Annotated in this window: 56 protein-coding genes (1 of these 56 only partly in view); 27 read left to right on the forward strand and 29 right to left on the reverse strand. The window is 70.9% G+C overall.

What is annotated here, in order from left to right:
* On the forward strand, positions 1-453 hold the 3' portion of the coding sequence (locus AQJ46_RS15425; RefSeq protein WP_059206119.1) for a DoxX family protein. The gene continues 15 nt to the left of window position 1, outside the view; 453 of the gene's 468 nt are visible here — the last part of the coding sequence; the start codon falls outside the window, past its left edge; its stop codon occupies positions 451-453.
* A 108-nt stretch (positions 454-561) separates the two neighbouring features.
* On the opposite strand, the gene AQJ46_RS15430 is transcribed toward AQJ46_RS15425, so the two are convergent.
* Positions 562-1,134 (reverse strand): RNA-binding S4 domain-containing protein, encoded by a 573-nt coding sequence (locus tag AQJ46_RS15430; RefSeq protein ID WP_059206120.1) that lies wholly within the window; start codon positions 1,132-1,134, stop codon positions 562-564.
* A 114-nt stretch (positions 1,135-1,248) separates the two neighbouring features.
* On the opposite strand from AQJ46_RS15430, the gene AQJ46_RS15435 reads away from it, so the two are divergent.
* The gene (locus AQJ46_RS15435) at positions 1,249-1,980 is read left to right on the forward strand and encodes a uracil-DNA glycosylase (protein WP_059206121.1); all 732 of its coding nucleotides are present in this window, start codon (positions 1,249-1,251) and stop codon (positions 1,978-1,980) included.
* A gap of 9 nt (positions 1,981-1,989) precedes the next feature.
* Complete coding sequence (gene pip / locus AQJ46_RS15440; protein WP_059206122.1) at positions 1,990-2,958, forward strand: prolyl aminopeptidase; 969 nt, start codon at positions 1,990-1,992, stop codon at positions 2,956-2,958.
* On the opposite strand, the gene AQJ46_RS15445 is transcribed toward pip, so the two are convergent.
* Positions 2,955-3,623: a GntR family transcriptional regulator gene (locus AQJ46_RS15445; RefSeq protein ID WP_057618411.1), complete on the reverse strand. Its 669-nt coding sequence runs from the start codon at positions 3,621-3,623 to the stop codon at positions 2,955-2,957. The genes pip and AQJ46_RS15445 overlap by 4 nt on opposite strands.
* Positions 3,624-3,779: 156 nt before the next feature.
* Here AQJ46_RS15445 and AQJ46_RS15450 point away from each other — a divergent pair, with 156 nt between their 5' ends.
* The gene (locus tag AQJ46_RS15450) at positions 3,780-5,249 is read left to right on the forward strand and encodes an NCS1 family nucleobase:cation symporter-1 (protein WP_057618410.1); all 1,470 of its coding nucleotides are present in this window, start codon (positions 3,780-3,782) and stop codon (positions 5,247-5,249) included.
* A 5-nt stretch (positions 5,250-5,254) separates the two neighbouring features.
* Positions 5,255-5,974 (forward strand): aspartate/glutamate racemase family protein, encoded by a 720-nt coding sequence (locus AQJ46_RS15455; RefSeq protein ID WP_059206123.1) that lies wholly within the window; start codon positions 5,255-5,257, stop codon positions 5,972-5,974.
* A 6-nt stretch (positions 5,975-5,980) separates the two neighbouring features.
* Here the strand turns inward: AQJ46_RS15455 and AQJ46_RS15460 are convergent, their stop codons facing one another.
* Positions 5,981-6,430: a GNAT family N-acetyltransferase gene (locus tag AQJ46_RS15460; protein WP_059206124.1), complete on the reverse strand. Its 450-nt coding sequence runs from the start codon at positions 6,428-6,430 to the stop codon at positions 5,981-5,983.
* A complete protein-coding gene (locus AQJ46_RS15465; RefSeq protein WP_059206125.1) occupies positions 6,427-6,840 on the reverse strand; it encodes a RidA family protein in 414 nt (137 codons plus the stop codon). The genes AQJ46_RS15460 and AQJ46_RS15465 overlap by 4 nt, the downstream gene beginning before the upstream one ends.
* 155 nt (positions 6,841-6,995) lie before the next feature.
* Between AQJ46_RS15465 and AQJ46_RS15470 the strand changes: the two genes are divergently transcribed.
* Positions 6,996-7,760 carry a nucleotidyltransferase domain-containing protein gene (locus AQJ46_RS15470; protein WP_059206126.1) on the forward strand — a complete coding sequence of 255 codons (765 nt, stop codon included), beginning with the start codon at positions 6,996-6,998 and terminating at the stop codon, positions 7,758-7,760.
* A 202-nt stretch (positions 7,761-7,962) separates the two neighbouring features.
* On the forward strand, positions 7,963-9,918 hold the full coding sequence (locus tag AQJ46_RS15475; protein ID WP_059206127.1) for an FUSC family protein: 1,956 nt from the start codon (positions 7,963-7,965) through the stop codon (positions 9,916-9,918).
* Positions 9,919-9,931: 13 nt separating this feature from the next.
* Here the strand turns inward: AQJ46_RS15475 and AQJ46_RS15480 are convergent, their stop codons facing one another.
* The gene (locus AQJ46_RS15480; protein WP_059206128.1) at positions 9,932-10,912 is read right to left on the reverse strand and encodes an endonuclease/exonuclease/phosphatase family protein; all 981 of its coding nucleotides are present in this window, start codon (positions 10,910-10,912) and stop codon (positions 9,932-9,934) included.
* Positions 10,913-11,050: 138 nt separating this feature from the next.
* Between AQJ46_RS15480 and AQJ46_RS15485 the strand changes: the two genes are divergently transcribed.
* From AQJ46_RS15485 to AQJ46_RS57230, 4 genes are all read left to right on the forward strand, one after another.
* Positions 11,051-12,403 (forward strand): amidohydrolase, encoded by a 1,353-nt coding sequence (locus AQJ46_RS15485; RefSeq protein WP_059206129.1) that lies wholly within the window; start codon positions 11,051-11,053, stop codon positions 12,401-12,403.
* 65 nt (positions 12,404-12,468) lie between these two features.
* Positions 12,469-13,638, forward strand: a complete 1,170-nt coding sequence (locus AQJ46_RS15490; RefSeq protein WP_059206130.1) for a cytochrome P450 family protein — start codon at positions 12,469-12,471, stop codon at positions 13,636-13,638.
* Between the two features lie 93 nt (positions 13,639-13,731).
* Positions 13,732-14,421 (forward strand): DUF899 domain-containing protein, encoded by a 690-nt coding sequence (locus tag AQJ46_RS15495; RefSeq protein ID WP_059206131.1) that lies wholly within the window; start codon positions 13,732-13,734, stop codon positions 14,419-14,421.
* A gap of 172 nt (positions 14,422-14,593) precedes the next feature.
* Positions 14,594-14,779: a hypothetical protein gene (locus AQJ46_RS57230; protein ID WP_079072303.1), complete on the forward strand. Its 186-nt coding sequence runs from the start codon at positions 14,594-14,596 to the stop codon at positions 14,777-14,779.
* Between the two features lie 2 nt (positions 14,780-14,781).
* Here AQJ46_RS57230 and AQJ46_RS15500 read toward each other — a convergent pair whose 3' ends face one another.
* The 3 genes from AQJ46_RS15500 to AQJ46_RS15510 form a co-directional block, all read right to left on the reverse strand.
* On the reverse strand, positions 14,782-16,725 hold the full coding sequence (locus AQJ46_RS15500; RefSeq protein WP_059206132.1) for an ABC transporter ATP-binding protein: 1,944 nt from the start codon (positions 16,723-16,725) through the stop codon (positions 14,782-14,784).
* Between the two features lie 161 nt (positions 16,726-16,886).
* Positions 16,887-17,333, reverse strand: a complete 447-nt coding sequence (locus AQJ46_RS15505) for a hypothetical protein (RefSeq protein WP_059206133.1) — start codon at positions 17,331-17,333, stop codon at positions 16,887-16,889.
* Positions 17,324-17,986 carry an ATP-binding protein gene (locus tag AQJ46_RS15510; protein ID WP_059206134.1) on the reverse strand — a complete coding sequence of 221 codons (663 nt, stop codon included), beginning with the start codon at positions 17,984-17,986 and terminating at the stop codon, positions 17,324-17,326. Before AQJ46_RS15510 ends, AQJ46_RS15505 begins: the two co-directional genes overlap by 10 nt.
* A gap of 249 nt (positions 17,987-18,235) precedes the next feature.
* Here AQJ46_RS15510 and AQJ46_RS15515 point away from each other — a divergent pair, with 249 nt between their 5' ends.
* Both AQJ46_RS15515 and AQJ46_RS15520 read left to right on the forward strand, forming a co-directional pair.
* Positions 18,236-19,096, forward strand: a complete 861-nt coding sequence (locus tag AQJ46_RS15515) for a helix-turn-helix domain-containing protein (protein ID WP_059206135.1) — start codon at positions 18,236-18,238, stop codon at positions 19,094-19,096.
* Complete coding sequence (locus tag AQJ46_RS15520) at positions 19,097-19,351, forward strand: DUF397 domain-containing protein (protein ID WP_059206136.1); 255 nt, start codon at positions 19,097-19,099, stop codon at positions 19,349-19,351. It begins immediately after the preceding gene.
* 357 nt (positions 19,352-19,708) lie between these two features.
* Here the strand turns inward: AQJ46_RS15520 and pdxR are convergent, their stop codons facing one another.
* A complete protein-coding gene (gene pdxR, locus AQJ46_RS15525; RefSeq protein ID WP_059206137.1) occupies positions 19,709-21,154 on the reverse strand; it encodes a MocR-like pyridoxine biosynthesis transcription factor PdxR in 1,446 nt (481 codons plus the stop codon).
* A gap of 46 nt (positions 21,155-21,200) precedes the next feature.
* Here pdxR and AQJ46_RS15530 point away from each other — a divergent pair, with 46 nt between their 5' ends.
* The gene (locus AQJ46_RS15530) at positions 21,201-21,677 is read left to right on the forward strand and encodes a carboxymuconolactone decarboxylase family protein (RefSeq protein ID WP_059206138.1); all 477 of its coding nucleotides are present in this window, start codon (positions 21,201-21,203) and stop codon (positions 21,675-21,677) included.
* A gap of 127 nt (positions 21,678-21,804) precedes the next feature.
* On the opposite strand, the gene AQJ46_RS15535 is transcribed toward AQJ46_RS15530, so the two are convergent.
* The 3 genes from AQJ46_RS15535 to AQJ46_RS15545 form a co-directional block, all read right to left on the reverse strand.
* Positions 21,805-23,292 (reverse strand): glutamate synthase subunit beta, encoded by a 1,488-nt coding sequence (locus AQJ46_RS15535; protein ID WP_059206139.1) that lies wholly within the window; start codon positions 23,290-23,292, stop codon positions 21,805-21,807.
* A gap of 180 nt (positions 23,293-23,472) precedes the next feature.
* Positions 23,473-23,952, reverse strand: coding sequence for an anthrone oxygenase family protein (locus AQJ46_RS15540; protein ID WP_059206354.1), 480 nt, complete (start codon positions 23,950-23,952; stop codon positions 23,473-23,475).
* 210 nt (positions 23,953-24,162) lie between these two features.
* Entirely contained in the window at positions 24,163-24,876 is a 714-nt protein-coding gene (locus AQJ46_RS15545; protein WP_079072286.1) for a DUF2293 domain-containing protein, read from the reverse strand.
* 125 nt (positions 24,877-25,001) lie between these two features.
* On the opposite strand from AQJ46_RS15545, the gene AQJ46_RS15550 reads away from it, so the two are divergent.
* Both AQJ46_RS15550 and AQJ46_RS15555 read left to right on the forward strand, forming a co-directional pair.
* Entirely contained in the window at positions 25,002-25,634 is a 633-nt protein-coding gene (locus AQJ46_RS15550; protein WP_059206141.1) for a nucleoside/nucleotide kinase family protein, read from the forward strand.
* A gap of 159 nt (positions 25,635-25,793) precedes the next feature.
* A complete protein-coding gene (locus tag AQJ46_RS15555) occupies positions 25,794-26,225 on the forward strand; it encodes a CBS domain-containing protein (protein ID WP_059206142.1) in 432 nt (143 codons plus the stop codon).
* A 21-nt stretch (positions 26,226-26,246) separates the two neighbouring features.
* On the opposite strand, the gene AQJ46_RS15560 is transcribed toward AQJ46_RS15555, so the two are convergent.
* Positions 26,247-27,374 (reverse strand): magnesium and cobalt transport protein CorA, encoded by a 1,128-nt coding sequence (locus tag AQJ46_RS15560; protein WP_059206143.1) that lies wholly within the window; start codon positions 27,372-27,374, stop codon positions 26,247-26,249.
* Between the two features lie 240 nt (positions 27,375-27,614).
* On the opposite strand from AQJ46_RS15560, the gene AQJ46_RS15565 reads away from it, so the two are divergent.
* Positions 27,615-28,409 (forward strand): methyltransferase domain-containing protein, encoded by a 795-nt coding sequence (locus tag AQJ46_RS15565; protein ID WP_059206144.1) that lies wholly within the window; start codon positions 27,615-27,617, stop codon positions 28,407-28,409.
* 36 nt (positions 28,410-28,445) lie between these two features.
* Here AQJ46_RS15565 and AQJ46_RS15570 read toward each other — a convergent pair whose 3' ends face one another.
* The gene (locus AQJ46_RS15570; protein WP_059206145.1) at positions 28,446-29,381 is read right to left on the reverse strand and encodes a carbohydrate kinase family protein; all 936 of its coding nucleotides are present in this window, start codon (positions 29,379-29,381) and stop codon (positions 28,446-28,448) included.
* On the reverse strand, positions 29,378-30,286 hold the full coding sequence (locus AQJ46_RS15575) for a pseudouridine-5'-phosphate glycosidase (protein WP_059206146.1): 909 nt from the start codon (positions 30,284-30,286) through the stop codon (positions 29,378-29,380). Before AQJ46_RS15575 ends, AQJ46_RS15570 begins: the two co-directional genes overlap by 4 nt.
* A gap of 99 nt (positions 30,287-30,385) precedes the next feature.
* Between AQJ46_RS15575 and AQJ46_RS15580 the strand changes: the two genes are divergently transcribed.
* Positions 30,386-30,814 carry a VOC family protein gene (locus AQJ46_RS15580; protein WP_059206147.1) on the forward strand — a complete coding sequence of 143 codons (429 nt, stop codon included), beginning with the start codon at positions 30,386-30,388 and terminating at the stop codon, positions 30,812-30,814.
* A 17-nt stretch (positions 30,815-30,831) separates the two neighbouring features.
* On the opposite strand, the gene AQJ46_RS54210 is transcribed toward AQJ46_RS15580, so the two are convergent.
* The 3 genes from AQJ46_RS54210 to AQJ46_RS15590 all read right to left on the reverse strand — a co-directional run bounded on the left by AQJ46_RS54210 (position 30,832) and on the right by AQJ46_RS15590 (position 32,494).
* Positions 30,832-30,972 carry a hypothetical protein gene (locus AQJ46_RS54210; protein WP_225887335.1) on the reverse strand — a complete coding sequence of 47 codons (141 nt, stop codon included), beginning with the start codon at positions 30,970-30,972 and terminating at the stop codon, positions 30,832-30,834.
* A 36-nt stretch (positions 30,973-31,008) separates the two neighbouring features.
* Complete coding sequence (locus AQJ46_RS15585; protein WP_059206148.1) at positions 31,009-31,563, reverse strand: methylated-DNA--[protein]-cysteine S-methyltransferase; 555 nt, start codon at positions 31,561-31,563, stop codon at positions 31,009-31,011.
* Between the two features lie 61 nt (positions 31,564-31,624).
* Complete coding sequence (locus AQJ46_RS15590) at positions 31,625-32,494, reverse strand: glycerophosphodiester phosphodiesterase (RefSeq protein WP_059206149.1); 870 nt, start codon at positions 32,492-32,494, stop codon at positions 31,625-31,627.
* A 279-nt stretch (positions 32,495-32,773) separates the two neighbouring features.
* Between AQJ46_RS15590 and AQJ46_RS15595 the strand changes: the two genes are divergently transcribed.
* From AQJ46_RS15595 to AQJ46_RS15625, 7 genes are all read left to right on the forward strand, one after another.
* Positions 32,774-33,643: an MHYT domain-containing protein gene (locus tag AQJ46_RS15595; protein ID WP_057618384.1), complete on the forward strand. Its 870-nt coding sequence runs from the start codon at positions 32,774-32,776 to the stop codon at positions 33,641-33,643.
* Between the two features lie 73 nt (positions 33,644-33,716).
* A complete protein-coding gene (gene uvrB, locus AQJ46_RS15600) occupies positions 33,717-35,852 on the forward strand; it encodes an excinuclease ABC subunit UvrB (protein ID WP_059206355.1) in 2,136 nt (711 codons plus the stop codon).
* 134 nt (positions 35,853-35,986) lie between these two features.
* Positions 35,987-36,565, forward strand: a complete 579-nt coding sequence (locus AQJ46_RS15605) for a TerD family protein (RefSeq protein ID WP_057618383.1) — start codon at positions 35,987-35,989, stop codon at positions 36,563-36,565.
* Positions 36,566-36,617: 52 nt separating this feature from the next.
* On the forward strand, positions 36,618-38,717 hold the full coding sequence (locus AQJ46_RS15610) for a TerD family protein (protein WP_059206150.1): 2,100 nt from the start codon (positions 36,618-36,620) through the stop codon (positions 38,715-38,717).
* Positions 38,718-38,944: 227 nt separating this feature from the next.
* The gene (locus tag AQJ46_RS15615) at positions 38,945-39,946 is read left to right on the forward strand and encodes a TerC/Alx family metal homeostasis membrane protein (protein WP_208616938.1); all 1,002 of its coding nucleotides are present in this window, start codon (positions 38,945-38,947) and stop codon (positions 39,944-39,946) included.
* A 128-nt stretch (positions 39,947-40,074) separates the two neighbouring features.
* Complete coding sequence (locus tag AQJ46_RS15620) at positions 40,075-40,377, forward strand: hypothetical protein (protein WP_059206152.1); 303 nt, start codon at positions 40,075-40,077, stop codon at positions 40,375-40,377.
* Between the two features lie 45 nt (positions 40,378-40,422).
* Complete coding sequence (locus AQJ46_RS15625; protein WP_059206153.1) at positions 40,423-41,523, forward strand: calcium:proton antiporter; 1,101 nt, start codon at positions 40,423-40,425, stop codon at positions 41,521-41,523.
* On the opposite strand, the gene AQJ46_RS15630 is transcribed toward AQJ46_RS15625, so the two are convergent.
* The gene (locus AQJ46_RS15630; protein WP_225887336.1) at positions 41,513-42,817 is read right to left on the reverse strand and encodes an MFS transporter; all 1,305 of its coding nucleotides are present in this window, start codon (positions 42,815-42,817) and stop codon (positions 41,513-41,515) included. The two genes, AQJ46_RS15625 and AQJ46_RS15630, sit on opposite strands and share 11 nt — an antisense overlap.
* Positions 42,818-42,879: 62 nt before the next feature.
* Positions 42,880-43,926: a S66 family peptidase gene (locus AQJ46_RS15635; protein ID WP_059206155.1), complete on the reverse strand. Its 1,047-nt coding sequence runs from the start codon at positions 43,924-43,926 to the stop codon at positions 42,880-42,882.
* A gap of 84 nt (positions 43,927-44,010) precedes the next feature.
* Between AQJ46_RS15635 and aroQ the strand changes: the two genes are divergently transcribed.
* Positions 44,011-44,484, forward strand: a complete 474-nt coding sequence (gene aroQ / locus AQJ46_RS15640; RefSeq protein ID WP_059206156.1) for a type II 3-dehydroquinate dehydratase — start codon at positions 44,011-44,013, stop codon at positions 44,482-44,484.
* A gap of 46 nt (positions 44,485-44,530) precedes the next feature.
* Here aroQ and AQJ46_RS15645 read toward each other — a convergent pair whose 3' ends face one another.
* The 5 genes from AQJ46_RS15645 to AQJ46_RS15665 all read right to left on the reverse strand — a co-directional run bounded on the left by AQJ46_RS15645 (position 44,531) and on the right by AQJ46_RS15665 (position 48,713).
* Entirely contained in the window at positions 44,531-45,283 is a 753-nt protein-coding gene (locus AQJ46_RS15645; RefSeq protein WP_277922253.1) for an amino acid ABC transporter ATP-binding protein, read from the reverse strand.
* Positions 45,280-46,176: an amino acid ABC transporter permease gene (locus AQJ46_RS15650; protein ID WP_059206157.1), complete on the reverse strand. Its 897-nt coding sequence runs from the start codon at positions 46,174-46,176 to the stop codon at positions 45,280-45,282. Before AQJ46_RS15650 ends, AQJ46_RS15645 begins: the two co-directional genes overlap by 4 nt.
* Complete coding sequence (locus AQJ46_RS15655) at positions 46,173-47,057, reverse strand: ABC transporter substrate-binding protein (protein ID WP_059206158.1); 885 nt, start codon at positions 47,055-47,057, stop codon at positions 46,173-46,175. The genes AQJ46_RS15650 and AQJ46_RS15655 overlap by 4 nt, the downstream gene beginning before the upstream one ends.
* A gap of 302 nt (positions 47,058-47,359) precedes the next feature.
* Positions 47,360-48,016, reverse strand: coding sequence for an MBL fold metallo-hydrolase (locus AQJ46_RS15660; RefSeq protein ID WP_059206159.1), 657 nt, complete (start codon positions 48,014-48,016; stop codon positions 47,360-47,362).
* 10 nt (positions 48,017-48,026) lie between these two features.
* Positions 48,027-48,713, reverse strand: coding sequence for a maleylpyruvate isomerase family mycothiol-dependent enzyme (locus AQJ46_RS15665; RefSeq protein ID WP_059206160.1), 687 nt, complete (start codon positions 48,711-48,713; stop codon positions 48,027-48,029).
* A 229-nt stretch (positions 48,714-48,942) separates the two neighbouring features.
* On the opposite strand from AQJ46_RS15665, the gene uvrA reads away from it, so the two are divergent.
* Positions 48,943-51,957 (forward strand): excinuclease ABC subunit UvrA, encoded by a 3,015-nt coding sequence (gene uvrA / locus AQJ46_RS15670; RefSeq protein ID WP_059206161.1) that lies wholly within the window; start codon positions 48,943-48,945, stop codon positions 51,955-51,957.
* A gap of 121 nt (positions 51,958-52,078) precedes the next feature.
* On the opposite strand, the gene AQJ46_RS15675 is transcribed toward uvrA, so the two are convergent.
* The 4 genes from AQJ46_RS15675 to AQJ46_RS15690 form a co-directional block, all read right to left on the reverse strand.
* Complete coding sequence (locus AQJ46_RS15675; RefSeq protein WP_059206162.1) at positions 52,079-52,990, reverse strand: carbohydrate kinase family protein; 912 nt, start codon at positions 52,988-52,990, stop codon at positions 52,079-52,081.
* Complete coding sequence (locus tag AQJ46_RS15680; protein WP_059206163.1) at positions 52,987-54,132, reverse strand: LacI family DNA-binding transcriptional regulator; 1,146 nt, start codon at positions 54,130-54,132, stop codon at positions 52,987-52,989. Before AQJ46_RS15680 ends, AQJ46_RS15675 begins: the two co-directional genes overlap by 4 nt.
* A 135-nt stretch (positions 54,133-54,267) precedes the next feature.
* Entirely contained in the window at positions 54,268-55,224 is a 957-nt protein-coding gene (locus AQJ46_RS15685; RefSeq protein WP_059206164.1) for a hypothetical protein, read from the reverse strand.
* Positions 55,225-55,436: 212 nt separating this feature from the next.
* Positions 55,437-55,811, reverse strand: coding sequence for a response regulator (locus AQJ46_RS15690; protein WP_057618368.1), 375 nt, complete (start codon positions 55,809-55,811; stop codon positions 55,437-55,439).
* Between the last annotated feature and the right edge of the window lie 165 nt (positions 55,812-55,976).

Consider the following 55,976-nt stretch of genomic DNA (forward strand, 5'->3'; position numbering starts at 1 on the left):
GTCCCCGCCACCCGTAGCGCCGCTTCCTCCGCCGTCTCCCCCGTCATCGCCGAGTCCACGACCGCACGCGGCCGCCGGGCCCGGATCGCCCTGCGCACCCTCCAGGTCGTGCTCGCCCTCTTCTACGTCATCGCGAGCGCGCTCCCCAAGCTGATCGCGCACCCCTCGGCCGCCGAGGGCTTCGACAAGATGGGCTGGGGCAGCGCGGGGATGTACATCATCGGCGTGCTCGAACTGGCCGGTGGAATCGCCCTGTTGATCCCGGTGCTGCAGTCGGTGGCGGCCGTGGCGCTGAGCGGGCTGATGGTCGGCGCGTTCGTCGTCCAGCTCACCTACTTCGACGGCGAGAACGCGGCGACTCCGCTCATCCTGATCGTCCCGCTCGCCCTGATCGCCTGGGCCCGGCGCGGGCACAACGCGGACCTGCTGCGCCTGGTACGACGACGGGCGTGAGGAGAGCCGCCCCACGGCCACCGCGGTGAGGCCGGTGCCCTGCCCTTCGGGGAGGGCACCGGCCTCACCGCGGTGGCCGACGGGACGGAGGTCGGCTGAGTGACCGGTTCAGCCCGCGCTGTTGGGCTTGCCCGGGCCGCCAGAACCGCCGAAGCTGTTGCGGCGGCCGCCCTCCTTCAGGCCGCGCAGGCGTTCCAGCTCGCGGCGGTCGCGCTTGGTCGGGCGGCCGGTGCCGCGATCGCGGATGCCGGCGGGGGCGACGGCCGTGCGGGGCGGGGGCGGGGGAGAGTTGTCGACGTAGCACTGGACGGCCACGGGGGCGCCGACCCGCTTGCGGATCAGACGCTTGACGATGACGATCCGCTCCCGGCCCTCCTGGCGGACGCGCACCTCGTCGCCGACGCGCAGGGAGTGGGCGGGCTTCACACGCTCGCCGTTCACCTGCACATGCCCGCCCCGGCAGGCGGTGGCTCCCGCGGAACGGGTCTTGAACAGCCGTACGGACCAGATCCAGCTGTCGATCCGCACGCTCTCGCCGCTCTGCGGCCCGGCGGCCGCCGCGGCGGCGACCGCGGCGGCGATCTTCGGGTCCGGTGCCTCGGGGGCGTCGGGACCCTCGGCCGTCGTTCCGGCCCGGTCCGTCCCACCGGTCTCGTTGTCGTCGCTACGTTCCACAGCCATGGCTCCGACCTTAGTACTCGGGGCCGTGTCAGCCGGGTGGGTTTTCCGGGCGGTGCCCAGGGTGGTGGCCCGCCCCCCACCCTCACGGCTCGGACGTGCCCGTACCGTGGAACCGTGCACGCCCTCGCCGATCTCGACCGCCGGATCTCGGGCTGTCGCGCCTGCCCGCGGCTGGTCGACTGGCGGGAGGAGGTGGCTCGGACCAAGCGGGCCGCGTTCGCCGACTGGACGTACTGGGGGCGGCCGGTGCCCGGCTTCGGGCCGGCGGACGCGCGGATGCTGATCGTCGGGCTCGCACCGGCCGCGCACGGCGGGAACCGTACCGGGCGGATGTTCACCGGTGACCGTTCCGGGGACGTGCTGTACCAGGCGCTGTACGACATCGGGCTCGCCTCGCAGCCGACCGCCGTGACCGCGGACGACGGCCTGGAGCTGTATGGCGTGCGGATCACCTCGCCCGTGCACTGTGCCCCGCCCGCCAACAAGCCCACTCCCGGGGAGCGCGACACCTGCCGGCCCTGGCTGGTCCAGGAGCTGAACCTGCTGCGCCCCACGCTGCGGAGCGTGGTCGTGCTGGGCGCCTTCGGCTGGCAGGCCGCGCTGCCCGCGTTCGCGGAGGCGGGCCGCCGCGTGCCCCGGCCGCGGCCCGTCTTCGGACACGGCGCGCGCGTCCAGCTCGACGGCCTCGAACTCTTCGGCTGTTTCCACGTCAGCCAGCGCAACACCTTCACCGGCAAGCTCACCCCCGAGATGCTGCGGGACGTGCTGCGCACGGCTGCCGAGACGGCGGGACTGGGTGGCCGTACCGCCGAAAACCGGACGACGGGACCGTCGTACGACGGCTAGGGTCGCCGGATGCCCCTCTACCCAAAGATCGAACCGTACGAGCACGGCATGCTCGACGTCGGCGACGGCAACCACGTGTACTGGGAGACCTGCGGGAATCCGGACGGCAAGCCGGCGGTGGTGCTGCACGGTGGGCCGGGGTCCGGCTGCACGCCGTGGGTGCGTCGGCTGTTCGACCCCGCCGCGTATCGGATCGTGCTCCTCGACCAACGTGGCGCCGGGCGGTCGACGCCGCACGCGAGCGCGTACGACACGGACATGAGCGTCAACACGACCCCGCATCTCATCGCGGACCTGGAGCTGCTGCGGCGGCATCTGGGGATCGAGCGGTGGCTGGTGTGGGGCATCTCCTTCGGGTCAATGCTCGGGCTGCGATACGCGCAGACGCATCCGGAGGCCGTGACGGAGCTGGTGCTGACCGGGATCGCGACCGGCGCGAATCCCGAAGTCGCCCTGCTGACCAGGGGACTTGGGAAGATCTTCCCGGCGGCGTTCGAACAGTTCGTCGGCGAGCTGCCGGTCGAGGAGCGGGCCGGGAACATCCCCGCCGCCTACAACCGGTTGCTGGAGTCGCCCGATCCGGAGGTGCGCGAGCGGGCGGCGCGGGCCTGGACCGACTGGGAGACGGCGATCGAGTCCGCGCCGCCGCGGTCCGTGCCGCGCTACGAGGACCCGGTGTTCCGGCAGGGCTTCGCCCGTACCGTGACCCACTACTGGGGCAACGACCACTTCCTGGGCGAGGGCAACGACGAGGGCGTCGTCCTGCGGGACGCGCCCCTCCTCAAGGACATCCCCGGCACCCTCGTCCAGGGCAGCCTCGACCCCGGCAACCTCCTCGGCACCGTCTGGCGGCTCCATCACGCCTGGCCCGGCAGCGAGTTGACGGTGATCGACGACGGCTCCCATTTCGCCGGGGAGCGGGGGGTGGACGTGATGGTGGCGGCGACGGACAAGTACGCGCGCGGCCGGCCCCGTTAGATCATCTCGGCCGAGTCCCCGAACAGCTGCCGTACCGTCGACTCGTAGTTGGTGCGCACGTGCGCCAGAGCGTGCGCACGGGCACGCTCCGGGTCGCCGGACGCGATGGCCTCGTACAAGTCCCGGTGTTCGACGAGGAGTTGGGGCCACTCCTCGTTCCGCCGGGTCATCCAGCGCAGCCGCCCCGCAACCGGTTCCAGGGCGTCGACCAGCAGGCTGTTGCGGGCCATGGCGACGATGCTGTCGTGCAGACGGCTGTTGACGTCCGTGATCGCCTCCGCGTCGCCCGCCTCGGTCGCGGTCGCCGCGAGGGCGAGGAGCCGCTCGACCTCGGCGAGGTCCTCGGGGGTCGCGCGGGTGGCGGCGAGGCCTGCGGCGTACACCTCCAACGCCTCGCGCAGCTCGAAGAGTTCCTTGACGTCGTTCGGGGTCAGGCGCCGTACGACCGTCCGGCGGGGCGTCTCGAAGTGGACGAAGCCCTCGGCGACCAGCGCGCGGATCGCCTCGCGGACCGGCACCCGGGAGACCCCGAAGCGCTCGGCGAGCTCCCGCTCGACCAACCGGTCGCCCGGGCGCAGCCCGCCCGCGATGATCTCCTGCCGCAGGGTGGCCAGGACGCGTTCGCGGACGGCGCCGAGGGGCTCGATGTTCGTCGTGGAGCTCATGGAGCCATCTTCCCCGACGCCGGAGCTGTTTTACGAAGCGTTAACGGACGCGACATCGGTCGGAACTCTTGACGGCGGGACCATGTCCGCAGTTTGGTATACCAAAATCGGATGCCAGGCGGCCGCCATCCTCCTGTCCCCGTCCCTGGAGGCCCTGTGTCCCTCGCCGACCGTGCCGAAGTCACCGGCGCACCAGCGTTCGTCCCCGATCCCCGGCTCACCAACGAAGACCTGGCCCCCGCCGGCAAGCGCAACTGGAAAGTCTTCGACCTCTTCGCCATGTGGATGTCCGACGTCCACAACCTGGGCAACTACACCTTCGCGGCCGGTCTGCTGGTCCTCGGCATGAACGTGTGGCAGGTCTTCACGTCCCTGCTCGTCGGCTTCGTGCTGATCTACGTCGGCATGAACTGGATGGGGAAGATCGGCCAGCGCCACGGCGTGCCCTTCCCCGTCGTCAGCCGCATCAGCTTCGGTGTGTGGGGCGCCAACATCCCGGCCCTCATCCGGGCCGTGATCGCCATCATGTGGTACGGCATCCAGACCTATCTGGCCTCCGTCGCCGTCAACGTGATGCTGCTGGCCGCCTGGCCGGGCCTGGAGTCCTGGACGCACAGCTCCTTCCTCGGCCTCGACGCGCTCGGCTGGGTCTCCTTCCTCTCCCTGTGGCTGATCCAGGCGCTGATCATCAGCCAGGGCATGGAGTCGGTGCGCAAGTTCCAGGACTTCTGCGGTCCCGCGATCTGGCTGGTCATGATCGCGCTGGCGATCTGGGTGCTGGCCAAGGCCGGCTGGAGCATCTCGCTCACCACCACCCCGCACCCGGTCTCCGTCGGTGAGCAGTGGCGGCAGTGGTTCGGCGCGATCGGTCTGATCCTCGCCACGTACGGCACGCTGATGCTCAACTTCTGCGACTTCTCGCGCTTCGCACCGGACTACAAGACCGTCCGCCGCGGCAACTTCTGGGGCCTGCCCATCAACTCCACGGCCTTCGTGGTCGTCTCCGTGATCGTCACCGCGGGCTCGCTGGAGGTCTGGGGCCAGGCCATCACCGACCCGGCGGAGCTCGTCGCCAAGGTCGGCAACACCTGGGTGATGGTCCTGGGCGCGCTCACCTTCGCCATCGCCACCATGGGCGTCAACATCGTCGCCAACTTCGTCTCACCGGCGTACGACCTCGCCAACGTCTGGCCGCAGAAGATCACCTTCAGGGTCGGCGGCATGATCAGTACGGTCGCCGCACTGCTCGTGACCCCGTGGAACCTCTTCTCCAACCCCACGGTCGTCAACTACTTCCTCGGCGGCCTCGGTGCCTTCCTCGGCCCGCTGTTCGGCGTGATCATGCTCGACTACTACTGGGTCAAGAAGGGCCGCGTGGACGTCGACGAGCTGTTCAAGGCCGAGCCCGGCTCCCGCTACTACTACCGCAAGGGGATCAACCCCAAGGCTCTGTGGGCGTTCCTGCCGGCGGCCGCGGTCGCGGGCGTCCTCGCCCTGGTGAAGACCTTCAGCGACGTGGCCCCGTACTCCTGGTTCATCGGTACGGCGCTCGCGGCCGGCCTGTACGCGCTGCTGTGCCGGAGCGAGCGAGCCGCTCGTGAGGTCCCCGAGGCCGTGGAGGTCTGAGAAACGTGCGGATCGTCGTCACCAACTGCAACACCACGCAGGAGATGACCGAGGAGATCGTACGAGGTGCCCGGGCCGTGGCAGGCCCGGGCACCGCCGTGCTCGGGCTCACCCCGCGGTGGGGACCCGAGTCCGCGGAGGGCTGGCTCGACAGCTATCTGTCCGCGGCGGCGGTCATCGACCTGCTGCGCACGTACGAGGGTCCTCCCTACGACGCCGTCGTCATGGCGGGCTTCGGCGAGCACGGCCGGGAGGGTGTCCGGGAGCTGGTGGACGTACCGGTCGTCGACATCACCGAGGCCGCCGCTCATCTGGCCTGTCTGCTCGGCCGGCGCTACGGCGTGGTGACCACGCTGGAGCGGTCGTGCGGGCAGATCGAGGACAGCCTGGAGCTGGCGGGGGTGGGGCGCAACTGCGCCGCCGTCGTCGGGACCGGACTGGGGGTTCTGGACCTGAGTGACACCGACCGCACGGAGGCCGCGTTCCTGGCGGCCGCAGAGCGGGTGCGGGAGGCGGGCGCCGAGGTCCTGGTGCTGGGGTGCGCGGGGATGACCGGGCTGCAGCGGACGGTGGGGGAGAAGCTGGGGCTTCCCGTCGTCGACGGGGTGGGGGCGGCGGTGAAGCTCGCGGAGTCGCTGGTGGCGCTGGGGCTGAACACCAGTCGGGCGGGCGGGTACGCGAAGCCCGTGCCGAAGAGGCGGGTGTGGGGAGGGCGGTCCGACTGACCCCTCTCAGGGCCGCCACACATACCGCACGTCCGGCTCCCGCTCCTCGTTGCCGCTGCCGTCGGTGCGCTCGGCCTCGACGAAGCCGTGACGTTCGTAGAAGCGGTGGGCCGGCTTGTTGACCTGGAAGGTCCACAGGCTCAGCCCCCGCGGACTGCGTTCCTTGGCGAGCGCGACGAACCGGTCGCCGATGCCGCGCCCCCGCCAGTCGGGGTCGAGATACAGCTGGGACAGCAGATCACCGGCGACGACCATGAGACCCACGACCTGTTCCTCCGCCACGGCCACCCACGTCTCCCGCGACGGCACCACGACGTCCCGGATGTAGGCGCGCACCTCGTCGTCGGACCGGGGCCGTACGACCGTCGGCAACGCGGCGGCGAAGGAGCGCAGATAGACGTCGGCCGTGGCGGAGGCGTCGGAGGCGACGGCCCGGCGGATGACGACCGCGCTCATCGCGAGGCCCTCTCCGGTACGACGGCCGTGGCCGTGATCTCCACCAACTGGCCCGTGTAGCCCAGGCAGGCGACCCCGATCAGCGTCGACGAGTGCGGGCCGGTGCTCAGCCCGGACGCCTCCACGACCTCCCACACGGCGGACAGCACCGCCGGCTCGCTGCTCACGACGTGCACGTCGGTGGCCAGCACATGCTCCAAGTCGCTTCCCACCGCGTGCAGTTGCTCCCGAAGGTTCGCGATCACCTGCTCGGCCTGCCGCGCCGGATCCCCCTCACCGACGAGGTTCCCCTTCGCGTCCAGCGGAACGGACCCGGCCAGAAACGCGAGCTTCGTGCCGGCCTCCACGACGGAGGCGTGGGAGTAGGTCGGCGGCGGGAACAGGGCCGCGGCGATGACGCGCTGGATCACGTGGACTCACTCCTGGGGTGAACGGCGGACAACTTTCCGATCATCGGGGGCGGGGGACGGGACCGCACCTGAATTTCCGTGACCGGGAAAACGGGTTGCGTCGCCGGCCGCGTAATTCCGTGGAGGGCCGCCCCTGTGCTTCGTACGCTGCGCCCATGCCCCCCACACTCTCCGACGCCGCCTTCCTCGACACCACCACCGACCGGCTCGCCGCCCTCCCCGCCGTCCGGGCCGTTGCCCTCGGCGGCTCCCGCGCCCAGGGGACCGCACGGCCGGACAGCGACTGGGACCTGGCGGTCTACTACCGGGGTGCGTTCGACCCGGCCGATCTCCGTGCCGTCGGCTGGGAGGGCGAGGTGTCCGAGATCGGCGGCTGGGGTGGCGGAGTGTTCAACGGGGGTGCCTGGCTGACGATCGACGGGCGGTGGGTCGACGTCCACTACCGGGACCTCGACGTGGTGGAACGGGAGTTGGCGGAGGCGGAGGAGGGGCGCTTCCGGGTGGAGCCGTTGCTCTTCCATCTCGCGGGCATCCCCACCTACCTGATCGTGGCCGAACTCGCGATCAACCAGCTCCTGACGGGAGACCTCCCGCGCCCCGCGGCCTACCCGCCGAAACTCCGGGCCTCGGCCGCCGCCCGCTGGCGCGACACCGCCCACGCCACCCTCGGTTACGCCGAGGCCCACCACGCCCCGGCCGCCCGCCTCACCGAGACGGCCGGGGCTCTCGCCACGTCCGCCGTGCAGATGGGGCACTCGGTGCTGGCGGCACGCGGGGAGTGGGTGACGAACGAGAAACGGCTGCTGGAGCGGGCCGGACTGCGGGAGGTCGACCGGATCGTCGAGTCCTTGACGGCGTCACCGGGGTCGGCCGTCCGGGCGGTCGCGGAGCTCCGGGAGTTGTTCGACACAGCGAACTGAGACAGAGCGAACCGAGCGGCCGTCGGCTCGCCTCCCGGGTTGCGTTCATAAAGAACGTGGCCTTTGCACACATCGTCACACGCGAGTAACACAGACGTCCCGGACCCTCCAGCATCGCGACCTACCGTGGACACCACAGCCCAACGCCCGGCCACCGTCGCCCGAAGGCACACCCCCGCCTCCCCCAGACGACAGGAGCCCCGTGTCACTCGCCCTACCGCCCTGGCTCGCGCACGCCCTGCGTGCTCAGCGTGGGCCGATTCCCTGGAACGCCGTGGTGCGGGGTGCGCTGTCGGCCGGGCCCATCCTCCTGGTCGCCGTCCTCGCCGACCGCACCTCCCTCGGTGTCGTCGCCGCCATCGCCGCCATGCTCGCCGGGATCAACGACCGGCCCGGGAGCCGGCGGGTCTCCGTCAAGCGGATCGGGGTGCCGGCGCTCGCGGGGGCGGTCGGGATGTTCGTGGGGACCACCGCGGGGGAGCACATCGGGGCGGTCCCGCTGACCGTGCTGCTGACCCTTGTCGGGCTGGTCGCTGGGGGTGTCAGCGCCGTCGGACCCGTCGCCTCCGGGGCCGGTACGCAGCTGCTGGTCGCTTCGGCGATCGGGGCGGGCATGCCCTTGCCGGAGGAAGGGGGACTGCGGGCCGTCGTGTATCTCGGCGGGGCCTGCTGGCTGCTCGCGCTGCGGCTCGTGCTGCCCACCCCCGGTGCCCTCGTCGGCGACTTCCGGTTCGACGGTGAGCGGGCAGCCGTCGCCGAGGTGTACGACGCCGTCGCCGCTCTCCTGGACGCCGCGGGGAGTGAGAACGCCATCGCGCGGCGCGTCGCGCTCACCGCCGCCCTCGATCACGCGCAGGACGCGCTCACCGGGCCCCGGCTGCGGCGGTACGCCAGCTCGTCCGCCGAGCGGCGGCTGCACGCGCAGTACGCCGCCGCGCTGCCGCTCGCCGAGGCCGCCACCGCGCTCGCCTGGGCGGAGGAGGCGGTGCCCGGACGGGCCTCCGCGGGGCCCCGACGGCTCGCCGTCGCCGTACGGGAGAACACGCACACCGGGCCGTTGCCCGCGCCCGCCCGTTCGGCGCCCGCGCTGCGGGCCCTCGACGACGCGTTGCTGCGCGCCGCCGACGCCTTCGACCGGGGCCGGGGCGGAGACCTGCACAAGCGCCGGCTCACCGTCCGGGGCGTGCTGCGGTCCGTATTCGGGGCCGGCGGGCGGGAGTACGGGCTGCGGGTCGCCCTCTGCTTCGGGGCAAGCGTCGCCGTCGCACAGGCGCTGCACCACTCCCACTGGTACGGGGAGCACCAGCACTGGTACTGGCTGCCCGCCACCACCGTCTTCCTCGTCAAGCCCGACCTCGGACCGCTCGTCTCCCGGGTGCTGTGCCGGGCCGCCGGGACCGTCCTCGGAGCGCTGGTCTTCGCCGGTTTCGCGCTCGTGCTGCCGAGGCCCGAAGGACTCATCGCGCTCGTCGCCGTCAGCGGGGCGCTCATTCCCGTCGCCACCCGGCACTTCGCCGCGCAGACCGCCGTCGTCACGGTCCTCGTGCTGGCGCTCGTGATGGTGGGCGGCGAGCCGCAGGCCTCCGCCGGCCGGATCACCGAGACCCTGCTCGCCTGCGCCATCGTGCTGCTCGTGGGGCATCTGCCGATGCCGGGGCAGCGGGGCGGGGGAGTGCGGTCCCGGCTGGCCGCGGCGAGTGGCGCGGCCGAGGCGTACCTCACGCATGTGCTGCGGGAGACCGAACGGCCTGGTCCACGGGAGACGGCGCGGCCGGTGCTACGGCAGACCGCGCGGCCTGTCCCACGAGGCGTCGGGTCCGTCGTCCGGGAGACTCCCACCGACGACGCCCGCGCCCGGCGCTGGACCCTGCGCCGCGAGGCCTACCGCGCGCTCGCCGAGGCCCGTACCTCAATCGCCCTCGCCGCCGCCGAACTCCCCGCGCTCGCCCGGCACTCGGAGGGCGCCGACGAGATCGTCGCCGTGCTCGAAGGGATCGTCGACACGACCACCGCGTGCGCCGTCCACCTCGACGACTCCGGGCGGCTCGCCCCCGAACAGGTCAAACGGCTCACCGAACTCCTCGGCGAACTCGGCCGACTTGACGAGGGGCGAGGGCGAGTGGGCGTTCGGCTGCCCGACGTCCCCCTCGCCGGTTAGGGCCGGTCAGGAGTCACACCCGTACCCACACCGGTGCGTGGTCCGAGCCGGGCGTCCCCACCCGCTTCTTCGGATCCTCGTCCACCGACGGCAGTACGAGGGCGTCGTCCCGGTGCTCGGGCAGGCCCGTCCCCGCCTCCACGATGCGGCGGGCCAGACGGTGGCTCACCAGAACGTGGTCGATCAGTTCGGCGCGTCCGAAGCTGACGCGGGAGAAGCGGCGCTCTTCGGGTATGCGCGGGGCGATGTCCCACAGCCGGAACGGGTCGCCGAGGTCGGACTTGAGGAACGCGTGCGGTTTGTCGAGCTCGGAGCCGGGCGGGCCGAGCAGGATCTGTGTGGTGGCGGCGTTCACCACGTCGTTCATGTCGCCGAGGACGATCACGTCCCGTTCGGTCCCGGCGCCTTCGAGGAGGAAGTCCGCGAGGGCGCGCAGGGTCGTCGCCTCGGCCGCCCGCCGGTAGAGGGCGTAGGCGCCGAAGCGGGCCCGTTCGGCCTCGTCGTGCGGCTGGAAGCGGCTCCTGCCCTCCGTGCCCGGATACGACAGCAGCTTCGACTTGAGATGGGCGACCGCCACCTGAAGCACCCCGTCGCCGGTGTCGGTCTCCACGGCGAGGAAGCCGCGGCTGGTCACCTTGTCGTGCGCGTCCGGCTCGATGCCGTCGTCGCCCTGCACGGGGCGCAGCTTGTCCGCGAAGGCGTGGGTGTCCCGCCGTATCCGCAGGGGGGTACGGCTGAGGAAGCCGACGCGGATGCCCCTGTGGTCCGCGTGCCGGGAAAGCGCGGTGTGCCACTCCCCGCCGATCGCCTTGACCAGATCGTCGAGTGTCTCCTCCTGCCCGATCTCCTGGACGCCCAGCAGCGCCGGGTCGAGCGCGGTGATCACGGAGGCGAGGGCCTCCACTTTCACCTTGTACTCGGCCTCGGTCCCGGGAGCGCCGTCGCCACTGTGCGGCAGCATCAGATTCTCTAGATTCCAGGTGCCGACGAGCATGCCGGACCCCTTCCGGAAGGCGTACGACGGGCGGTGCGGTGAGGCCAGAGTGCAGGTGCCCGAGCCGCCGCGACAGAGCGGCGACGGGATGCGCGGTTCACCCACTGCCAGGGCACGACCGCGTCGTACGGTGCCTGTATGACGCCTTCTCCCGCAGGTCTCATCATCACCCCGTGCACGGTGCTCACGCACGACGATCAAGAGCAGGTCGGGTTCGTGCACGACGCCGCGATCGTCGTACGGGAGGGCGTCATCGAGTCGGTGATCAGCAGCGCGCAGGCCGAGGAACTGCCGGCGGCGGAGCGCATCGACGGGCGGGGACAGATCGCTCTTCCCGGGCTCGTCAACTGCCACACCCACGCGCCCATGGTCGCCCTGCGCGGGGTCGCCGAGGATCTGCCGACCGAGGAGTGGTTCAACGACGTCGTCTGGCCGATCGAGTCCAACCTCACGGAGAAGGATGTGGAGTTGGGGGCGCGGCTGGCCTGTGCCGAGATGATCCGGGGCGGTGTCACCTGCTTCGCCGACCACTACTTCTCGATGGACGCCGTCGCCGCGGTCGTCGAGCAGTGCGGCATCCGGGCGCACCTCGGGGAGGCGTTTTTCTCGTCGCAGGGACCCCAAGGGCGGGAGAAATCGCTGGAGTTCGCTCTACGGCACCGCGGGGGCGCCGGTGGCCGCATCACCACGGCCCTCGCCCCGCACGCGCCCTACACCGTGGACGACGGCGACCTCACCGCGACCGCCGCGCTCGCCCGGGAGCACGGCCTCCCCGTGCACCTCCACGCCGCCGAGAACCGCGACCAGGCCGAGGCGAGCCTCGCCCGGCACGGGGTGACGCCCATCGAGGTGTTGCGGCGCACCGGGATCCTCGACACGGACGTCCTGATCGCGCACGGCTCCGGCATCCTCGACAGCGACCTGCCGGTTCTCGCAAGTGCCTCCGGTCTTACGGCCGTTGCGACCGCCCCCCGCGGCTACCTCAAGTTCGCCTGGCCCACCACCACGCCCGTGCGCGCCCTGCACGACATCGGAATCCCCGTCGGCCTCGCCACGGACGGGGCCGCCTCCAACAACTCCCTCGACGTATGGGAGTCGATGGCGCTCACCGCGCTGATCCAGAAGTCGACGACCGGTGACCCGCGCTGGCTGACGTCCCGTCAAGCCCTGCACCACGCGAGCCTCCAGAGCGCTCGCGCGGTCGGTCTCGGCGAGGTCGTCGGCAGCATCGCCCCCGGCCGGCGCGCCGACATCATCCTGGTCGACCTCACCGGCCCGCACACCCAGCCCGTCCACGACCTCGCCGCCACCCTGGTCCACAGCGTCCGCTCCTCCGACGTCCGTACGACGATCGTCGACGGCCGCGTGCTGATGCGGGACCGTGAGCTGCTGACCATTGATGTGGGCGCCGTCGTAGAGGAGTTGGGGGAACGGATGCCCGCGCTGCTGGACCTGAGCCACGGCAGACGGATCCAGGACTACAGCACCTGACATCCGGCACCAGGGCGTCACCCGGCCCGGCAGCCCGTGATCTCCGCGCCGCTAGGCTGACGCCCATGGATCCCGCCGACGGCCTCCTCGACCACCCTTATGACGTGTACCGGCGCCTGCGCGACACCGCGCCCGTCCATCGGATCGCCGGGCCCGACGGGACGCCCGCCTGGATCGTCACGCGGTACGACGATGTGCGGGCGGCTCTCGCCGATCCGCGGTTGTCGCTGGACAAGCGGTACGCCACGGCGGGGACGTACAAGGGGTTCTCGTTGCCGCCCGCGCTCGACGCCAACCTTCTCAACATGGATCCGCCGGACCACACCCGGATCCGTCGGCTGGTCGGGCGGGCCTTCACCCCGCGTCGGATCGAGCAGTTGCGCGGGCCGATCCGGCGCACCGCTGACCGGCTCCTCGACGCGCTCGGTTCCCACGGGACCACCGATCTCATCGCCTCCTATGCCGCGCCCCTCCCGATCACGGTCATCTGTGACCTGCTCGGCATTCCGGACGAGCACCGGCTGGACTTCCGGGTGTGGACCGACACCCTCGTCGCGCCGGACCCGGCGGCGGGACCCGCGGCGGCCAAGGAGGCGGTCGTGGCGATGCTCGGCTTCTTCACCAGGCTCCTCGCGGACAAGCGCCGGGAACCCGCCGACGACCTGCTCTCCGATCTGATCGCCGTCCGCGACGAGGGCGACCGGCTCAGCGAGGACGAGCTGATGTCGCTGGCCTTCCTCATCCTGTTCGCCGGGTACGAGAACACCGTGCAGCTGATCGGGAACGCGGTGCTCGCCCTGTTGCAGCACCCCGGACAGCTCGCCGCCCTGCGCGAGGACCCGGCCCGACTCCCCGCGGCCACCGAGGAGTTCCTCCGGTACGAGGGTCCGGCTCTGCTGGCCATCCGCCGCTTTCCCGTCGAGGACGTCACCATCGGCGGGGTCACCGTCCCCGCGGGTGAGACGGTCTGGGTCTCCCCGTCCGCCGCCAACCGCGACCCCGACCGCTTTTCCGACCCCGACCGTCTGGACCTCGCCCGCGACACCTCCGGCCACCTCGCTCTCGGCCACGGCATCCACTACTGCCTCGGCGCCCCGCTGGCCCGTGCCGAGACCGAGATCGCCCTGGCCGCGCTCCTGGAACGGTTCCCGGATCTCGCGCTCGCCGAGCCCACCCCGAGGTGGCGCAACTCCCTGCGCGCCCGAGGCCTGCTCGCGCTCCAGGTGTCGTACTGAATCAACCCGTCCCGGAATGTCCCGCGACAGCGATGAGTTCCGCCCCTCCCCACGGTCACCACCCCGGACGGACCGTTGCACAGGAGGGACCCCATGGCGCTTCCGGAGATCGTCTCTCGGGACGAATGGCGCGCGGCGCGCGCGGAATTGCTGGTCAGGGAGAAGGCGGCCACGCGCGCGAGGGACGCCCTGAACGCCGAGCGGCGCAGGCTTCCCATGGTCGAGGTCGAGGAGGAGTACGTCTTCGAAGGCGGTGACGGCAAGGCCACCCTGCTCGACCTCTTCGAGGGGCGCGGCCAGCTCGTCGTCTACCACTTCATGTTCGCGCCCGAGTGGGACGCGGGCTGCCGCAGCTGCTCCGCCTTCCTGGACCAGATCGGACACCTGGCCCATCTGAAGGCACGGGGGACGACGTTCGCGGCCGTGTCGAGAGCGCCGTATACGAAGATCCTGCCGTTCAAGGCGCGGATGGGATGGACCGTGCCCTGGTACTCGTCGTACGGCGGCGACTTCAACCATGACTTCGAGGCCACCCTCGAGATCGACGGCGAGCCGGCCGAGCGGCCCGGCGTCAGCTGCTTCCTGCGCGACCGTGACCAGGTCTTCCACACCTACTCGACCTATGAGCGCGGCCTCGACGGACTGGGCTCGACCACCGGCTTCCTCGACCTCACCGCACTGGGACGGCAGGAGGAGTGGGAGGAACCCAAGGGGCGCGCGTCCGCTCTCGGGGCGCCTGCGGGCAGCGTACGCATGCGGTATCACGACGAGTACGATGACTGACACGGAGGGTGAGTAAGGTCGTCACATCGTGACGGGACCCTCACACTCCGGGGTGAATCTGTGTCGGCTACGTCTCAGTACGGCAACTCACCGAGGCTTTCGGGCCCTGGAAGGCGTTAACTCCTACAAGCGCTCCTACGGGGAGTGCAACGCTTTCTGGAGGTGCAGGGTGGTGAACGGGCGAACAGTGCTCGAACGCTTTCCCGCTGGCGGGCCGCGCGGATCGTGGCCGGCGGAGGAGTTCGCGCAGGCGAGGCGTCTTGAGGGACTGCAGGCGGAGGTCGTGATGGACCTCGCGACGGACACGTTCCTGGTGATCGTCCGCAGTGGAGAGGCAGCGGTAGACGCTGTCGCGTGAGGTCAGCCCGCCTCTTTGGCGGGCACCTTTGCCGTGAACTGCTCGGCCTGGAGCGAGTACAGCTCCGCGTAGACACCACCGGAGGCCAGGAGCTCGTCGGGCGGGCCCGACTCCACGAGCCGGCCCTGCTCCAGGACGTGCACCAGGTCCGCGTGGCGCACGGACGCCAGCCTGTGGGTGATCAGGATGACCGTCTGACCGGTGCCGGACAGCGCGCGGATCTTCTCGAAGACCTCCAGCTCGGCCCGTGCGTCCAGGGCGGCCGTCGGCTCGTCCACGATCAGGATGCGACCGCGCCGGTAGGCGGCCCGGGCGATCCCGAGCCGCTGCCACTGCCCGCCGGACAGCTCGTGCCCGCCGCTGAAGTTGCGGGCCAGCAGGGTGTCCAGGCCACGCGGCAGATCGGCCAGTACCTCCCCGGCGCCGGCCTCGGCGACCGCGCCGGACACCCGTTCCTCGGTGAGCGGCACCGAGGAACGGCCCACCGCGACATTGACGCGGGCGGTGAACGGCCACCGCTTGAAGTCCTGGGCGACCATCGCGACCCGCTCGGCGAGCAGCTGACGGTCCGCGTGCGCCGCGTCCAGGTCGTCCCACAGGATCCGGCCCCGGTCCGGGGCGTACAGCCCCGCGAGCAGCTTGACCAGGGTGGTCTTGCCGGACCCGTTCTCCCCGACCAGCGCGACGATCTTGCCGAGCGGCAGGGTGAGCGTCACGTCGTCGAGCGCTGGACGGGTCGCGTCACCCGGGTAGGTGAAGGAGACGTTCTCGAAGCGGATCTCGCGCGGCTCGTCCGGCAGCGCGGCCCCGCCCTCCGGGATCGCCCGCTCGGCCGCCTCCGTGTAGAGCCGCTGGAGGTCGCCGACGAACAGGGCCTCCTCGTGCAGCGCGTTCATCTCGATGACCAGGGTGTTCAGGCTCTGCGAGCCGGTGCGCACGGCGATCACGGCCGTACCCGCCACCGACAGCGCCATCGCGCCCGCCAGCAGCAGCCCGCCCAGCGTCGCGTACGTCGCCACCGTCGCCAGGCCCGTCCAGGCCGCCGCTATCAGCCCCGTCCGGGCCGCGAGCCTGGCCAGTCGGGCCTGCTCCGCCTCCGCCGTCTCCGCCATCGCGCGGTAGTGCCTGAGCAGGAACGGCCCCACCCCGTGGACGCGGATCTCCGGCGCCGCCTCCGGCTCGATCAGCAGGGCGCCGAGGAGGCGGCCCGCCCGCACGTGCTGCACCCAGGTGTGGAAGGACTCGTACTGGCGGCGCGCGATGGTCAGCGCGCCCCAGCCGCTCGGGATCGTCATCGTGACCAGCAGCGGCAGCAGCGCCGGGTGCAGCACGGTCAGCACGCCCGCCGCCGCGATCAGCGAGATCATCGCGTTCACCACCCGCGTCGCGAACGAGATCATCCGGCGGGCCGAGGTGGCGCCGTACTGCGCGGTGTCCAGCAGCTTGTGGAAGGCGTGGTCCTCGATCGCGGACAGCTCGACGGTGGCCGCCCGCTCCAGATACCGCTCGGTCGCCACCCGCTCCACCTTGGGCTCGAGGCGGCCGGTGGCATGCGTCGACGCGGCCCGCAGCAGCGCCCCGAGGAGCATCATGGCGGCCATCGTGACCAAGGCGGGCACGGCCCCTCGCAGCCGGTCCTCCAGCGCGCCCCCGGCGATCAGCCGGCCCAGCACACTGTTGACCGCGAGCAGACTCACCGCCTGCGCGAGACCCCGGGTCACCTCGGCGGCCAGCACGGTCCGCGCGGCCCGCCGGTCCGCCTGCCAGGCCAGCCGGAGACTCGCCGACAACAGCGACGGCAGCCGCGCCACCATGGCCCGGAACCCCAGCTCCAGAAACGCGTCGGAGTGTGAGTTCCAGCCCGTGTCGTACCTCAGCGGCCCCCCGAAGAGCAGCCGTTCCGACTCGGAGACTCCGGGCTGCTCAGTGCCACGCCGTTTTCCCACCGCGGACCTCCCCCGATCCTGGACGGGGCAACTATGGCGGGGCGGGCCGCACGGAGGGAGGGCGCAAAAGGGGGCGGAGAAAACACGCGGGCGTACGACGCGCCGCGAAGGGGCGCTGCCGGCCCTGACGGGCGCGCACTGAAGGACGGTCTTCGGCGGAGCTACCCCGCCGAGCTGACCGGCCGGGACCAGCTGGGAGTGGTCCCCGTGAGCCGGCACAACGCCAGGTAGAGCGGGATGGGCGGCGTGTACGGCAACGTCCCCTCAGCCCGGTGAACAAGGGACGGCACCACCGGGGCGTCCGGAACAACCGCCCCGGTGGCGTACTGGGCGGGCCTGGGCCATTCGAGCGCGTAGTCGGAGTCGGCAGGAACGATCCACCACCAGTGCGTGTCATCGGCGTACACACACCCGACCCGCGGCAACCGGGAGACCAGCTCTCTGCTCAGCTGCACCGGCACCCCCACCGCGTCGCAGCCCAGCGGCACCGTCATCCCCTCCGGAACGGCCAGCCTGCGCGGTGTCCCCGGCGTCCGCAGCCCGCGGCCGAGGCGGACCAGCGTGTCCATGGTCAGCACCTGGCCGCCGGATCCGCCGCTCACGCCCATGCGCCCGCGCCCCCCGCTCCGTGCTCGCGCGCTTCCCCCACGGGCGCCGCTCTGTGATGCTCCTCGGCCTCGTCCCCCTGGCCCGACCCCCCGGAGGGAACCGGCTTGGGGCGGGCTCCCCAGCCCAGATCGTTGCGCGGGCCGGTGTCCTCGCGGGGCTCGTCCGACTTGCGCGGCAGCTCCGCCCAGACCAGCAGACCGGGGCCGTGCTCATGGGCGCCCCACGCGTGACACAGGGAGTCGACGAGGAGCAGTCCCCTCCCGTGCTCCTCTTCGCCGCGCTGCGGGGACGGGTGCGGTTCACCCGGCGCACAGCCCTCGTCACGTACGGCTATTCGCACCAGATCGTCATCGTCGTGCAGCTCGCAGACCACACGGCTGCTCGCGGTGTGCACGATGGCGTTGGTGACCAGCTCGGAGACGACCAGGGCGGCCGAGTCGCAGGTGTCCTCGCAGACCGACCAATGGGTCAGCCGCGCCCTCGTCAGGCGTCTGGCCTGCGCGGGAGACCCCGGATGCGCGGCCAGCTCGAAACGGAACCGGCGCCGGGCAGCGGCCCTGTCGGACCCCTTTTCCGGGACAGCACCGAGACCCTGGGGGTGGCCTACGGCAGCGTCTGTTCCTAAGGGCGGGGACGGAATCACGCTTGCCACTATCGCCCCGTCGTGAACACTTGGCAAGTGTCACTCTGAAAAATGCAGAGTGCTGTGTGACGCGGTAAGACGCCGTGGCACACTGCTCGCAACAGCATCTTGAGCGGCGCCAGTTGGGATCACCGGAGATCCGTACGCAGCGGTATTCGTATCCGTACAGATTTTCGAATCAGGTCTTCGAATGGCGCCGCTGGGCTGTCAGCATGCTGGTGGCTGTGACGCCCGTACATGACTTCGTGGAGGTGGAGCGTGAGCGAACCGCGGTCCGCGCCGACGGTCGGCCAGGTCGTCCTCGGCCGGCGCCTGCTGGACCTGCGGGAACGCGCCGGGCTCAAGCGCGAGGAGGCCGCCCGCATCCTCCGCGTCGCCCCCGCCACCGTCCGCCGTATGGAGATGGCCGAGGTGGGGCTCAAGATCCCGTACCTCCAGCTTCTGCTGAAGGCCTACGGCGTCAGTGACCAGGAGGCCGAGGACTTCGTCCAGCTCGCCGAGGACGCCAACCGCCCCGGCTGGTGGCAGCGCTTCCACGACGTGCTGCCCGGCTGGTTCTCGATGCACGTCAGCCTGGAGGGCGCGGCCGCGCTCATCCGCGAGTACGAGCCGCACTTCGTCCCCGGTCTGCTGCAGACGGAGGACTACGCGCGTGGCGTCCTGCGCTCGGGCGCCATCGGCCAGACCAGCCCCGAGGACATCGAGCGCCATGTCGCCCTGCGCATGGAACGGCAGGGACTGCTCACCCGTCAGGACGCGCCCCGGTTGTGGGTCGTGATGGACGAGACCGTGCTGCGCCGCCCCGTCGGCGGCCCGGAGGTGATGCGTGCCCAGATCGACAAACTGCTCGAGGCAACGAAGCTGCCCAACGTGACGCTCCAGGTCGCCCCGTTCGCGAACGGGCCGCACCCCGGCACGTACGGGCCCTTCGTGCTCTTCCGATTCGCCGTGCCCGAACTTCCGGACATGGTCTACAGCGAGTACCTGACCGGCGCGATCTATCTGGACGCGCGCGTCGAGGTGGCGACCCATCTCGAGGTCATGGACCGCATGGCGGCGCAGGCCGCTACGGCACATCGCACGAAGGAGATCCTCCGGGATCTCCGCAAGGAGCTGTGAATGAATCGCATCAAGCCGCGCCTGACCGTCTACAACGGCATGCCCGCCCGGGAGTTGGGGAGCGAAGGCTGGCACAAGCCGTGGAGCGGCGGCAACGGCGGCAACTGCCTGGAGGCGATGAAGCTCGCCGACGGCCGGATCGCCGTCCGCCAGTCCACCGATCCTGACGGACCGGCGCTGATCTACACCACCGACGAGATGACCGCGTTCATCGAGGGCGCGAAGGCGGGGGTGGCCGACTTCCTGCTCTCCTGACCTCAGTGCTCCATTGATCAGCAGTCACTTAATGGTTGAGATGAACACCACCAAGCCGCATCCCGCGGAGGAACGACTCGTACCTCGGAGGCACACTCAGAACCAGGACGCCGTGCGTCGAGGGGCGTCCACCAGCTAGATCTGTTCGATCGAGGGCGGTCCGACCGCGAGATTGCGCCGGACCGCCGACGCCGACGACTGTTCACCTGCCTTCACGAGACACGCCGCTCTCCGGCTTCGGTTCTGCGCCGCGCCTGCGGGCCGCGGCAACGGGCTGCTCCAACGGGACGGGGTCCGGGCCGGCCCTGCCGTAGGCCTGAGGCAGGACCCCGGGAGTTCAGCGGATGCCGTTGTCTCCTACGACGCCTGCGTGTCACCCGGCGGCAGCGCCCCGCACAGTGCCTCCAGCGCCGCCGCGTAGGCATGCTCGGAGGGTGTCGCGTACCCCACGACCAGGCCGTCGTGGGCCGGCATGTCCGTGTCCGGGTGACGGAACTCCGCGAGCCCGTCCAGCGCGACGCCCTGCCAGATCGCGGCCTTGACGGCGGACCGCTCGGTGCCCGGCGGCAGCCGCAGCACCGCGTGCAGTCCCGCCGCGACCCCGCTGACCTCGATGTGCGGCGCGTGCTCGGCCAGCGCGGCGACGAGCCGGTCCCGGCGGCCCCGGTACCGCTGCCGCATCTGCCGTACGTGACGGTCGTAGGACCCCGAGACGATGAGGTCGGCGAGGGCCAGCTGATCGAGCACGCTCGCCCAGGCCTCCCGCTCGCCCTTGGCCGCGAGCACGTCACCGACGTACCGCTCGGGCAGCACCATCCACCCCAGCCGCACCGCGGGCGACAGACTCTTGCTGACCGAGCCGATCAGGATCACCCGATCGGGATCGAGGCTCTGCAGGGCGCCGACGGGCTTGCGGTCGTAGCGGAACTCCCCGTCGTAGTCGTCCTCCAGCACCACCGTGCCACGCGCGCGTGCCCAGTCGACCACCGCCGCCCGGCGCTCGGCGTGCAGCGGACCGCCGGTGGGAAACTGGTGCGCGGGCGTGAGCAGTACGGCCCGCTCGCGGGACAGCCGGTCGACGCGTGCGCCGTGTTCGTCGAGGGGGAGCGGCACGGTCCGGACGCCCTCCGCCGCGAGCAGCTCCCGGTGGAAGGGCAGGCCGTACGCCTCCACGGCCAGTGGACCGCGCAGGGGCTGCCCGGCTCCGCCGCCGCCTCCGAAGAGGAGCCGCAGGGCATGCGCGAACCCGGAGCAGATGACGATCCGGTCGGGCTCCGTCCGCACCCCACGCGCGCGTGCGAGGTATCCGGCGAGGGCCGCTCTGAGCTCCGGCCGGCCTGCGGGGTCACCGGGCCCGAAGATCTCGTTGGGGGCCTGGTGGAGGGCCCGGCGGTAGGAGGCGAGCCAGGCGGTTCGGGGGAAGCCGGAGGCGTCGGGAGTGCCCTGGCGGAGGTCGTGGCGGGTGGCACGTGCGCGTGGGTGGGGGGCCGGCTTTCTCTGGCGTACGGCGGTGTGGAGCGGCCGGGACCGTTCGGCGACGCGGGTGCCGGAGCCCTGGCGGGCGGTGAGCCAGCCCTCGGCGACGAGTTCGGCGTAGGCGTCGGCCACCGTGTTGCGGGCGACGCCGAGGTCGGCGGCGAGTGAGCGGTAGGGCGGCAGCCGGGTGCCGGGGGCGAGCCGCCCACTGTGTACGGCGTCCCGCAGCGCCCGGATCAGCGCGGCCCGCTTGCTCCCCGGACCGGAGAGCTCGAGGTGCAGGTCGGAGCCGATCCGCTCCGCGTAATTGACCCACGATTCCACCATGGAAATGCACCCTACAGCCGGTCTTTCCGGCCCGTAGGTTCATCACATGACGACGAACACGAACGTGACAGGTACGACTCGGCTGAACTTCGCGAAGGCCGCCCCGAAGGTGTTCCGGGCCCTGATCGGCTTCGACGCGGCCGCCCGCGAGGGCCTCGACCCCACCCTCGTCGAACTGATCCAGATCCGCGCCTCCCACCTCAACCACTGCGCGTACTGCCTCCATATGCACACCAACGACGCCCGCAAGGCCGGCGAGTCGGAGGACCGCCTGCACATGGTCCCGGTCTGGCGAGAGGCCCGTCATTTCTTCACGGAGAAGGAACAGGCCGCCTTGGCCCTCACGGAGGCGGTGACGCTGGTGGCCGACGGCGGGGTCCCCGACACGGTCTACGCGGAGGCCGCGGCCTGCTTCGACGAGCAGGAACTGGCCCACGTACTGTCCCTGATCCTTGCGATCAACACATGGAACAGGGTGGCGCTGTCGACGGCGAAGGTGGCGGGGACGGACGAGCGGGGGTGAGGCAGGGGGCGGGCTTGGGTGGAGAGCGGCGCCAGGTGAGGGAGGGTACCTACGGCGTCCTGCGGCTCCTGGTCCACTGGTCCGGCGGTCCCCTCTCGCGCCGTCCTCCCTCAGCCCGTTCGCCGCCCTACGCCGTCATCGGCCGGTCGTACGGTCCGATGGGCGCCGGCAGTCGCGAACTCCCCGTCAGATACCGGTCGACCGCCGCCGCGACCGCCCGCCCCTCGGCGATCGCCCACACGATCAACGACTGCCCCCGAGCGGCGTCGCCCGCGGCGAACACCCCCGGCACATTCGTACCGAACCCGGCATCCCGCGCGACCGTCCCCCGGGGCTCCATCCCCAGCCCCAACTGCTCCACGAGCCCGTCCTCCCGATCCGGCCCGGAGAACCCCAGCGCCAGCAGCACAAGGTCGGCGGGAATCGTCCGCCCCGTCCCCGCCACCGGCCGCCGCGCCGCGTCCACCTCGACGAGATGCAGCGACCGCACATGCCCGTCCCCGTCCCCGGTGAAGCGCAGCGTGGACGCCGCGAACAACCGCGCGTCCGCGTCGGCCGCGGGTGCGGTCTCCAGATCCCGGGCCTCCTCGTGCGCCGCCGACATCCGGTAGATCTTCGGATACGTGGGCCACGGCTCGGCATCCTCGTCCCGCTCACCACCCGGCTGCGCGTAGATGTCCAACTGGGTCACGGAGGCGGCCCCTTCACGCACCGCGGTCCCCAGACAGTCGGCCCCCGTGTCACCCCCGCCCACGATCACGACATGCTTCCCGGCAGCCGACATCGGGGACTCCGCCAGATCCCCCTCGCGCACCCGGTTGGCCAGCGGCAGATACTCCATGGCCTGCTGAACCCCGGCCAACTCCCGCCCCGGCACGTCCAGTTCGCGCCACGCCGTGGCCCCCGTAGCGATCACCACCGCGTCGTACCGCCCCCTGAGCTCCGCCGCCCCGACGTCGCGCCCGACCACCGTGGACGTACGGAACTTCGTCCCCTCGGCCCGCATCTGCTCGATCCGCCGGTCCAGATGGTGCTTCTCCATCTTGAACTCGGGGATGCCGTACCGCATGAGCCCGCCGAGCCGGTCGTCCTTCTCGTAGACGGCGACCGTGTGCCCCGCCCGGGTCAACTGCTGTGCCGCGGCGAGCCCGGTCGGCCCCGACCCGATCACCGCGACGGTCCGCCCGGACAACCGGTCCGGTGGCCGCGGCGGCGTGAACCCGAGCTCCCAGGCCCGGTCGGCGACGGCCGCCTCGACGTTCTTTATGGTGACCGCCGGCTGGTTGATGGCGAGGACACACCCCGCCTCACACGGCGCCGGACACAACTTCCCCGTGAACTCGGGGAAGTTGTTCGTCGCGTGCAGCCGGTCGGCGGCCTGCCGCCAGTCCTCCCGCGAGACCAGGTCGTTCCACTCGGGGATGAGATTCCCCAGCGGACAGGCGTCGTGGCAGAACGGGATGCCGCAGTCCATGCAGCGGTCCGCCTGTTTGCTGATGATGGGCAGCAGCGCCCCGGGGACGTACACCTCGTCCCAGTCCCGGACCCGTTCCTCGACCGGCCTGCGGGGCCATTCCTGGCGAGGTGTGGTCATGAATCCCTTGGGATCGGCCATGGCCGTCTTCCTTGCTCGCGCTGGTGGTGACGCCGACGCGTCCGCCGTGGCCGTGCGTCATCGGGCGGCACTCCTGCGGAACTCCTTTCGGCCACGATACGGCCGATCGGCCCCTCGCGCAGAGTGCCGGTCAGCCGCTGGGACAGCGCTTTCTCGATGTTCGGACAGTGTGCGCGACACTCACGTGAGGGCCAGCACGTACGCCAGCGCCGCCGCGCCCGAGGCGACCGCGCGGACGTGGTTCCACATCGTCCACTCGCGCACGTACGTCGGCCAGTACGCCGCCGCCTCCGGCGTACCCGGATCGAGCTTGAGCAGGGCGTCGTTGCGGGGCACGTTCGCCACCATCGTCAGCCCGAACGAGCCGAACAGATACAGCGCGCTGCCCACCAGCAGCTCCACCGTCCCCTCGTCCGGCCACAGCACGAACGTCACCACCGCGATCACCGCGCACAGCACCGCGGAGCCCGCGAACACGACCATGAACGGCGGCCGCACCGCGGTCACATTGATCGCGTTCATCGCGGCCACGCCCTGCGCGGGCGGCAGCTCGGCGAGTCCCCTCATCACGAAGGTCGAGAACGCACAGAAGACCCCGGCCACCAGCCCGGTCCCGAGCACCCCCAGCACGACCAGCCCGAAGTAAGGCCCCTCGATCATCACCACACCAGCTCCCGCCTCCGGCCGAGCCCCAGGCCCAGCACCACCTGTCCCCACCAGTGCATCCCGCCCCCACCCCCCGAACCATGGCCACGGCGCGCACCCTCATAACCGAGCGTCCACCCCACCCGAACTCCTGAGATCCGTCACACCATCTGTTCGGCCGGGCCCTCCGTCTCCGCCGGGCCGCAGCGGCCGGGTCCGGCGTCCTCAGCCCGGCGCCCGAGCCACCTCCTCCACCATTCCCGGCACCCGCCACCCCCTGAGCACGGCCTCCACACTCCCCGAGATCCGTCGCCGCGCCTCATGCCGCGTCACCCCGCTCATCAGCAACGCGTCGTACGGCGTGTCCACGTGCCGCACGGAAGCCGCCACCGCCGACACCACCGCGCCCTCCGACAAGGCTCGTCCCGCCGCGCTCCGCCCCACCCGCCCGCTGCCGCGCAGGGACGCATGCGAGGCGATGGCCCGGGCCCGCTCCTCAGGGCACCCCGGATACAACCGCCGTATCTCCGCCGCGAACGCCTCGGTGAACCGCACGTCCTCCACCGCCCGCCGCCGCGCGTCCCGCACCCGGCGCCGCCGCCGTGCCTCCGCGTCAGCCAGGCACCGCTCCTCGGCCCGCGCCAGCCCCGCCTCCTCGACGAGGACGCCCTGCCGTTCGTAACGTCCCTTGCGCCGGTTGAACCGCACGACGACCGCCGACAGCGCGCTCTCCTCCCGTGAGCGGCGCGTGAGCGCGGTGTCTCCGCGCGCCAGGAACACCAGGTGCCCGAGGTCCGCGCAGTCGAGACACCGCGGCGCCCCGCTCTCGACGACGAGCATCGCCAAAGGCCCGCTCCGGCACTCCGCACAGTGCCGTCTCCTCAACGGCTGGACGACAAGAGGTCCGCCAGGGGTCGGGGAAGTCACGAGGCCTGCCATGAGGGGTTCATTCCCCAGCCACGCTCATGACCGACACCGGACAACCGGCGTGGTGACCCTGCCCGCCCCCCACCGGGTCCACGAGCGCGACGCCTTCGGCACATCGGCTGACGCATCATGGCCGTGTGCGACTCGAAGCGATCACCTGGGACCGGCTCGGCGAGCAGCTGGCCGACCGACTCCTCGACCTGAAGCCGGCCGACGGGAGCCCCTGGCCCCGCGTCGCCCTCGACGGCGCCCCGGCAGCCCGCCCCGGCGAACTCGCCGAGCGTGTCGCCGAGGCTCTGCGCATACGCGGCCGCTCTTCGCTCGTCGTCGGCATGGAGGGCTTCCTGCGCCCCGCCTCGCTCCGTCTGGAATACGGCCACCACGACCTGGAGGCCTACTACAGCGGCTGGTTCGACACCGGCGCTCTCTGGCGCGAGGTCTTCGGCCCCCTCGAACCCGGCGGCGACGGCCGAGTCCTGCCCGACCTGTGGGACCCGGTCACCGACCGCGCCACCCGCAGCCCCTACGTCCATCTCCCGCCCGGTGGCGTCCTGTTGCTCCACGGCCCCCTCCTGCTGCACCACTGGTTCCCCTTCGACCTGACCGTCCACGTCCTCCTCTCCGAGGGCGCCCTGCGCCGCCGTACTCCCGAGCCCGACCACTGGACCCTCCCCGCCTACCAGCGCTACGCCGACGAGACCGACCCGGCCGGCACGGCCGACGTCCTCGTCCGCGCCGACGACCCCCGCCACCCGGCATGGAGCGGCTGACCGGGCCCGTCCGAGGACTGGGGCGTCGCCGCCCGAGACCGGCCGCCGTCACCGACAGATTCCGGGTGCGGGCCGCCGGTGGCGCGGCGAGAATGTAGGGCGCCGGGACTTGCGGTGCCGTCCGCGCCGCGCCGGCCGTCCGGCACCGGGAGGTACTCCATGACCACCGCCGGAGACATCATGCACCGGGGCGCCCAGTGGATCCCCGCCCACGAGACCCTCGACCGTGCCGCCCAGCTCATGCGCGAACTCGGCGTCGGAGCCCTGCCCATCAGTGACGCGAACGAACGGCTGTGCGGCATCCTCACCGACCGCGACATCGTCATCGGCTGTGTGGCCGTGGGCCACGACCCGGCCAAGGTCACCGCGGGCGAGATGGCCCAGGGCACACCCCGCTGGATCGACGCGAACGCCGACGTCACCGACGTCCTGCACGAGATGCAGGAGCACCGGATCCGCAGGCTCCCCGTCATCGAGAACAAGCGCCTGGTGGGCATGATCAGCGAGGCCGATCTCGCCCGGCACCTGACGGACGAGCAGATCGCCGGCTGGGCCGAGAGCGTCTACGCACGCAGTTCCACCACCCACTGACCGTCCCGCGGACGCCCCCGGTCACAGCCAGCCGTTGCGCCGGAAGCCGCGGTACAGCACGCCACAGGCGACGGCTATCACGCCCATGACCAACGGGTAGCCGAACGTCCAGTGCAGCTCCGGCATGTGGTCGAAGTTCATGCCGTACACACCGCAGACCATCGTCGGGACGGCGATCACCGCGGCCCAGGCCGTGATCTTCCGCATGTCCTCGTTCTGCGAGACCGTCACCTGCGCGAGGTGGGCCTGAAGGATCGAGTTGAGCAGTTCGTCGAACGCGGCGATCTGCTCCTTGGCGCGCAGCAGATGGTCGGAGACGTCGCGGAAGTACGCCTGTATCTCCGGGGCGATGACATGGATCGGCCGCGTGGAGAGCTCCTCGAGCGGGCGGCTGAGCGGGACCACCGCCCGCTTCAGCTCCAGGAGTTCGCGCTTGAGCTGGTAGATGCGGCCCGGGTCGACCCGGGCGCCGTTGTCCGCGAACACCGCCGTCTCGACCAGGTCGATGTCCGACTGCATCGAGTCGGTGACGTCCAGGTAGTCGTCGACCACATGGTCCGCGATCGCGTGCAGCACCGCGGCCGGCCCCTTGGCGAGCTGCTGGGGATCGGACTCCAGCTCCTCGCGCAGCGGACCCAGCGATCCATGACTGCCGTGCCGCACCGTGATCACGAAGTCCTCGCCGGCGAACACCATGATCTCTCCGGTGTTGACCACCTCGCTCGTCGCCGTGAGCTCCTCGTGCTCGACGTAGCAGACCGTCTTGAACACCGCGAACAGTGTCTCGCCGTATCGCTCCACCTTCGGGCGCTGATGGGCCTCGACCGCGTCCTCGACGGCCAGCGGATGCAGGTCGAAGAGGTCCGCGATGCCCTCGAACTCATGGTCCGACGGCTCGTGCAGGCCGAGCCAGACAAAGCCGTCACGGCTCTTGCGCATCCGCTCCACGGTGTCGACGAGGTCACCGTCGACCGGGATGCGGGCTCCGTCCTTGTACGTCACGCAGTTGACGACCGAGGTGCCCAGCGGGGAGCGGGCGTGGTGGCTCAGGTCGACGCGCGGGCGCCGCCGGGCCAGCCGGGCCACCTTGCGCAGGCCGCCCACGCTGCCGAGGCTCGTGACCTTTCGCAGATTCCCTGCCATGGACATCCGGATCTCCTCGCTTGGACCTCCCAGCGACGCGTGTCCGCGTCCTGGCGAGCCAGTTTGCCAGGCCGACGTAAGCGTCGGGTGAGCCTGTGGGCAGCGGAGGTTCCGCTTGGTTCCCGCCTGTGGACAACCACCCGCGCCCGCCTCGGCGCCGTAGCCTCGTCGGATGCAGGCCGGCCATCTCGTCGGAGGACCGCGTCGCCCGTTTCGGACAAGCACGCCAACTGGGATCATCGCGGCATGACACGAACCGACCGGTATCTCCTCGACAACCGGCAGACGGAGGCGGGCGAGCGCTTCGACGCCTTCGCCACCCTCTTCGACCCCACGACCTTCCGGCACATCGAAGGATTCGGCATCGGATCCGGCTGGCGCTGCTGGGAGGTCGGAGCGGGCGGCACGTCCGTGGTGTCCTGGCTGGCCAAGAAGGTCGGTCCGACCGGAAAGGTCGTCGCGACCGACATCGACACCACGCGCCTGTCCGCGGCGGCCCGCCCGCCGGTGGCCGTACGCGTTCACGACGTGAGCGCCGAGGAACCGCCCGGGGAGGACTTCGACCTGGTGCACGCCCGGCTCGTCCTCGTCCATGTGCCGGACCGGGGACGGGCGTTGCGGTCGATGATCAAGTCCCTGCGCCCCGGCGGACGGCTCCTGCTGGAGGACGCCGACCCCGCCCTGCAACCCCTGACCTGCCCCGACGAGCGCGGCCCCGAGCAGCAACTGGCGAACCGGCTGCGCCAAGGGTTCCGCCGGCTGCTCGCCGACCGCGGCGCCGACCTGTCCTACGGCCGCACCCTCCCGCGTCTGCTGCGCGAGGCCGGTCTGCGCCAGGTGGCGGCCGACGGCTACTTCCCGCTCGCCTCGCCGGCCTGTGCCGCCCTGGAGTCCGCCACGATCCGCCAGATCCGCGAGCAGCTGGTCACGGCGGGCCTCGCCACGGACGAGGACATCGACCGCCATCTCGCCAACGTCGCCACCGGCACGATGGACCTGGCCACGGCCCCGTTGATCTCGGCGTGGGGCCGCAAGGCGTAGGACGGGAACGGCAACCGGGGCACGGGGTGTCGGTCGTCAGTCCGGCATCGGAGGTCTCCCGCCCACCCGCTGCACCGCCAGCGCGCCCGCCCGGCATCCGTCCGCCGCCGCGTCCTCGGGTGCGGCGCCCGCCAGCAGGGCCGCGAGGAACCCGCCTGTGAAGGCGTCGCCCGCCCCGGTCGTGTCCCGGGGCGTCGCCGCCACGGCGGGCACGTGGGCGTACACACTGCCGGAGCGGGCGATCACCGCGCCCATCGCTCCCTGCTTGACGACCACCAGCGGAACGTGGCGGCTCAGCTTGGCCGCCGCGTCCGCCGCGTCGGGCAGCCCGGTGAGCAGGCACGCCTCGTCCCGGCTCGGCAGCAGGACATCCACCCCCTCGACCAGCGACAGGCAGCGGTCCACCCCCAGCTCCCGGAGGAAGCCCGCCGACGCCGGATCAAGGCTCACCGGAACACCACGCGCGCGTGCCGACTCCAGGGCCACCGCCACCAGCGCCCGGCTCGGCTCGGAGAACAGCAGATAGCCCGACAGGTGCAGCCATGCCACGCCGTCGAGCAGCGCGTCCGACCAGTCGTCCGGCTCCAGCCGCAGCGAGGCGCCGCTGTCCGTGATCAACGTCCGCTCGGCGCCCTCACCCGTGTCCACGAGGCAGATCACCGTCCCGGTCGGCGCCTCCGGATCGACGACGAGCCGCGGCCGTACCCCGCACTCGGCCAGCTCCCGCTCGTGCCACGCGGCCGCGTCCGCGCCCACCCGCCCCAGCAGCCGTACCTCCGCACCGCCCCCGCGGGCGGCCCAGCAGGCCACGTTGGCCCCTGCCCCGCCCGGCACCGTACGGATCGCGGCGGCGGTGTCCGTGCCGGCGGCCAGCGGCCCCCGGTGCCGGGCGACGACGTCCGTGATGACATCCCCGACGACCAGCAGGGCGCCACCCCGGCCGGCGGCGGTACCGAGCGCGTCCGTCGTCACGCCCCGGCCCGGGCCGCCGCGATCCGCCCCGCCAGCCGCACGTTGCCGCGCACGGCCGCCAGGTTGGCGCTCAGCGAGGCACCGTCGGTGTGCCGCACCAGATAGTCCAGCAGAAACGGCGTGACCCCTTGACCGGTGACCCCCGCCTCCTCGCACGCCTGCAGCGCCCCCGCGAGCACACGCGCGTGCAGGTCCGGATCCAGCTGCTCCTCCTCGGGGACGGGGTTGGCGACGATCAGCGCGGAGCCGGGCGCGCCCAGCGCTTCCCGCGCCCGCATGACCTCCGCGACCTCCTGCGGGGAGTCCAGCCGCCACTCCACGGGGTAGCCGGAGTCGGACAGATAGAAGCCGGGGAAACGGTCCGTCCCGTACCCGGCGACCGCGACCCCCAGCGTCTCCAGTCGCTGGAGCGTCGCGGGCACGTCCAGGATCGACTTCACGCCCGCACACACCACGGTGATCGATGTGCGCGCCAGCAGACCGAGGTCGGCCGACTCGTCCTGGGTCGTCGTCCACTCCCGGTGCACCCCGCCGAGCCCGCCCGTCGCGAACACCTCCACCCCGGCCAGGGCCGCCAGCTGCGCCGTCGCCGACACGGTGGTCGCCCCGCTCACCCCCGCGGCCACCGCGAGCGGCAGATCCCGGTGCCCCAGCTTGCGGATCCCGTCCTCGTTGGCGACCCGCTCCAACTGCTCCTTGTCCAGGCCGACCAGGGGGCGCCCGTCCAGTACGGCGATCGTCGCCGGTACGGCTCCCTGCCGCCGTACGACGTCCTCCAGCTCCAGCGCCACCTGCAGATTGCGCGGACGCGGCAGCCCGTGCGCGATGATCGTGGACTCCAGGGCCACCACGGGTCGACGCGCGTCGATCGCCTCGCGCACCTCTTCGGACACCACCAGCACCACGGGCCTGCCTCCTGTCGTTCGGTCTTCCCTCATCTCTGGCGGGCGGCACGTCCGGTCAAACCCTTGCGGGCTGTGGAGGGCGACACCAGCCTGGTGTGCATGAAGGACAACTCGACACGACTCGACCATGTCGTCCTCTGGGTCCGTGACCCGGTGGCATCGGCAGACTTCTACGAGAAGACCCTGGGCATGGAACCCGTGCGGCTCACCGACTTCGCCGCGGGGGCGGTGTCCTTCCCCTCCGTACGGCTCAACGACGAGACCATCTTCGACCTCATGCCGCTCACCATGGCGGACCACATGAAAATGGTCCCTGGCGCTGCCGAGAGCGCGGGACACCCCGTCAATCATGTCTGCCTGGCCCTGCCCGCAGACGATTTCGAGACACTCCGCGCCCGCCTCGAGGAAGGATCAGTGCCCCTCTCGGACATCTCGCACGACTCCTTCGGCGCCCGCGGAATGGCCCGGCGCAGCTTCTACTTCCGCGACCCGGACGGCAACGTCTTCGAGGCACGCCACTACGACTGACGCGGACTGCCGCGATGTCAGACCGGCCGTACGCCGGTCGGCGCTCCGTGCGGGTCGAGCACGTACTTACGGCCGGCGCCCTGGTCGAACTCGGCGTCGCCGCGTGGTGCGTCGTCCAGTCCGATGACCGTCGCGTTGACCGCCTTGGCGGTGTGCACACGGCCCGTCCGTCACGAAGGGATGCCGGTCGAGCGTCAGAACAGCGGCTCGGGCAGCACGCCCTCCAGCGCGAGCAGCTTCCGCTTGGTCTCCAGGCCGCCGCCGAACCCGCCGATGCCGCCGTCGCTCTCCACGACCCGATGGCAGGGCACGACGACCGGCAGCGGATTGGATCCCATGGCCACCCCCACGGCCTGCGCGGCACCCGGCTGCCCGACCCGTCCGGCCAGATCGCCGTACCCGACGACCTGGCCGTACCGCACACCGGACGCCAGCTCGCGCAGCACCTGCCGGTTGAAGCCCGAGATCAGCGACCAGTCCAAGGACAGCTCGAAGTCGCGCCGCTCGCCCGCGAAGTACGCCTCGACCTGGCCTATCGCCTCGGCCAGCAGTGCGGAGCGGGGCGCCTCGACGGGCTCGGTGCCCAGCCGGGACGCGAGCCGCTCCAGCGCTTTGTCGCGGACCGGCTCGGTGGCGTGGAAGACCACGTTGACCAGACCCTCGTCGGTCGCGGCCAGCAGCAGCGGCCCGATGTCCGTGCCGACGACGGTCCACACGACCCGCTGCTCGTCCTGCCCTTGGCTGTTCATGCGCCCACCGTACGAGCCGGCACTGACAACGCCCGGCGGGCGGCCCGAGCGAACGGGCCGACTACTCGCGCAGCGCGTCCCGCACCACGTCCGGCTTGTTGGTGATGATGCCGTCGACGCCGTACCCGGCGACCAGCCGGGCGGCGTCCGCGGTGTTGACGGTCCAGGTGGAGACCTCGAGCGGCCTGCCGTGCGGACCCGTGAAAGCCTGGACCGCGGCGACGTACGCCCGGGAGACGGCGGCGTACGACGGGTTGATCTGGTCGGCGAAGACCGCGTACGCGTGCAGGTCCGCCATCGGCGGCCTTCCGAGGAAGCCGGTCTTCACAGCGGGCTTGAGATCGTGGACGGTCCGCAGACTGGCCGCGCTGAAGCTCTGCACGACCAGCCGGCTCCGGTGCTTCCGGTCGAGCCACCCCTCGTTGCCGAGGAGCTTGAGCGTCTCCTGCTCGATGCCCGGATACAGCTCGGGGTTCTTGAGTTCGAGGAGCAGCTTCTGATGGTGAAGATCGACGCGGCGCACGTACTGCTTGAGCGTCGGCACACGCGCGCCCGCGTAGACGGAGCCGAACCAGCTGCCCGCGTCCAGACGCGCGATTTCGGCGGCGGTGAAGTCCTTCACCTTCCATGGCGCCCTACCGGGGAACACCTGCTCCACGTCGGTGGTGCGCCGGAGACTGTCGTCGTGGAGGACGACGAGTTTGCCGTCCCTGGTGCGCTGGACGTCGTTCTCGACCCAGACGGCGCCGAGCCGTGCGGCCTTGTCGACGGCGGCCAGGGTGTTCTCGGGGGCGTAGCCGGAGGCACCCCGGTGAGCGATGATCGCGGGCGGAGTGCCGTCCTCGACGGCTCGGACGTCGGTTGCGGGAAGCAGGAGGGCGGCGGTCCCCAGGAGCGCGGTGGTCATGGCGGTCGCAGCGCGCGCGTGCATACGTACTCCTCGCGTCGAGCAATCACGTACAGCACAACTGTGACAGCACCGCGTCAACGGCAGCGGGGTACAGAATGGCCACATCCTGAATGGTCGTGTTCCAAGTCCGCTCACCGGTGCCGCACAACTGCGGCGAGGGCGTGTTTCTTTGCCGGAAAATCGTTCGACCATTCCGGTGAGAGTCATACTCTCTGCCTCGACCCCGACCGCTCGGGCGGTGCTGGGAAGGGGCACGTTTCAGGGAATTCCAGGACGTAAGAGGGCGGAAGGTAGCCGCGCATGCAAGGCACGGTCGACGGATTCAGCTACGGACTCGTCACACCGCTGGTGGCCTACCTCATGGCCTGCCTCGGCGGCGCCCTCGGCCTGCGCTGCACCACCAGATCCATGCTGGTCAGCCGGTCCTGGCGACCCGGCTGGCTGGCCCTCGGCTCGGCAGCGATCGGCTCCGGCATCTGGACCATGCACTTCGTCGCGATGATGGGGTTCAAGGTCGAACAGGCACCCATCCACTACGACAGGGCCATCACCTTCGCGAGCCTGGCCGTCGCCATCGTCATGGTGGGCATCGGGGTCTTCATCGTCGGCTACCGGGGCGCGACCGGAACACCCCTGATGACCGGCGGTGCCGTCACCGGCCTGGGCATCGCGTCGATGCACTACCTGGGCATGGCGGGGATGCGCCTGAACGGTCAGTTGGAGTACAACACCGTCACCGTCGCCATCTCCGTGGTCATAGCAGTCGTCGCCGCCACCGCCGCCCTCTGGGCCGCCGGGCAGGTCAGGGGATTCCTGTGGAGCGTGGGCGCGAGCCTGGTCATGGGCCTCGCCGTCACGGGCATGCACTACACCGGCATGGCGGCCCTCAGCGTCCATGTGCACCGCACCTCCGCCCCCGTCGGCGGTGACTCGCCCGCCTCCCTGCTCGCGCCCATGATGATCGGGCCGCTCGCCTTCCTGCTGCTCGCGGGTGTCGTCGTGATGTTCGACCCGCTGATGGTCATGGGCAAACCCGTGTGGTCGCCCGCCGAGAACAAACCCGGCGTCCCCGCGCGCGAACTCGTCCACCACCCGGCCTCCCGCCGCCCCTCGCTCCGCCCCCGCCGGACCCTGACCCACAGCGACTCCGGCACCCCGCAGAACCGCTGACCCTCCGGTCCCTCCTCCGCCCGAAACCCCTGATCGGGCCGCGTTGTCAGTGGGGAGTCGTACGGTGGACTCCATGCGGCCCGTTTCTCACATCGAACGTACGGTGGCGCCCTTCGAGGTCGTCAGCTCCTACCAGCCCAGCGGCGATCAGCCGGCGGCCATCGCCGAGCTGGCCAAGCGCATCGAAGCAGGTGAGAAGGACGTCGTCCTGCTCGGCGCGACCGGCACCGGAAAGTCCGCCACCACGGCGTGGATGATCGAGAAGCTCCAGCGTCCCACTCTCGTGATGGCCCCGAACAAGACGCTGGCCGCCCAGCTGGCGAACGAATTCCGCGAGCTGCTGCCGAACAACGCCGTCGAGTACTTCGTCTCGTACTACGACTACTACCAGCCCGAGGCCTACGTCCCGCAGTCGGACACCTACATCGAGAAGGACTCCTCGATCAACGAGGAGGTGGAGCGCCTGCGCCACTCCGCGACCAACTCGCTGCTCACCCGCCGGGACGTCATCGTGGTCGCCTCGGTCTCCTGCATCTACGGCCTCGGTACCCCGCAGGAGTACGTGGACCGCATGGTGGCGCTCAAGGTCGGCGACGAGATCGACCGCGACCAGCTGCTGCGCCGCTTCGTGGACATCCAGTACACGCGCAACGACCTGGCCTTCACCCGGGGCACCTTCCGGGTGCGTGGCGACACCATCGAGATCTTCCCGGTCTACGAGGAACTCGCCGTCCGCATCGAGATGTTCGGCGACGAGATCGAGGCACTGTCCACGCTCCACCCGCTCACCGGCGAGATCATCAGCGACGACGACCATCTGTACGTCTTCCCTGCCTCGCACTACGTCGCGGGACCCGAGCGCATGGAGCGGGCCGTCAACGACATCGAGAAGGAGCTCGGGGAGCGCCTGGCCGAGCTCGAGAAGCAGGGCAAGCTCCTGGAGGCCCAGCGCCTGAGGATGCGCACGACGTACGACCTGGAGATGCTCCGCCAGATCGGCTCCTGCTCGGGCGTCGAGAACTACTCGATGCACTTCGACGGGCGCTCGCCCGGTTCCCCGCCGCACACCCTGATCGACTACTTCCCGGACGACTTCCTCCTCGTCATCGACGAGTCGCACGTGACCGTGCCCCAGATCGGCGCGATGTACGAGGGCGACGCCTCCCGCAAGCGCACCCTCGTCGACCACGGCTTCCGCCTCCCCTCGGCCCTGGACAACCGCCCCCTCAAGTGGGAGGAGTTCACCGAGCGCATCGGCCAGACCGTCTATCTGTCGGCGACGCCCGGCAAGTACGAGCTCTCGCGCGGGGACGGCGTCGTCGAGCAGATCATCCGCCCCACCGGCCTGATCGACCCCGAAGTCGTCGTCAAGCCCACCGAGGGCCAGATCGACGACCTGGTGCACGAGATCCGCACCCGCACCGAGAAGGACGAGCGCGTCCTGGTCACCACGCTCACCAAGAAGATGGCCGAGGACCTCACCGACTACTTCCTGGAGCTCGGCATCCAGGTCCGCTATCTGCACAGCGACGTCGACACCCTGCGCCGCGTGGAGCTGCTGCGTGAGCTGCGCTCCGGCGAGTTCGACGTCCTCGTCGGCATCAACCTCCTGCGCGAGGGCCTCGACCTGCCCGAGGTGTCCCTGGTGGCCATCCTCGACGCCGACAAGGAGGGCTTCCTGCGCTCCGGCACCTCCCTGATCCAGACCATCGGCCGCGCCGCGCGCAATGTCTCCGGCCAGGTCCACATGTACGCCGACAAGATCACCCCGGCGATGGAGAAGGCCATCGAGGAGACCAACCGGCGCCGGGAGAAGCAGGTCGCGTACAACACGGAGCGGGGCATCGACCCCCAGCCGCTGCGCAAGAAGATCAACGACATCGTCGCGCAGATCGCCCGCGAGGACATCGACACCGAGCAGCTGCTCGGCTCCGGCTACCGCCAGGGCAAGGACGGCAAGGGAGCCAAGGCCCCCGTGCCCTCCCTCGGCAAGGCGGCGGCCGGTACCAAGGCCGCCAAGGGCAAGGCCAAGGAGACCGTCCCGACCGACCGCCCCGCGGCCGAACTCGCCGAGCAGATCGAGGAGATGACGGCACGCATGCGTGCCGCCGCCGCCGACCTCCAGTTCGAGATCGCGGCCCGGCTGCGCGACGAGGTCTCCGAGATGAAGAAGGAGCTCCGGCAGATGAAGGAGGCCGGCCTGGCCTGACCCCCATCGCGCTGTGTTGCAAGACCGACACAAAGTGCGTTCCGGGGTGCGTCACCGTCGGTGCCCCTGCGTAGGGTTCTGGACAACCGCGGGCACCGCGGTAACAGGGGACAGCAGCGAGAGGGGTTCGGCGCGTGACCGTCAACATGACCAAGGGTCAGGCCATCAGTCTGCAGAAGAACGACGGAGGCAGCCTGACCGCGGTGCGCATGGGCCTCGGCTGGCAGGCGGCTCCCCGGCGCGGCCTGTTCGGCACGCGCACGCGGGAGGTCGACCTCGACGCCTCCGCCGTCCTGTTCGCGGACAAGCAGCCCGTCGACGTCGTCTTCTTCCGCCACCTGGTGAGCGACGACGGCTCGGTCAAGCACACCGGTGACAACCTCGTCGGCGGCGTCGGCCAGGGCGGGGACGACGAGGCGATCCTCGTCGACCTGGCCCGCGTCCCCGTTCACATCGACCAGATCGTCTTCACCGTGAACTCCTTCACGGGTCAGACCTTCCAGGAAGTGCAGAACGCCTTCTGCCGACTGGTCGACGAGGCCAACGGCGACGAGCTGGCCCGCTACACGCTCGCCGGCGGCGGCGCCTACACCGCCCAGATCATGGCGAAGGTGCACCGGACGGGCCCGGGCTGGACCATGACGGCCCTCGGCACCCCGGCCAACGGCCGCACCTTCCAGGACCTGATGCCGGCGATCCTGCCGCACCTGTAACCGGCCCGCCGAGCGGCATCCGACCGACACCACGACACAGGGGGAGAAGGCGATGACGGCCGAGCTGGTGCGGGGGCAGAACCACCCGCTCTCCCAGGCCCGTCTCGAGATCCGGATCGCGGCCGGTACGCCGGTCGTGGCCGGAGCCACACTCGGGGACGAGCACGGAACCGTGCACGGCGCCGAGTGGGTCGTCCACCCGGGTGCGCCCACCCTGCCGGGTCTTGAGGTCTCCCGGCAGGCGGCCGCCGACCACCGCCTCGCGGTCGATCTCGGCGCCATGCCCGAGGCCGTCCACCGGGTCCATGTGCTGCTCGCCCTGCCCTCGGCGGGCGGCCCCGTGCGCTTCGGTGCCGTCGACGCCCCCTTCGTCGCGGTCACGGGCCTCGACGGCACCGAGCTCGCCGGCTACACCATCACCGGCCTGGACGCCGAGTCGGCGGTCGTCGCGCTGGAGCTCTACCGCCGCCAGGGCGCCTGGAAGGTGCGCGCCGTCGGCCAGGGCTACGCGGGCGGTCTCACCGAACTCCTCACCGACCAGGGCCTTCCCCAGGCCCACCAGCTCGCGAACACCATCCATGAGGCGGTGGCCCAGGGCCTGGCCCGGGCAGTGACGCCCCCGGCCCGCACGGCGGACGGCGACCGCGCCCGGCAGACGGCCACGCCGGCACCGGGCCCGGAGCAGGGCGCTTCCGCGACCCAGGGCGCCTCCGGTGCCGTACCCCCGCAGCCGCTGTCGCCGTACGGCACACAGCCTCCGGGCACACCACCGCAGCCGACGACCCCGAACGGCAGCCCGGCCTCCGGCACATCGCAGCCCGCTTCTCCCTACGGCGCGCAGGGCGCCCCGGCAGCCGGCGGGCCGCCGCCCGGACACACCCAGGTGCCCGCGGACGGGTCCGCCGCTCAGCCCGCCGCGCCCACCGCCGGCGGCCCGATCGACTACAGCCACCCCCGACGGCAGAACGCCGCCCCGCCCCCGCCTCCGCCCGTCGCGCCCCCCGTTCAGCCGGGACAGCCCGCGCGGCCCGTCGCCGGGGACGCGACCGGCTGGTCCATGGACGAGCGGCTCTACAACCAGGTGTGGGGCATGTTCGAGGACCTGGCGCGCTCCACGGCCGCGTACCGCAGCGCCGTCGACTTCGCCGACTCGCGCATGGAGAAGGAGCTCGACGCGGCCCTCGCCGACCCGCGCAACCGGATCGGCGGGCAGGGTGACGCCGCACGTGAGGCGGCCCGTGCCAAGTACGCCCAGCTGGTCGAACAGGCCCGCGCGGCCTACGACCGGGATCTCGGCCAGCTCACGGCCGAGTCCGAGGTGGTCGAACCCGCCCTGCCCCTGGCGTACGCCCGCTGGGACAACCCCGTCTGGCACGGCTACCGGGTGCCGTTCGAGGCGCCCATGGCCGTGCGCATGGGTGATCTGCATCTGCCCGAGTGCCCCGAGCTGCGTATCCCGATGCTGATCCGGCTGCCGCTGGAGCGCGGCCTGTGGATCGACAGCGGAGCCGCCGGATCCCTCGACGGCTCGTTCCTCGACTCCCACGAACTGCACGGCCTCGCCATGGACACGGCCGTGGCGCTCGCGGCCCGGCTCCTCGCCGTCCACCCCGCCGGGGACTACACCCTGCACGTCATCGACCCGGCCGGATCGGGGGCTCAGGCGCTCGCCCCGCTGGTGTGGACCGGCGTGCTCGCGGCCCCGCCGGCTGTCGGTGCCGCGGGCGTGGGGGACGTCCTGGCCCGCCTCACCGAGCGCGTCGACCTCGTGCAGATGGCGGTGCGCGGCGGCGCGGCCGACTCCCTCCCGCCCGGCCTCGACACCTCCGAGCAACTCCTGATCGTCAACGACTTCCCGCACGGCTTCGACGACCGGGCCGTGACCCAGCTGCGCTACCTCGCGGACGAGGGGCCGTCCGTCGGTGTCCACCTGATGATGGTCGCGGACCGTGAGGAGGCGTCCGCCTACGGCCCCCTCCTCGACCCCCTGTGGCGCTCGCTCATGCGCCTGACCCCGGTGCCCGACGACCACCTCGCCGACCCGTGGGTCGGGCATGCCTGGACCTACGAGCCCGCGCTCGTCCCACCCGGCAGCCAGGTGGTCCAACAGGTCCTGAACCAGGTGGCAGAGGCTCGTACCAAGTACACGTAAAGCCGTCCCCACCAGGTATTTTGACCTTTCTTTTGCCAATCGCTTTACCTTTACTTGGTGATTGGGGTACGGTTGGTGGCACGGAGGGGAGTACTCCCTGTCGACTGCGGCGTACCCGTCAATACGGATCAGGCCTGATCCCGGGGCGTCGGCCCACCGTGGGTGGAAGAGACCTCCGGCAGCGCGACGACGCTGGTTACTTGCCGTTACGTATTGCCGGAGGAACTGTGGATGTTTCCGTGACCCTGTGGGTCCTGACGATCGTGGGCCTCGCCGCCCTCATCGCGGTCGACTTCTTCATCGGCCGCAAGCCGCACGACGTGTCCATCAAGGAAGCGGGCATCTGGACGGTTGTCTGGATCGCCCTGGCCGGCCTCTTCGGGCTCGGTCTGCTCGTCTTCGGCGGCGGCCAGGCCGGCGGAGAGTTCTTCGCGGGCTTCATCACCGAGAAGTCCCTGAGCGTGGACAACCTCTTCGTCTTCGTCCTGATCATGGCGAAGTTCGCGGTGCCCTCGCAGTACCAGCAGCGGGTGCTTCTCGTCGGTGTCCTCATAGCCCTGGTACTGCGCGCGATCTTCATCGCGGCCGGTGCCGCGATCATCGCCAGCTTCGCCTGGGTGTTCTACATCTTCGGCGCCTTCCTCATCTGGACCGCCTGGAAGCTCATCCAGGAGGCCCGGGCGGACGAGGAGGAAGAGGAGTTCGAGGAGAACAAGCTGCTCAAGGCCGCCGAGCGCAGGTTCGGCGTGGCCGACCGCTACCACGGCACCAAGCTGTGGATCGTGGAGAACGGCAAGCGGGTCATGACCCCGATGCTCGTCGTGATGCTCGCGATCGGCTCCACCGACGTGCTCTTCGCGCTCGACTCGATCCCCGCGATCTTCGGCCTGACCCAGGACCCGTACATCGTCTTCACGGCCAACGCGTTCGCCCTGATGGGTCTGCGGCAGCTGTACTTCCTCATCGGCGGTCTGCTGAAGAAGCTGGTCCACCTGAGCTACGGCCTGTCGATCATCCTGGGCTTCATCGGCGTCAAGCTGGTGCTGCACGCCCTGCACGAGTCCGGGGTCCACGTCCCCGAGATCAGCATTCCGGTCTCGCTCGGCGTGATCTGCGCGGTCCTGATCGTCACCACGATCACCAGTCTGATGGCCACCAGGAAGCAGGCGGCGGCCGAGGCGGCGCAGGCGGAGGGCGAAGGCGCTCCGAAGGACAGCATCGAGGCCTGACCACCGCAGACGTAGAAGAATCAGCACCGGGAGCGGAGCACGGCGAATTGCCGGGTATCGCTCCCGGTGCTTGTTTGGTTCCAGCGCGTTCCCCGGCCCGGGGGCGCCGTGGCCGGCTGGAGACACCCATGAAGTTCGTGCAGATCATCGGCTTCGAGACCCAGCGCATGGAAGAGATGCAGCAGCTGCTGCAGGAGGCGGGGCAGCGCAACGCGGGCAGGACGGGCGGCCCGACCCACCGCATGCTCCTGAAGGACCGGGACAAGCCCAACCACTATCTGGCGCTGATCGAGTTCGACTCGTACGACGAGGCCATGCGCAACAGTGACGACCCCGAGACGAGCAAACTCGCGGAGCAGCTGGGCGCCCTGAGCATCGGAGAGCGCGTCTACACCAATTGCGACGTCCTGGAGTCCGGCGACATCAAGTAGCCCGGGCACGGTGCGGAGCCGGTCGGCCTCTGCGACGATCGCTGCATGATCGCTCGGCTCCCGACGCTCACCACGAGCTGGACGTCCGCCGTGCCGGTGCTCGCGGTCGTCCTGCTGGTGTTCACCTGGGGGCGCGATCTGCCCGGCGCGGTCGTCGTGCTCGTGACCCTGCTTCTCGCGGGGGCCGTGCTGGCCGCCGTGCACCACGCCGAGGTGATCGCCCACCGGGTCGGCGAACCGTTCGGCTCCCTCGTCCTCGCCGTCGCCGTCACGATCATCGAGGTCGCCTTGATCGTCACCCTGATGGTGGACGGCGGCGACAAGAGCTCGACCCTGGCCAGGGACACGGTCTTCGCGGCCGTGATGATCACCTGCAACGGCATCGTCGGCATCAGCCTCCTCGTGGCCGCACTGCGCCACGGCACCGCGGTCTTCAACCCCGAGGGCACCGGCGCCGCCCTCGCCACGGTCGCCACGCTGGCCACGCTGAGCCTGGTGCTGCCGACGTTCACGACGAGCAAGCCGGGCCCGGAGTTCTCCGCCACCCAGCTGACCTTCGCCGCGCTGTCCTCGCTGATCCTGTACGGCCTGTTCGTGGCGACCCAGACCGTGCGGCACCGCGACTACTTCCTCCCGATCACCCGTCAGGGCGAGGTGATCACCACCGAGGACCACGCCGACGCGCCCACCGCCCGTACCGCGCTGACCAGCCTCGGCCTGCTGGGCCTGGCCCTGATCGGGGTGGTCGGCCTGGCCAAGGGAGTGTCGCCCACCATCGAGTCCGGGGTCGCCAAGGCGGGACTTCCACAGGCCGTCGTCGGCGTGATCATCGCCCTGCTGGTGCTGCTCCCCGAGACCATCGCCGCATTGCGCTCCGCACGCCGCGACCGGGTGCAGACCAGCCTCAACCTCGCCCTCGGCTCGGCCATGGCCAGCATCGGCCTGACCATCCCCGCGGTCGCTCTGGCCTCCGTCTGGCTCTCCGGCCCGCTCGTCCTCGGTCTCGGCCCCACCCACATGGTGCTGCTGGCCCTGACCGTGGTGGTGAGCTCGCTGACGGTGGTTCCCGGCCGGGCCACACCGCTCCAGGGCGGTGTCCACCTGGTGCTGTTCGCGGCCTACCTGGAACTGGCGGTCAATCCATAGCGGGTTGAGCCGCCGCCACGGGCATCGGTCGCGTCTCCGGCAGCAACGCGAAACACCCCAGGCTGAGCAGCGCGATCCCGGTCAGATACGCGCCCACCCCCCAGGGCACCCGCCCGCCGTGCTCCACCAGCGCCGTCGCCACGATCGGCGTGAGCGCGCCTCCGACGACCCCGCCGAGGTTGTAGCCGACCGCGGCACCCGTGCAGCGCACCCGCGGCTCGTACAGCTCCGGCAGATAGGCGGCGATCACCGCGAACATCGTGATGAACGCGATCATCGCGCCCAGGAAACCGAGGAACATCAGCAACGGCTCCCCGGTCGCGAGCAACGCCACCATCGGGAACATCCACAGCGCCGCCGCCGCGCACCCGGTCAGACACAACGGCCGCCGCCCGTACCGGTCGCCGAGCAGCGCCACCACCGGCGTGAGCGAGCCCTTCACGAGCACCGCGGCCATGATGCAGGTCAGCATGACGGTACGGCTCACCCCGAGCCGCTCCGTCCCATAGGCGAGGGACCACGTGGTCACGGTGTAGAAGATCGCGTACCCGATCGCGAGCGCCCCGGCCGTCAGCAGCACGAGCCGCCCATGGTCGCGCACCACCTCGGCGAGCGGCACGCGCGCGTGCTCCTCGATCTCCAGGAAACCAGGGCTCTCCGGAAGAGAGGAGCGCAGCCGCAGCCCCACCGCCGCCAGCACACCGGCCGCCCAGAACGGCACCCGCCAGCCCCACGCGGCGAACTGCGCCTCGGACAGCGCGGTCGACAGCGCCAGCACCACCCCGTTGGCGAGCAGGAATCCCAGCGCGGGCCCCACCTGCGGGAAGCTCGTCCACAGCCCGCGCCGCTCGGCGGGCGCGTGCTCCGCGGTCAGCAGCACGGCCCCGCCCCACTCCCCGCCGAGCCCCAGCCCCTGCAGAAAGCGCAGCACCAGAAGCAGCACCGGCGCGGCCACCCCGAGCGTGTCGTACGTCGGCACACAGCCGACCGCGACCGTGGCGGCGCCGGTCAGCAGCAGTGAGGCCACGAGGACCGGACGCCGTCCGCGCCGGTCCCCGATGTGCCCGAACAGCACCGAACCGAGCGGCCGTGCGACGAACCCCACGCCGAAGGTCCCGAAGGCGGCCAGCGTCCCCGCCACCGGGGAGAACGTCGGGAAGAACAGCGGCCCCAGGACCAGTGCCGCGGCTGTCCCGTAGACGAAGAAGTCGTAGAACTCGATGGCCGTCCCGGCGAGGGAGGCGGCCGCGAGCCGCGGCATGGAGGGCGCCCTTACGGTGCGTACGTCGTGCATGCCGCGTCAACTACCCACGGTGATCGGCGGTTACGGGGGCGCGTGAGCGCGCTCGGGAGTGATCAGTACGTGACGGTGATGCGCCGGGCGGGACCGTCGACACGGACGAGACCGCCGTAGGGGATGACGAGTTGTGGATCGGTGTGTCCGTAGTCCACATCGAAGACGATGGTGGTGTGCGGGGCATAGATGCGCATGGCCCGCAGTACGGCCTCGCGCTGGTCGGCGGCGTAACGATCCGCCTCCGCGGGGCTGTTGGGCCGTTCGAAGGTCCACGACTTGGGGCGGCCCCACAGCAGCGCGGAGAAGCGCTGGAGGAGTCCGCGCTCGCCCATGTTGCGCAGGGTGCGGAAGACCTCGACGTCGCTCGGCATCTCCTCCGAGGTCTCCAGGAGCAGCACTCCGCCGTCGTACTGACTCAGGTCACGCGCGATCTCGCGGTCGGCCATCAGCAGCCAGCCCACGATCTCCAGACAGCCGCCCCAGGCCCGGCCCTCCACCGTCCGGTCGGCGTTCACCCAGCTCCAGCCGTTGCCGGGACGGGTCTCCGGTTCGGCGTCGAAGGTGGTGGGGTCCGCCCAGTCACGGTCGACGTCCCGCCAGCGGGCGGCCGGAGTCAGTTCGTACGCGCCCGAGGTGAACAGGGCCGCCCGCAGGGAGTCGGCGGTCAGCGTGCTCATGGCGACCGGCCGTCCGAGCGCGGTCATCACGGTCGCGCCGTGGTAGCCGACGATGCCGGTGCTGTACAGGAACGCGAGCAGGTTGGTGTTGTCGCTCATCCCGAAGAACGGCTTCGGGTTCGCCCGGACCAACTCCCGGTCCAGGAACGGCAGCACGGTGATCTGGTCGTCGCCGCCGATGGACGCCATGACCGCCTTGACGGCCGGGTCGGCGAACGCGGCGTGGATGTCGTCGGCGCGCTCCTGGGGCGTCGAGCCCATCCTGCGGGTCGACGGATACTCGACCGGCTCCAGCCCGTACTCCTTGCGCAGCCGCTCGAGCCCCAACTCGTAGGGCCGAGGGAAGAGTCCCGGCAGACCGGCGCCGGGGGAGACGACGGCTATGCGGTCGCCGGGTACGGGCTTGGGCGGGTACGAGATCGTCGTCATGCCCGGAGGGTACGGGCCGCACCGCGCGTGGCGCACCGTGATAAACCGGGTCCGAGCAGCCCGCCTTCACCGACCGGAGGAACCGTGCCCCGCACCCTGGCCAACGCCCCGATCATGATTCTCAACGGCCCCAACCTGAACCTGCTGGGTCAGCGTCAGCCGGAGATCTACGGCAAGGACACCCTGGCCGACGTCGAGGCCCTGTGCGCCAAGGCGGCCGCCGCGCACGGCGGCACGGTGGACTTCCGGCAGTCGAACCACGAGGGCGAGCTGGTCGACTGGATCCACGAGGCGAGGCTCCAGCACTGCGGGATCGTCATCAACCCCGGTGCCTACTCGCACACGTCGGTCGCGATCCTGGACGCACTCAACACCTGTGACGGGCTGCCGGTGCTGGAGGTGCACATCTCCAACATCCACCGGCGCGAGTCCTTCCGGCACCACTCCTACGTCTCGTTGCGCGCGGACGGAGTCATCGCCGGCTGCGGGGTGCAGGGGTACGTCTTCGGCGTGGAGCGCGTCGCGGCGCTGGCGGGGCCGGCCCAGGCGGACGTGTAAGGACCGATGTCCTGGGCGCACGGTCCTTACCGCCGCCTCGCCACCGCTACAGCCGCCCCGCCTCCACGATCCGCTTCAGAAAGCGCTGCGTGCGCTCCTGCTGCGGGTCGCCGAAGATCTGCCCGGCGGTCCCGCGCTCGAGCACCACACCCGCGTCCAGAAAACACACCTGGTCGGCGACCTCGCGCGCGAAGCCCATCTCGTGCGTGGCCAGCATCATGGTCATGCCGTCGCCCTTCAGGTCGCGCACGACGTTCAGGACCTCGCCCACCAGCTCCGGGTCGAGGGCCGCGGTGATCTCGTCGAGCAGCAGCAGGCGGGGGCGTACGGCGAGGGCCCGTACGATCGCCACCCGCTGCTGCTGGCCGCCGCTGAGCCGGTCGGGGTACTCGCCGGCCTTGTCACCCAGCCCGAGTCGCTCCAGGAGTTCGCGGGCGTGTTCCTCGGCCTCCGCGCGGGCCACTCCGTGCACCCGGCGCGGGGCCAGCGTGATGTTCTCCAGCACCGTCATGTGCGGAAAGAGGTTGTACGCCTGGAAGACCACGCCGATACGGCGCCGTACCGCGTCCTGGTCGACGCGCGGATCGGTGATCTCCTCGCCGTCCAGCCAGATGGCGCCGTCGTCGATCTCCTCCAGGAGGTTGGCGCAGCGCAGCAGGGTCGACTTGCCGGAGCCGGAGGCACCGATAAGGGCGGTCACCGTGTGCGGGGCGACCTCCAGGTCGACGTCCCGCAGCACGACCGAGCCGCCGAAGGTCTTGCGGACGGACTCCATCCGCAGCACCGGTGCGTCGCTCATGTGGTCCCTCCCTGGGCCCGCTGACGGTCCATCCGTGCCGTCACCCAGTCCGTGAAGCGGGTCATCGGGATGGTCAGCGCCACGAACACCAGGCCCGCGACGATGTACGGCGTGTAGTTGAGGCTGCGGCCGACGATGATGTCCGCGGCCCGTACGGCGTCGATCGCGCCGCCGATCGACACGAGACCGGTGTCCTTCTGGAGGGACACCAGGTCGTTCAGCAGGGGCGGCACCTGGCGGCGCACGGCCTGCGGGAGCACCACATGACGCAGCGCCTGCCGGTTGGAGAGACCCAGCGAGCGGGCGGCGGCGCGCTGCGAGGGGTGCACGGACTCGATGCCGGCGCGGAACACCTCGGCCACGTACGCCGAGTACGTCAGCGTGAGGGCCGTACCGCCCAGCAGCACAGGGTCGACCGTCACGCCCTGGAGCCGCAGCGCCGGGACGCCCAGGACGACGATCATGAGGTTGATGATGAGCGGAAGCCCGCGGAAGAAGTCCGTGTAGGCGGCGGCCAGGAAGCGCAGCGGGAAGAACACCGGGCCGCGCAGCGTGCGGGCGATGGCGATCAGCATGCCGAGCACCAGCACGGCGACACCGCAGATCAGCAGCAGCCGGACGTTCAGCCACAGCCCTTCGAGGACCTTCGGGAACGCCTCGCCCGCGTACTGCCCGTTGAAGAACGTCTCCTTGGTGCGCGGCCAGCCGGGCGCGCTGACGACGACCAGATAGAGCACGACGGCGGTGACCAGCGTCGAGACCGCGGCGATCGCCGTCGCGCGGCGGGCGCGGGCACGCTTGACACGCTCCCGCTCGATCCGCCGCTGCGACGGTGTGTACGAGTCGTCCGCGTCGGGTGTCCCGGCGCCGGACTCGTCCTTCGTGAGCGTCACTTGAGCACCGGGGCGTCGACGGCGTCCGACAGCCACTCCTGCTCCAGCTTGGCCAGCGTGCCGTCCTTGCGCAGGGCGTCCACGGCGGCCGTCACGCAGGAGGTGAGCGCGCTGCCCTTGTCGAGGACGAGGCCGAACTGCTCCGGCGTGCCGCCCTGGTTCTCGAACTGCCCGACGATCGTGCCGTCCGTGACCTCGGCCGCCGTGATGTAGAAGGCGGTCGGCAGGTCGACGACGATGGCGTCCACCTGGCCGTTCTGGAGCGCGGACTTGGCCTGGTCGTTCTTGGCGTACGCGGCGGCCTCCCGCGTCGGCTTCACCACGTCCTCGATGTAATTGAGGCTGGTCGTGCCGACCTGGGCGCCCAGCTTGAGGCCCTTCAGGTCCGCGATGCTCTTCGCCTTGGCGGCCTTGGTGCCCTTGAGCGCGATGACGGCCTGACGCACGTCGTAGTAGCCGGACGAGAAGTCCACGGCCTTCTTGCGCTCGGCGCTGATCGACACCTGGTTGATGTCGAAGTCGAAGGTCTTCTCACCCGGCGCGAACGCCTTGTTGAAGGGGACGCTCTGCCAGACGACGGCGCTCTTGTCATAGCCGAGCTGCTTCGCCACGGCATAGGCGACGGCCGACTCGAAGCCCTTGCCGCTCGCGGGCTTGTCGTCCTTGAACCACGGCTCGTACGCGGGCTCGTCGGTCGCGACGGTCAGTTTTCCGGAGCTCTTGGTGGCCAACTTGCCCTTGGCGCAGGTGGTTCCGGTCGACCCCGAGGCCTTGGCGCTCGCGTCGTCCTCCGACTGCGGAGCACAGCCGACGGCGGTGGCGAGCAGGGCTATGGATGCCGCGACGGCGGCGCGGCGCAGTGCGCGGGGGGCAAGGTGCATGGCGGGAGAGTGGCAGTCCAAAGTCCCGTTTGTCGAGGTCACGACGGCAATTGTCCGCATATTGGGAACGTGTGTTGCATTCTTGTGAACGCTTTTCGGACAGGACGCCGGGGCCGCCGGTCGAGGGCGGGGATAGAAAGACCGGCGGCCCGTACCGCGCAGGAGCCGTCATCCTGTGCGGGGCTGCTCCCAGTTGACTGCGCAACCATGTGCGCCGGGAGCGCGTGCGTGACACCGGCGTGTGTGAAGAGTTCACACGGGGCGCGTGCGAGGGGTATGCGCGGGGCGCATACCCCTGGGGTTCACCACCCTCGCGCGCGCCACTCCGGCAGGTGCGGCCGCTCCGCGCCCAGCGACGTGTCGTTCCCGTGTCCCGGGTACACCCAGGTCTCGTCCGGCAGCGCGTCGAAGATCTTCGTCTCGACGTCGTGGATCAGGCTGGCGAACGCCTCGGGATCCTTGCGGGTGTTGCCCACCCCTCCCGGGAACAGGCAGTCCCCGGTGAACACATGGGGATGCCCGTGGGGGTCGTCGTAGACGAGGGCGATCGAGCCCGGGGTGTGCCCGACCAGGTGGCGCGCGGTCAGCTCCACCCGCCCCACGCGGATGACGTCGCCGTCATCGACCAGGACGTCGGTGGGCACGGGGATGCCTTCGGCGTCGTCCCGGCCGGCATACGTACGCGCGCGCGTGGCCGTGACGACCGCGGCGAGCGCCTGCCAGTGGTCGCCGTGCTGATGCGTGGTCACGACGGATGCGATGCCGTCGTCGCCGATCATTCCCAGCAGGGTGTGCGCGTCGTTGGCCGCGTCGATCAGCAGTTGCTCGTCGGTGGCCCGGCAGCGCAGCAGATAGGCGTTGTTGTCCATCGGGCCGACCGCGATCTTGGTGATCATCAGGTCCTTGAGCTCGTGCACGTCGGCGGGCCCGCCGACCGTCACCTGTCCGCTGTACGTCATGGCGGTCAGCCTATAGCGGGGGCAGTGAGGGGAGGGTGCCGTCGTGGACCGTCAGTGCCGAGCCGTCGCGGCGGCCGGCCAGCCAGCCGAGCAGGTCGGCCCGGCCCCCCGTGACGACGAGCGCCATGTCGCCGGGGCCGCCCGTCGGGATCCGGCGGCCGTCGTCCTCCACGAGCAGCAGGGAAGGAACGCCGGGGTGACCCCGGAAGCGCTCCGCGAGGAAGGTGATCTCGCGCTGGACGAAGTCCTCCGGAAGATCCTCCAGCTCGTACCCGATCCCGAGGTCCACGTGGTGCAGCTCCACCTCGACCCACCGCCGGAACGGCACCCGGGACGCCGAGTCGGTGACCCCGTTGCGGAGCTCGACCGTGCGCGACCAGTCGGCCGGTGCGGCCCCCACGTCCTGGAAGCGCTCGGCGCTGTCGCGGAGGTCGGCGAGCTGGACGTCGAGGGGGCGCGGGGCGTCGCGCTCGATGTCGGCGTCGCGCGCTTTTGCGGAGGCGTACATGGGCTGTCCCCGCAGAACGTTCACGAGGGCGTCGGCATTGCGGGACAGATGGGCGAGGACATGGCCGCGGCTCCAGCCCGGCAGCCGTGACGACTCGGTCACGGACGCGTTGTCCAACGTGGCGGCTGCGGTCAGGAGCCGCTCGGTCGCGCCACGTACAGACACCAGGTCATGAGCGTGATCAATCATGCTGCTGACCCTAGCCCCGCCACACCTTTGGGTGAAGGTGGTGAAGCAGTGCCGTAAATCGAAAGCGCGTGCTATATGGTCGGGTGCGGCGTCGGGCATGCTGGATGGTCGGGGATTGTTATGCCTCCGGGGAATCCGACCGGCGTTGTCAGTGGCTCCCCCTAGTCTGAGAAAGCACGGGGGCCCCGCCCCTGTCACTCCTCTCAAGCCAAGAAAGGTGCGGACCGGCGTGGCCGACCGTCTCATCGTCCGTGGCGCGCGCGAGCACAACCTGAAGAACGTCTCGCTCGACCTGCCTCGCGACTCGCTCATCGTCTTCACGGGCCTGTCCGGGTCGGGCAAGTCCTCCCTGGCCTTCGACACCATCTTCGCCGAGGGCCAGCGTCGCTACGTGGAGTCGCTCTCCTCGTACGCCCGCCAGTTCCTCGGCCAGATGGACAAGCCCGACGTCGACTTCATCGAGGGCCTCTCGCCCGCGGTCTCCATCGACCAGAAGTCGACCTCGCGCAACCCGCGCTCGACGGTCGGCACCATCACCGAGGTCTACGACTACCTGCGCCTGCTCTTCGCGCGCATCGGCAAGCCGCACTGCCCGGAGTGCGGCCGCCCGATCTCGCGCCAGTCGCCGCAGGCCATCGTCGACAAGGTCCTGGAGCTGCCGGAGGGGAGCCGCTTCCAGGTGCTCTCGCCGCTGGTGCGTGAGCGCAAGGGAGAGTTCGTCGATCTCTTCGCCGATCTCCAGACCAAGGGTTACAGCCGTGCGCGCGTGGACGGCGAGACCATTCAGCTCTCCAACCCGCCCACGCTGAAGAAGCAGGAGAAGCACACCATCGAGGTGGTCATCGACCGCCTCACGGTGAAGGAGTCCGCCAAGCGCCGTCTCACCGACTCGGTGGAGACCGCCCTCGGCCTCGCCGGCGGCATGGTCGTGCTCGACTTCGTCGACCTCCCCGAGGACGACCCCGAGCGCGAGCGCATGTTCTCGGAGCACCTGTACTGCACCTACGACGACCTGTCCTTCGAGGAGCTGGAGCCCCGTTCCTTCTCCTTCAACTCGCCCTTCGGCGCCTGCCCCGACTGCTCCGGCATCGGCACGCGCATGGAGGTCGACCCGGAGCTGATCGTCCCCGACGAGGACAAGTCCCTCGACGAGGGCGCCATCCATCCCTGGTCGCACGGGCACACCAAGGACTACTTCGGCCGTCTGATCGGTGCCCTCGCGGACGCGCTGGGCTTCCGGACGGACATCCCCTTCGCCGGGCTGCCCCAGCGCGCCAAGAAGGCTCTCCTCTACGGCCACAAGACGCAGATCGAGGTCCGCTACCGCAACCGGTACGGCCGCGAGCGGGTCTACACGACCCCCTTCGAGGGTGCCGTTCCCTTCGTCAAGCGCCGGCACAGCGAGTCCGAGAGCGACGCCAGCCGCGAGCGCTTCGAGGGCTACATGCGTGAGGTGCCCTGCCCCACCTGTGAGGGCACCCGGCTCAAGCCGCTCGTCCTCGCGGTCACCGTCATGGGCAAGTCGATCGCCGAGGTCTCCGGCATGTCCATCAGCGACTGCGCGGACTTCCTGGGTGAGCTGAAGCTCAGCGCCCGTGACAAGAAGATCGCCGAGCGGGTGCTCAAGGAGGTCAACGAACGACTGAAGTTCCTGGTCGACGTCGGCCTGGACTACCTCTCGCTGAACCGCGCGGCCGGCACCCTCTCCGGCGGCGAGGCCCAGCGCATCCGTCTGGCCACCCAGATCGGCTCCGGACTCGTCGGCGTCCTGTACGTCCTGGACGAGCCCTCCATCGGCCTGCACCAGCGCGACAACCACCGGCTGATCGAGACCCTGGTCCGGCTGCGCGACATGGGCAACACGCTCATCGTCGTCGAGCACGACGAGGACACCATCAAGGTCGCCGACTGGATCGTCGACATCGGCCCCGGCGCGGGCGAGCACGGCGGCAAGGTCGTGCACAGCGGCTCCCTGAAGGAGCTGCTCGCCAACGCCGAGTCGGAGACGGGCCAGTACCTGTCGGGCAAGAAGGCCATCCCGCTGCCCCACATCCGCCGCCCCCTGGACCCGTCCCGGAAGCTCACGGTGCACGGAGCCCGCGAGAACAACCTCCAGGACATCGACGTGTCCTTCCCGCTGGGCGTGTTCACCGCGGTCACCGGTGTCTCCGGCTCCGGCAAGTCGACCCTGGTCAACGACATCCTGTACACGCACCTGGCACGCGAGCTCAACGGCGCGAGGAGCGTCCCGGGCCGGCACACGCGCGTGGACGGCGACGACCTCGTCGACAAGGTCGTGCACGTCGACCAGTCGCCCATCGGCCGCACCCCGCGGTCCAACCCGGCGACGTACACCGGCGTCTTCGACCACGTCCGCAAGCTGTTCGCCGAGACCACCGAGGCGAAGGTCCGCGGCTACATGCCCGGCCGCTTCTCCTTCAACGTCAAGGGCGGCCGCTGCGAGAACTGCGCGGGCGACGGCACCATCAAGATCGAGATGAACTTCCTCCCGGACGTCTACGTCCCGTGCGAGGTCTGCCACGGCGCCCGCTACAACCGGGAGACCCTGGAGGTCCACTACAAGGGCAAGTCCATCTCCGACGTCCTCAACATGCCGATCGAGGAGGCCACGGACTTCTTCGAGGCCGTCCCCGCGATCGCCCGCCACCTCAACACCCTCAAGGACGTCGGTCTCGGCTACGTCCGTCTCGGCCAGGCCGCGACCACCCTGTCCGGTGGCGAGGCCCAGCGCGTGAAGCTCGCCAGCGAACTCCAGAAGCGGTCCACCGGCCGTACGGTCTACGTCCTGGACGAGCCGACCACCGGTCTGCACTTCGAGGACATCAGCAAGCTGCTGAAGGTCCTGTCCGGCCTGGTCGACAAGGGCAACACCGTCATCGTCATCGAGCACAACCTCGATGTGATCAAGACGGCCGACTGGGTCGTCGACATGGGCCCCGAGGGCGGCGCGGGCGGCGGACTCGTCGTCGCCGAGGGCACCCCGGAGGAGGTCGCCGGAGTCCCGGCCAGCCACACCGGCAAGTTCCTCAGGGAGATTCTCGGCGCCGACCGGATCAGCGACGGGGCCGCGGTGAAGGCCCCGCGCAAGGCACCGGCCAGGAAGGCGGCCGCGGCGAAGCAGACGGTCGCCGCCAAGTCGCCGGCGAAGAAGACGGCGACGGCCAGGACGACGACCAAGGAGGCCGCGCCCGCCAAGAAGACGACCCGGGCCCGCAAGGCCTGAGACTCCGGGGGCGGCGAGCCGACCACATCCGGAGCAGTCACACGACGAGCGGTGCCCCGCGGGAACTCCCCGCGGGGCACCGCTCGCTCCGTCGTCAGCCCCTTGGGCCGACGGTCGCTGCCTACAGCCCGCCCAGTTCGGACGCGTACGGCGGCTGCGCCCCCGCCCGTGAGCAGGTGATCGCGGCCGCGCGGGCCGCGAACCGCAGCAGCCGGGTCCAGTCCTCGACGCCCAGGCCCGCGAGCGCCGCCGGGGACAGCGCGTCGAGGGTGCCCAGGCCGTGCAGCAGGGCCGCGTTCACGGTGTCGCCGGCGCCGATGGTGTCCACGACGTCGACCTTCTCGCCCGGCACGGCGAGCGCCGCCCCGTCCCGGGTGAACACGGTCAGCCCGTCACCGCCGTGGGTGACCACGACGGCCGAGGGCCCCGAGGCCAGCCAGTCGCGCGGGGTGCCGCCCAGCCACAGCGCGTCCTCCTCGGAGAGCTTGAGCAGCGACACCGACGGCAGCCAGCTCTTGAACCGGGTCCGGTAGGCGTCCGCGTCGGGGATCAGCCCGGCCCGGATGTTCGGGTCGAGCGCGGTGAACACACCCTGCGCGGCCGCGGTCCGCAGCAGCTCCTCGTAGGCGCTCGCCCCCGGTTCCAGGACGAGCGAGCAGGTGCCGAAGGACACCGCGCGCGTGTCGGTCGGGAGCGAGGCGGGGGCGGTGAACAGGCGGTCGGCGGTGCCGTCGACGTAGAAGGAGTAGGCGGCCGAGCCGTTGGTGTCGATCGTGGCGACGGCGAGCGTGGTGGGTTCCGCACCGCGCTGCACGGGGGACACGTCCACCCCCGCCTCCCGCAGCCCGTCGAGCAGGGCCTCACCGAAGGCGTCGAGCGAGGTGCGGGAGCAGAAGGCGGTGGGGGAGCCGAGCCGGCCGAGCGCCACGGCGGTGTTGTAGGGGCCGCCGCCGAGCGCCGGCGTGAGGCTCGCGAGGGCGCCCCTGCCCTGCGGTACCAGGTCGATCAGGGCCTCACCGGCGACGACGATCACGAGACGTTTCCTTTCTCGAACTGCGAGGGCTGGGAAGGCTGAGAGGACGGGGAGGAGTGGGAGGACTGCGAGGGCCGCCCCCGCTCCCCGGAGTCGGGGCAGCCGCATGACGTGCGGTGGACGAAGGCGCAGTCGAGGCGCACGGTCCGGGCGGGCCGGTCCGGCGCGGCGAGGCGTTCGAGGAGCACACGGACCGCCTGCGCGCCGATCTCCCTGCTGGGCTGGGCGATCGCGGTGAGCCGGGGCGAGAACAGGTCGGCCCAGGCGAAGTCGTCGAAGCAGCACAGGGCGAGGTCGTCCGGCACCGTCAGACCGCGGTCGCGCAGGGCGCGCAGGGTGCCGATGGTCATGGCGTTGTTGGCGGTGACGAGGGCGGTGGGCGGTGCGGCGCGGGAGAGCAGGGTGGCTGTGGCCCGTTCGGCTCCGGCCGACGCGGAGTCGCCGTGGACGACGAGGTCGTCGTCGTAGGGGAGGCGGGCGGTGGTGAGGCCCTGGCGGTATCCGGTGATCCGTTCGGCGGTGGTGCTCAGCCCGGGCAGGCCCGCCACCAGGCCGATGCGCCGGTGGCCGAGTCCGGCGAGATGGGCGACCAGCCGGGCCATCGGCCCGGTGTTCTCGGCGCAGACCTGGTCGAAGCGCTGCGGGCCGTCCGCCGGATCCTCGACCGCACCGCCGACCGCACCTTCGATCACTCCGTCGATCACACGGTCGAGGAACACCGTGGGGACCCGGTGGCGCCCGAGATAGGAGACCAGCTCGCGCGGGTCCGCCGAGGGCGCGACGATCATGCCGTCCACACGCCTCTCGTGCAGCAGCTGGACGACCTTGCACTCGTGCTCGGGATCGTCGTGCGGATCGGCGATGAGGAGGCTGTAGCCGTGTTCCAGTGCACCCGCCTCGACGCCCTGGAGGATCTCCGTGAAGTACGGGTTGCTGATCGCCGACACCGCGAGCCCGATGGAGCGGGTGCGGGAGGTCACCAGGGAGCGGGCGAGGGTGTTGGGGGTGTAACCGAGCTCGTCGACGGCGTCCAGCACGGCCTGGCGGGTGTGGGGCAGGACCGGCCGGGTGCCGTTGAGGACGTGCGAGACGGTCGCCACGGACACCCCCGCGCTGCGTGCCACGTCGGCCATGGTCGGCATCGGGTTCCCCTCCCGGAAGGACGCCCACAGGGCACCGGAACGGCGGCCCACGGCTCGGAAGGTATCCCATTCAGCGCGGCACGTAAACGCTTGCGCAAACGTTTACGTGCCGTCACCGACCTGACGTCACCCCACTCACTCCCAGTCCCACCCGATCCCCACGACCCCCGACCGCACCCGCTGCTCGACGAGGTGCACCGAGTGGTGGTGGCCGGTGAGGGCGAGTTCCTGGCGGCCGCTGCGGGGGGCCGCGGGGGAGTGCTGGGCGAAGCGGTGGCAGCGCAGGGGCAGGGCGTTCTCGTCGAACCGGACCTGGAGCGCGTACTGACCGCCTGGTGAGCCGAAGCCGCGGACGTACTCGCGGGACACTCCGGCCGTGCCGTCCTCGACGCAGTAGCGGAACAGGAAGGTGTCACCCGCGCGCAGCCGGGCGTCGAGGAGCAGCTCGACGACGAGCACCCCCGTGTCGTGGTGCCAACGGACGCGTCCCGTACGGCAGTTCTCCAGGGCGTGCACGGTCATGAGCTCGGGCCTGCACCCCGGGTCGCCGTGATGGACGGCCATGAAACGGTCGACGCCCTCACGGTGGGCGCGCACGATGTGGTGCGACTCGCGGGCGCGCAGCTCGCGGCGCGCCCCGATGTCTATCCGCTCGTGGTGGCCGAGAGTGTGCAGCCCGCCGTCGGGCGGCGAGTCCAGCTCGCCCATCAGCTGTTCGAGGACGTCCGAGGCCGCGAGGAGGGAGCGGTAGGAACGGGTCGCGGGCCGCTCGGCGGCCGACCGGTCGTCGTGCTCGGCGAGCAGCCGGATCAGCGACTCCTCCGGCAGCTGCAGGATCTCCTCCAGCGCCCGTACGGCCCGCAGCGACTCGGGGCGCTGCGGGCGCCGGGCACCCTGCTGCCAGTAACTCAGGCTGGTGACGCCCACCCTGACCCCGTACCGCGTCAGATGGTGCTGGACGCGCTGCAGCGGCAGCCCCCGGGCGGCGATCGCGGCGCGCAGCGCGACGTGGAAGGGGCCGCCTCGCAGGGCCGTGTCCAGTTCCGCTTCGGCGACGGTCGCGACGTCCGCGTGCTGTGTGGCGTGCGGCATGCAGGGGCCTCTCTGTGCAGGTCCGGGCGGCTGGTCAGGCCGTTCGTGAGGGTGCGTCGGGGCCGTCCGCGGCAGAGTCGCAAGGAGGCTTCACATCCGTACGCCGTGGTTCCCGCCCCGAGTTCCCCCGCATTGAAGCGTGTTGACCAAGTCCCGACAACACCTGCCGCCGAACGATGGCGCACTCCCGGCCGGACGGAGGACCCTCCGTTTCAGGCGGGCGGGCCCTCCCCGTCGCCGCCCAGCAACTCCCTGATCGCCCGCGCCGACAGCGCCGACTTGGGCAGAAAGCCGCGCGCCGGACTGCCGGCGACCAGTTCCTGGACGTCGTCCAGCGCGTGTGTGGAGATCAGGATGATGACGCAGGAGACACTGCGGGTCAGCTCCACCGCCACGTCGAACCCGCTCTCGCCGTCGAGTTCGAGATCGACCAGCACGATGTCCGGGGTCAGCTCGGCGGCCTGGGCGAGAGCCTCGGTACCCGACAGTGCGACGCCGACGACAGGTATCCCGTCGCGTTCCAGCAGACTTCGCGCGGCCTCCAGGAACCGGATGCTGTCATCGACGAGAAGACAGCGCATGGACATGCGCACAGGGTCCCAACCGTCCGGGGATCGCGCTTTCCGGCTACCCGGAAAGAGTCGGGACGGATTGCTTCCCGGCACCTGGAATGTGCTCAAGTTCGGTGCCGCACAAGACAGTTCCCGCTCACGCAGCGCAGCGAGAGGTCACGGGCGGTAGCATGTGGGCTG

Source organism: Streptomyces canus, assembly GCF_001514145.1.
GTDB classification, from domain to species: Bacteria; Actinomycetota; Actinomycetes; order Streptomycetales; family Streptomycetaceae; genus Streptomyces; species Streptomyces canus.

Bases quoted from the DNA above. Each gene is read 5' to 3' on its own strand.
- AQJ46_RS15430 (WP_059206120.1), bottom strand. From the start codon at position 1,134: ATGGCTGTGGAACGTAGCGACGACAACGAGACCGGTGGGACGGACCGG.
- pip (WP_059206122.1), top strand. From the start codon at position 1,990: ATGCCCCTCTACCCAAAGATCGAACCGTACGAGCACGGCATGCTCGAC.
- AQJ46_RS15445 (WP_057618411.1), bottom strand. From the start codon at position 3,623: ATGAGCTCCACGACGAACATCGAGCCCCTCGGCGCCGTCCGCGAACGC.
- AQJ46_RS15460 (WP_059206124.1), bottom strand. From the start codon at position 6,430: ATGAGCGCGGTCGTCATCCGCCGGGCCGTCGCCTCCGACGCCTCCGCC.
- AQJ46_RS15470 (WP_059206126.1), top strand. From the start codon at position 6,996: ATGCCCCCCACACTCTCCGACGCCGCCTTCCTCGACACCACCACCGAC.
- AQJ46_RS15480 (WP_059206128.1), bottom strand. From the start codon at position 10,912: ATGCTCGTCGGCACCTGGAATCTAGAGAATCTGATGCTGCCGCACAGT.
- AQJ46_RS15485 (WP_059206129.1), top strand. From the start codon at position 11,051: ATGACGCCTTCTCCCGCAGGTCTCATCATCACCCCGTGCACGGTGCTC.
- AQJ46_RS15490 (WP_059206130.1), top strand. From the start codon at position 12,469: ATGGATCCCGCCGACGGCCTCCTCGACCACCCTTATGACGTGTACCGG.
- AQJ46_RS15495 (WP_059206131.1), top strand. From the start codon at position 13,732: ATGGCGCTTCCGGAGATCGTCTCTCGGGACGAATGGCGCGCGGCGCGC.
- AQJ46_RS15505 (WP_059206133.1), bottom strand. From the start codon at position 17,333: ATGGGCGTGAGCGGCGGATCCGGCGGCCAGGTGCTGACCATGGACACG.
- AQJ46_RS15520 (WP_059206136.1), top strand. From the start codon at position 19,097: ATGAATCGCATCAAGCCGCGCCTGACCGTCTACAACGGCATGCCCGCC.
- pdxR (WP_059206137.1), bottom strand. From the start codon at position 21,154: ATGGTGGAATCGTGGGTCAATTACGCGGAGCGGATCGGCTCCGACCTG.
- AQJ46_RS15530 (WP_059206138.1), top strand. From the start codon at position 21,201: ATGACGACGAACACGAACGTGACAGGTACGACTCGGCTGAACTTCGCG.
- AQJ46_RS15535 (WP_059206139.1), bottom strand. From the start codon at position 23,292: ATGGCCGATCCCAAGGGATTCATGACCACACCTCGCCAGGAATGGCCC.
- AQJ46_RS15540 (WP_059206354.1), bottom strand. From the start codon at position 23,952: ATGATCGAGGGGCCTTACTTCGGGCTGGTCGTGCTGGGGGTGCTCGGG.
- AQJ46_RS15545 (WP_079072286.1), bottom strand. From the start codon at position 24,876: ATGGCAGGCCTCGTGACTTCCCCGACCCCTGGCGGACCTCTTGTCGTC.
- AQJ46_RS15555 (WP_059206142.1), top strand. From the start codon at position 25,794: ATGACCACCGCCGGAGACATCATGCACCGGGGCGCCCAGTGGATCCCC.
- AQJ46_RS15560 (WP_059206143.1), bottom strand. From the start codon at position 27,374: ATGTCCATGGCAGGGAATCTGCGAAAGGTCACGAGCCTCGGCAGCGTG.
- AQJ46_RS15565 (WP_059206144.1), top strand. From the start codon at position 27,615: ATGACACGAACCGACCGGTATCTCCTCGACAACCGGCAGACGGAGGCG.
- AQJ46_RS15580 (WP_059206147.1), top strand. From the start codon at position 30,386: ATGAAGGACAACTCGACACGACTCGACCATGTCGTCCTCTGGGTCCGT.
- AQJ46_RS15585 (WP_059206148.1), bottom strand. From the start codon at position 31,563: ATGAACAGCCAAGGGCAGGACGAGCAGCGGGTCGTGTGGACCGTCGTC.
- AQJ46_RS15590 (WP_059206149.1), bottom strand. From the start codon at position 32,494: ATGCACGCGCGCGCTGCGACCGCCATGACCACCGCGCTCCTGGGGACC.
- AQJ46_RS15595 (WP_057618384.1), top strand. From the start codon at position 32,774: ATGCAAGGCACGGTCGACGGATTCAGCTACGGACTCGTCACACCGCTG.
- uvrB (WP_059206355.1), top strand. From the start codon at position 33,717: ATGCGGCCCGTTTCTCACATCGAACGTACGGTGGCGCCCTTCGAGGTC.
- AQJ46_RS15610 (WP_059206150.1), top strand. From the start codon at position 36,618: ATGACGGCCGAGCTGGTGCGGGGGCAGAACCACCCGCTCTCCCAGGCC.
- AQJ46_RS15620 (WP_059206152.1), top strand. From the start codon at position 40,075: ATGAAGTTCGTGCAGATCATCGGCTTCGAGACCCAGCGCATGGAAGAG.
- AQJ46_RS15625 (WP_059206153.1), top strand. From the start codon at position 40,423: ATGATCGCTCGGCTCCCGACGCTCACCACGAGCTGGACGTCCGCCGTG.
- AQJ46_RS15630 (WP_225887336.1), bottom strand. From the start codon at position 42,817: ATGCACGACGTACGCACCGTAAGGGCGCCCTCCATGCCGCGGCTCGCG.
- AQJ46_RS15635 (WP_059206155.1), bottom strand. From the start codon at position 43,926: ATGACGACGATCTCGTACCCGCCCAAGCCCGTACCCGGCGACCGCATA.
- AQJ46_RS15645 (WP_277922253.1), bottom strand. From the start codon at position 45,283: ATGAGCGACGCACCGGTGCTGCGGATGGAGTCCGTCCGCAAGACCTTC.
- AQJ46_RS15655 (WP_059206158.1), bottom strand. From the start codon at position 47,057: ATGCACCTTGCCCCCCGCGCACTGCGCCGCGCCGCCGTCGCGGCATCC.
- AQJ46_RS15660 (WP_059206159.1), bottom strand. From the start codon at position 48,016: ATGACGTACAGCGGACAGGTGACGGTCGGCGGGCCCGCCGACGTGCAC.
- AQJ46_RS15665 (WP_059206160.1), bottom strand. From the start codon at position 48,713: ATGATTGATCACGCTCATGACCTGGTGTCTGTACGTGGCGCGACCGAG.
- AQJ46_RS15680 (WP_059206163.1), bottom strand. From the start codon at position 54,132: ATGCCGACCATGGCCGACGTGGCACGCAGCGCGGGGGTGTCCGTGGCG.
- AQJ46_RS15685 (WP_059206164.1), bottom strand. From the start codon at position 55,224: ATGCCGCACGCCACACAGCACGCGGACGTCGCGACCGTCGCCGAAGCG.
- AQJ46_RS15690 (WP_057618368.1), bottom strand. From the start codon at position 55,811: ATGTCCATGCGCTGTCTTCTCGTCGATGACAGCATCCGGTTCCTGGAG.